Origin of the sequence: Rhodococcus phenolicus, assembly GCF_001646785.1 — a bacterium.
GTDB classification, from domain to species: domain Bacteria; phylum Actinomycetota; class Actinomycetes; order Mycobacteriales; family Mycobacteriaceae; genus Rhodococcus; species Rhodococcus phenolicus.
Window position 1 is genome coordinate 57,672 of record NZ_LRRH01000039.1, and the last position, 41,202, is coordinate 98,873.

The 41,202-nt window shown below is 70.0% G+C and carries 44 protein-coding genes and 1 pseudogene (1 of these 45 cut by a window edge); 12 read left to right on the top strand and 33 right to left on the bottom strand.

The genetic code is table 11. The annotated features are described in order from the left end of the window. Positions 1 to 111, bottom strand: the beginning of a protein-coding gene (mdo, locus tag A8G15_RS12375; protein WP_068159481.1) for an NDMA-dependent methanol dehydrogenase. 1,161 nt of this gene lie to the left of the window's left edge; only the first 111 of its 1,272 coding nucleotides appear in the window; its start codon is at positions 109 to 111; its stop codon lies off the left edge, out of view. A gap of 356 nt (positions 112 to 467) precedes the next feature. Between mdo and A8G15_RS12380 the strand changes: the two genes are divergently transcribed. Further along, a complete protein-coding gene (locus tag A8G15_RS12380; protein ID WP_068159483.1) occupies positions 468 to 1,523 on the top strand; it encodes a ferredoxin--NADP reductase in 1,056 nt (351 codons plus the stop codon). Positions 1,524 to 1,574: 51 nt separating this feature from the next. Here A8G15_RS12380 and A8G15_RS12385 read toward each other — a convergent pair whose 3' ends face one another. Continuing rightward, entirely contained in the window at positions 1,575 to 2,318 is a 744-nt protein-coding gene (locus A8G15_RS12385) for a DNA alkylation repair protein (RefSeq protein ID WP_068159486.1), read from the bottom strand. Positions 2,319 to 2,578: 260 nt separating this feature from the next. Here A8G15_RS12385 and A8G15_RS12390 point away from each other — a divergent pair, with 260 nt between their 5' ends. Next, positions 2,579 to 2,941, top strand: a complete 363-nt coding sequence (locus tag A8G15_RS12390) for an SPW repeat domain-containing protein (RefSeq protein ID WP_068159490.1) — start codon at positions 2,579 to 2,581, stop codon at positions 2,939 to 2,941. Between the two features lie 82 nt (positions 2,942 to 3,023). Further along, positions 3,024 to 3,659 (top strand): TetR/AcrR family transcriptional regulator, encoded by a 636-nt coding sequence (locus A8G15_RS12395; protein ID WP_068159592.1) that lies wholly within the window; start codon positions 3,024 to 3,026, stop codon positions 3,657 to 3,659. Positions 3,660 to 3,668: 9 nt separating this feature from the next. On the opposite strand, the gene A8G15_RS12400 is transcribed toward A8G15_RS12395, so the two are convergent. Next, complete coding sequence (locus tag A8G15_RS12400; protein WP_068159495.1) at positions 3,669 to 4,445, bottom strand: glutamate racemase; 777 nt, start codon at positions 4,443 to 4,445, stop codon at positions 3,669 to 3,671. A 61-nt stretch (positions 4,446 to 4,506) separates the two neighbouring features. After that, entirely contained in the window at positions 4,507 to 5,712 is a 1,206-nt protein-coding gene (locus A8G15_RS12405; protein WP_068159499.1) for an NAD(P)/FAD-dependent oxidoreductase, read from the bottom strand. A 222-nt stretch (positions 5,713 to 5,934) separates the two neighbouring features. Between A8G15_RS12405 and A8G15_RS12410 the strand changes: the two genes are divergently transcribed. Genes A8G15_RS12410 through A8G15_RS12430 form a run of 5 tightly spaced genes read left to right on the top strand, consistent with a single transcriptional unit; the run spans position 5,935 to position 8,509 of the window. Next, entirely contained in the window at positions 5,935 to 6,396 is a 462-nt protein-coding gene (locus A8G15_RS12410; RefSeq protein WP_068159594.1) for an Asp23/Gls24 family envelope stress response protein, read from the top strand. 2 nt (positions 6,397 to 6,398) lie between these two features. Then, complete coding sequence (locus tag A8G15_RS12415; protein ID WP_082899851.1) at positions 6,399 to 6,755, top strand: Asp23/Gls24 family envelope stress response protein; 357 nt, start codon at positions 6,399 to 6,401, stop codon at positions 6,753 to 6,755. Beyond that, entirely contained in the window at positions 6,752 to 6,946 is a 195-nt protein-coding gene (locus tag A8G15_RS12420) for a DUF2273 domain-containing protein (RefSeq protein WP_082899846.1), read from the top strand. Before A8G15_RS12415 ends, A8G15_RS12420 begins: the two co-directional genes overlap by 4 nt. Next, entirely contained in the window at positions 6,939 to 7,949 is a 1,011-nt protein-coding gene (locus tag A8G15_RS12425; RefSeq protein ID WP_068159501.1) for an Asp23/Gls24 family envelope stress response protein, read from the top strand. The genes A8G15_RS12420 and A8G15_RS12425 overlap by 8 nt, the downstream gene beginning before the upstream one ends. Beyond that, positions 7,946 to 8,509, top strand: a complete 564-nt coding sequence (locus tag A8G15_RS12430) for an Asp23/Gls24 family envelope stress response protein (protein ID WP_068159502.1) — start codon at positions 7,946 to 7,948, stop codon at positions 8,507 to 8,509. The genes A8G15_RS12425 and A8G15_RS12430 overlap by 4 nt, the downstream gene beginning before the upstream one ends. Before the next feature lie 15 nt (positions 8,510 to 8,524). Here A8G15_RS12430 and A8G15_RS12435 read toward each other — a convergent pair whose 3' ends face one another. The 7 genes from A8G15_RS12435 to A8G15_RS12465 all read right to left on the bottom strand — a co-directional run bounded on the left by A8G15_RS12435 (position 8,525) and on the right by A8G15_RS12465 (position 15,083). Next, positions 8,525 to 9,736, bottom strand: a complete 1,212-nt coding sequence (locus A8G15_RS12435) for a GNAT family N-acetyltransferase (RefSeq protein ID WP_068159505.1) — start codon at positions 9,734 to 9,736, stop codon at positions 8,525 to 8,527. A 150-nt stretch (positions 9,737 to 9,886) separates the two neighbouring features. Further along, positions 9,887 to 10,648 (bottom strand): energy-coupling factor transporter transmembrane component T family protein, encoded by a 762-nt coding sequence (locus A8G15_RS12440; protein ID WP_068159507.1) that lies wholly within the window; start codon positions 10,646 to 10,648, stop codon positions 9,887 to 9,889. Next, positions 10,645 to 12,648: an ABC transporter ATP-binding protein gene (locus A8G15_RS12445; protein WP_082899852.1), complete on the bottom strand. Its 2,004-nt coding sequence runs from the start codon at positions 12,646 to 12,648 to the stop codon at positions 10,645 to 10,647. Before A8G15_RS12445 ends, A8G15_RS12440 begins: the two co-directional genes overlap by 4 nt. Before the next feature lie 37 nt (positions 12,649 to 12,685). After that, complete coding sequence (locus A8G15_RS12450) at positions 12,686 to 13,252, bottom strand: maleylpyruvate isomerase N-terminal domain-containing protein (protein ID WP_068159510.1); 567 nt, start codon at positions 13,250 to 13,252, stop codon at positions 12,686 to 12,688. A gap of 52 nt (positions 13,253 to 13,304) precedes the next feature. Then, positions 13,305 to 14,069: a maleylpyruvate isomerase family mycothiol-dependent enzyme gene (locus A8G15_RS12455; RefSeq protein ID WP_068159511.1), complete on the bottom strand. Its 765-nt coding sequence runs from the start codon at positions 14,067 to 14,069 to the stop codon at positions 13,305 to 13,307. Between the two features lie 10 nt (positions 14,070 to 14,079). Then, positions 14,080 to 14,670, bottom strand: coding sequence for a TetR/AcrR family transcriptional regulator (locus A8G15_RS29865; protein ID WP_169833887.1), 591 nt, complete (start codon positions 14,668 to 14,670; stop codon positions 14,080 to 14,082). 32 nt (positions 14,671 to 14,702) lie between these two features. Continuing rightward, on the bottom strand, positions 14,703 to 15,083 hold the full coding sequence (locus A8G15_RS12465) for a YybH family protein (RefSeq protein ID WP_068159513.1): 381 nt from the start codon (positions 15,081 to 15,083) through the stop codon (positions 14,703 to 14,705). 105 nt (positions 15,084 to 15,188) lie between these two features. Here A8G15_RS12465 and A8G15_RS12470 point away from each other — a divergent pair, with 105 nt between their 5' ends. Then, positions 15,189 to 16,052, top strand: coding sequence for a LysR family transcriptional regulator (locus tag A8G15_RS12470; RefSeq protein WP_068159514.1), 864 nt, complete (start codon positions 15,189 to 15,191; stop codon positions 16,050 to 16,052). A gap of 96 nt (positions 16,053 to 16,148) precedes the next feature. Here A8G15_RS12470 and tuf read toward each other — a convergent pair whose 3' ends face one another. From tuf to A8G15_RS12505, 7 genes are all read right to left on the bottom strand, one after another. Continuing rightward, positions 16,149 to 17,339: an elongation factor Tu gene (gene tuf / locus A8G15_RS12475; RefSeq protein ID WP_068159515.1), complete on the bottom strand. Its 1,191-nt coding sequence runs from the start codon at positions 17,337 to 17,339 to the stop codon at positions 16,149 to 16,151. 94 nt (positions 17,340 to 17,433) lie between these two features. Beyond that, the gene (fusA, locus tag A8G15_RS12480) at positions 17,434 to 19,536 is read right to left on the bottom strand and encodes an elongation factor G (protein WP_068159520.1); all 2,103 of its coding nucleotides are present in this window, start codon (positions 19,534 to 19,536) and stop codon (positions 17,434 to 17,436) included. A 146-nt stretch (positions 19,537 to 19,682) separates the two neighbouring features. Beyond that, positions 19,683 to 20,153: a 30S ribosomal protein S7 gene (gene rpsG / locus A8G15_RS12485; protein WP_068159523.1), complete on the bottom strand. Its 471-nt coding sequence runs from the start codon at positions 20,151 to 20,153 to the stop codon at positions 19,683 to 19,685. Then, complete coding sequence (gene rpsL / locus A8G15_RS12490; RefSeq protein ID WP_068159526.1) at positions 20,153 to 20,527, bottom strand: 30S ribosomal protein S12; 375 nt, start codon at positions 20,525 to 20,527, stop codon at positions 20,153 to 20,155. The genes rpsG and rpsL overlap by 1 nt, the downstream gene beginning before the upstream one ends. 320 nt (positions 20,528 to 20,847) lie before the next feature. Next, positions 20,848 to 21,414 carry a DUF3558 domain-containing protein gene (locus tag A8G15_RS12495; protein WP_068159529.1) on the bottom strand — a complete coding sequence of 189 codons (567 nt, stop codon included), beginning with the start codon at positions 21,412 to 21,414 and terminating at the stop codon, positions 20,848 to 20,850. Further along, positions 21,411 to 21,953, bottom strand: coding sequence for a DUF3558 domain-containing protein (locus A8G15_RS12500; RefSeq protein ID WP_211270153.1), 543 nt, complete (start codon positions 21,951 to 21,953; stop codon positions 21,411 to 21,413). The genes A8G15_RS12495 and A8G15_RS12500 overlap by 4 nt, the downstream gene beginning before the upstream one ends. A gap of 11 nt (positions 21,954 to 21,964) precedes the next feature. Then, positions 21,965 to 22,594 carry a TetR/AcrR family transcriptional regulator gene (locus A8G15_RS12505; RefSeq protein WP_068159531.1) on the bottom strand — a complete coding sequence of 210 codons (630 nt, stop codon included), beginning with the start codon at positions 22,592 to 22,594 and terminating at the stop codon, positions 21,965 to 21,967. A 158-nt stretch (positions 22,595 to 22,752) separates the two neighbouring features. Between A8G15_RS12505 and A8G15_RS12510 the strand changes: the two genes are divergently transcribed. Then, positions 22,753 to 23,328, top strand: a complete 576-nt coding sequence (locus tag A8G15_RS12510) for a TetR/AcrR family transcriptional regulator (protein ID WP_068159601.1) — start codon at positions 22,753 to 22,755, stop codon at positions 23,326 to 23,328. Between the two features lie 40 nt (positions 23,329 to 23,368). Here the strand turns inward: A8G15_RS12510 and A8G15_RS12515 are convergent, their stop codons facing one another. The 10 genes from A8G15_RS12515 to A8G15_RS12560 all read right to left on the bottom strand — a co-directional run bounded on the left by A8G15_RS12515 (position 23,369) and on the right by A8G15_RS12560 (position 35,035). Next, positions 23,369 to 23,995 carry a TetR/AcrR family transcriptional regulator gene (locus A8G15_RS12515; protein ID WP_068159533.1) on the bottom strand — a complete coding sequence of 209 codons (627 nt, stop codon included), beginning with the start codon at positions 23,993 to 23,995 and terminating at the stop codon, positions 23,369 to 23,371. Positions 23,996 to 24,050: 55 nt separating this feature from the next. Further along, entirely contained in the window at positions 24,051 to 24,836 is a 786-nt protein-coding gene (locus A8G15_RS12520; RefSeq protein WP_068159536.1) for an enoyl-CoA hydratase family protein, read from the bottom strand. Positions 24,837 to 24,874: 38 nt separating this feature from the next. Next, on the bottom strand, positions 24,875 to 26,035 hold the full coding sequence (locus tag A8G15_RS12525) for an acyl-CoA dehydrogenase family protein (protein WP_068159538.1): 1,161 nt from the start codon (positions 26,033 to 26,035) through the stop codon (positions 24,875 to 24,877). After that, positions 26,032 to 28,059 carry an acetyl/propionyl/methylcrotonyl-CoA carboxylase subunit alpha gene (locus tag A8G15_RS12530; protein WP_068159541.1) on the bottom strand — a complete coding sequence of 676 codons (2,028 nt, stop codon included), beginning with the start codon at positions 28,057 to 28,059 and terminating at the stop codon, positions 26,032 to 26,034. Before A8G15_RS12530 ends, A8G15_RS12525 begins: the two co-directional genes overlap by 4 nt. 7 nt (positions 28,060 to 28,066) lie before the next feature. After that, positions 28,067 to 29,665, bottom strand: coding sequence for an acyl-CoA carboxylase subunit beta (locus tag A8G15_RS12535; RefSeq protein WP_068159543.1), 1,599 nt, complete (start codon positions 29,663 to 29,665; stop codon positions 28,067 to 28,069). Beyond that, a complete protein-coding gene (locus A8G15_RS12540) occupies positions 29,662 to 30,810 on the bottom strand; it encodes an acyl-CoA dehydrogenase family protein (protein WP_068159545.1) in 1,149 nt (382 codons plus the stop codon). The genes A8G15_RS12535 and A8G15_RS12540 overlap by 4 nt, the downstream gene beginning before the upstream one ends. After that, positions 30,807 to 32,522 carry an acyclic terpene utilization AtuA family protein gene (locus tag A8G15_RS12545; RefSeq protein ID WP_068159547.1) on the bottom strand — a complete coding sequence of 572 codons (1,716 nt, stop codon included), beginning with the start codon at positions 32,520 to 32,522 and terminating at the stop codon, positions 30,807 to 30,809. The genes A8G15_RS12540 and A8G15_RS12545 overlap by 4 nt, the downstream gene beginning before the upstream one ends. Further along, positions 32,519 to 33,310, bottom strand: a complete 792-nt coding sequence (locus A8G15_RS12550; RefSeq protein WP_068159550.1) for a TIGR03084 family metal-binding protein — start codon at positions 33,308 to 33,310, stop codon at positions 32,519 to 32,521. The genes A8G15_RS12545 and A8G15_RS12550 overlap by 4 nt, the downstream gene beginning before the upstream one ends. Positions 33,311 to 33,469: 159 nt before the next feature. Further along, on the bottom strand, positions 33,470 to 34,045 hold the full coding sequence (locus A8G15_RS12555; protein WP_068159552.1) for a TerD family protein: 576 nt from the start codon (positions 34,043 to 34,045) through the stop codon (positions 33,470 to 33,472). A 51-nt stretch (positions 34,046 to 34,096) separates the two neighbouring features. Further along, complete coding sequence (locus A8G15_RS12560; protein ID WP_068159553.1) at positions 34,097 to 35,035, bottom strand: LysR family transcriptional regulator; 939 nt, start codon at positions 35,033 to 35,035, stop codon at positions 34,097 to 34,099. A 102-nt stretch (positions 35,036 to 35,137) separates the two neighbouring features. Here A8G15_RS12560 and A8G15_RS12565 point away from each other — a divergent pair, with 102 nt between their 5' ends. Next, positions 35,138 to 36,187, top strand: coding sequence for a YeiH family protein (locus A8G15_RS12565; RefSeq protein WP_068159554.1), 1,050 nt, complete (start codon positions 35,138 to 35,140; stop codon positions 36,185 to 36,187). A 14-nt stretch (positions 36,188 to 36,201) separates the two neighbouring features. Next, positions 36,202 to 36,624 (top strand): PaaI family thioesterase, encoded by a 423-nt coding sequence (locus A8G15_RS12570; protein WP_068159555.1) that lies wholly within the window; start codon positions 36,202 to 36,204, stop codon positions 36,622 to 36,624. On the opposite strand, the gene A8G15_RS12575 is transcribed toward A8G15_RS12570, so the two are convergent. From A8G15_RS12575 to A8G15_RS12595, 5 genes and pseudogenes are all read right to left on the bottom strand, one after another. Next, complete coding sequence (locus A8G15_RS12575) at positions 36,621 to 36,947, bottom strand: DUF202 domain-containing protein (protein WP_068159557.1); 327 nt, start codon at positions 36,945 to 36,947, stop codon at positions 36,621 to 36,623. The genes A8G15_RS12570 and A8G15_RS12575 overlap by 4 nt on opposite strands. After that, positions 36,944 to 37,309 carry a YidH family protein gene (locus A8G15_RS12580; RefSeq protein WP_068159559.1) on the bottom strand — a complete coding sequence of 122 codons (366 nt, stop codon included), beginning with the start codon at positions 37,307 to 37,309 and terminating at the stop codon, positions 36,944 to 36,946. The genes A8G15_RS12575 and A8G15_RS12580 overlap by 4 nt, the downstream gene beginning before the upstream one ends. Positions 37,310 to 37,350: 41 nt before the next feature. Next, a complete protein-coding gene (locus A8G15_RS12585; protein WP_068159561.1) occupies positions 37,351 to 37,830 on the bottom strand; it encodes a QcrA and Rieske domain-containing protein in 480 nt (159 codons plus the stop codon). Positions 37,831 to 37,946: 116 nt separating this feature from the next. Continuing rightward, a complete protein-coding gene (locus A8G15_RS12590; protein ID WP_068159563.1) occupies positions 37,947 to 39,470 on the bottom strand; it encodes a DHA2 family efflux MFS transporter permease subunit in 1,524 nt (507 codons plus the stop codon). Between the two features lie 216 nt (positions 39,471 to 39,686). Beyond that, positions 39,687 to 41,096 (bottom strand): annotated as a pseudogene (locus tag A8G15_RS12595) (FAD-dependent oxidoreductase); the annotation flags it as partial. Positions 41,097 to 41,202: the final 106 nt, after the last annotated feature.

Below are 41,202 nucleotides of genomic sequence, written 5' to 3' on the forward strand. Positions count from 1 at the left end.
CTTGGCCTCGACGCCGATGATGTCGTGCGCACCCACGCCCATCAGTGCGCGCGGGAAGGGGTGGAACTCCTTGATCGGGAAGTCCCAGATCTGATTGAGCTCGATGGCCATCGTGTCACTCCTCGGTCTCCGGGTGGCTCACTGCGTGTGATCCACATCTCATCCGGGATCCACCGTGGCGGACGACGCCGCGGCAGTGAAGAGCTACGAGCCGGAACCGTCCGGTTTGCGGGCCGAAGCCGTCCGGTCGAGCGCTCCCGCCTGCCCGGTCGGACAGGTCCGCGTCCCGCCGACCGGGATACGACTGTGTCGACGCGGTGGGCCTCCCGGTACCGTTTCCCTGCCGCCCGCTCCGGCTGCTACCCTTGAACTAGAACACGTTCTAGATCTGGTCCGGTCCGGCGGGCCGCGCGACCGCACCACATGTTCCAAGGCGCTACCTGCACGACGAGAGGACGAAACACCCCATGACGACAGTCGAGGTGCCGCACGGCTCACGATCGGTGATCCTCACCGTTTCCGCCGTCATCGAGGAGACGTCCGACGCACGCTCGCTGGTCTTCGAGGTACCGACCGACCTGCGGGACAAGTTCGCGTACAAGCCCGGCCAGTTCCTCACCCTGCGCATCCCCAGCGACCGCACCGGCTCGGTGGCGCGCTGCTACTCGCTCGCGAGCTCGCCGTTCACCGACGACTCCCCGAAGGTCACCGTCAAGCGCACCGTCGACGGCTACGGGTCGAACTGGCTGTGCGACCGGATCTCGGCCGGCGACCGCATCGAGGTGCTCCCCCCGTCCGGTGTGTTCACCCCCAAGTCGCTCGACCAGGACTTCCTCCTGTTCGGCGCCGGCAGCGGCATCACCCCGGTGATCTCGATCCTCAAGTCGGCGCTGACCCAGGGCTCCGGCAGGGTCGTGCTCGTCTACGCCAACCGCGACGAATCGTCGGTCATCTTCGCCGAGGAACTGCGCGCCCTGGCCGACAAGTACCCGACGCGGCTGACCGTCGTGCACTGGCTCGAATCCGTGCAGGGCCTGCCCACCGCCGAGCAGCTCGCCGCGCTCGCCGCCCCGTACACCGGGCACCAGGCATTCATGTGCGGGCCCGGCCCGTTCATGGACACCGTCCACGCCGCCCTGCACGCCGCGGGCATGGAGCGCACCCAGGTGCACGCCGAGGTGTTCAACTCACTCGCCGGCGACCCGTTCGCCGATGCCGCGCCGGTCGAGATCAGCGACGAGGAAGCCGCCGAGGCCGCGACCGTCGAGGTCGAACTCGACGGCGAGACCCACACCCTGTCGTGGCCGCGGAAGCAGACGCTCGTCGACATCATGCTGTCCAAGGGCCTCGACGTGCCCTACTCCTGCCAGGAAGGCGAGTGCGGGTCCTGCGCGTGCACCGTCCTCGAGGGCGAGGTCGAGATGGAGCACTGCGACATCCTCGATCCCGAGGACATCGAGGCCGGTTACATCCTCGGTTGCCAGGCCAAGCCGGTCAGCGACAACCTCAAGATCCAGTTCTGACCCACGCACGACCGAACCGGTGATCCGGCGTCCGCGACCGCGGAGGCCGGATCACCGCAGTGCCCGCAGCCGGGCCCGTTCGGCCGCGTCGAGGTGCTCGGTCGCGTAGCTCAGCGCGGTTCGACCCATCGCCGCCGCCCGCGCATCGAGGAACCGCACCAGCGCGTCACGGTCGACGCGTTTGCCGACCTCCCGCAGCATCCACCCCGCCGCCTTCTGGATCAGGTCCCGCCGGTCGTCGAGCACCCGCGCGACCAGCGTCAGCGTGGGTTCGGCCGTGCCGTGCCTGATGAACGCGAAACTCGCGAGCAGGCCGGCCCGGCGCCGCCACAGATCCGGGTCGTCGACGAGTTCGGTCAGCAGCCCGGCCTCGGCGGGATTGTCGCGGACCCACTCGCCGACGATCCGGTCCGCCGACGCATCGACCAGGTCCCAGTTGTTCACGCGACCGCACCGCAACGCGTCGAGGTAGCACGCGACGATGCGGTCGCGGGCGTCGCGGTCGCGGCCGAACCGGTCGACGAGGATCAACAACCCAGCCAGGCGATGTTCGTGGACGGGACTGTCGAGCAGCACGCGAGCCTGCCCGATCGGCAGCGTCCGGAACCGGCGGACGACCGCACGGGTCTGCGGCACCCGCAGTCCCAGGAACTCGTCGCCCTCGCCGTACTCGCCCGGCCCGGTCTTGAAGAAGCGACGCGACCGCTCCGCCGCGGCCGGATCGGCCAGCCCGTCGAGCGCGAGCCGCACCTCCCCGGCCGTCGTGTCCGCGGGTGCGTTCCTCTCATCAGTCACGGCTGTCGAGGGTACGGTCCCGCCGCGCCGGACATCGGGAACTGCAGCCCCATCGCCGCGGTGGTTCGGAATCCGCCCGCGTCACAGGGCGAGCGGATTCCGATTCGTGCGGCGATTTCCCGAATATGACGATTCGACGAAAACGTACGCCGACCTGCAATGTCGAGTTACCGCACCGCAACCGCCGAACATCTTGACCGACCGGTCGATCAGACCTATACCGAAAGACGGAAGGACACACTCTCACAAGGAGGCTCACCATGTTCTCCGACAGCCGGCTGCAGGACTATGTGGCCGTCATTCTGGGCGTCTTCGCCGCCCTGTCGCCGTTGTGGCTCGCCACGAACGACGCGGCCATGTGGTCGCTGATCGTCCTCGGCGTGCTGGTCGCCCTGTGCGGTATCGCGCAGATCGCCCGGCCGTCGATGGCAGCGATCGACTATGCAATGGGTGTCTTCGGTGTGCTGATGTTCCTGTCCCCCTGGGTCATGGGCTACACCGAGTACAACGGCGCCTCGTGGACCGCGTGGATCGTCGGTGTTCTCACCGTCGTCGTCGCCGTCGCGGCCCTGCCCGTCATGAACGCCCGCATGCACGGAGGCGGACTGGCAACCCATCACTGATCCGCACACCGATTCCGCGACCCCGGGGCGAGTGGCCACCGTGCCCTCGCCCCCCGCACGGATCGTCGAAAGTGGTGCGCAGATGAGCACCCACCTCCCCCGCCCGGGCCGCCGTCGCGCGAGGCGCGACGGCCGCACCCGTACCCGCATCCTCGATGCCGCCGAAACCCTGTTCGCGACGAACGGTTTCGACGCCACCGCGACCGCGACGATCGCCGCGACCGCAGACGTGCCGAAAGGCCTGATCTTCTACTACTTCCCGACGAAGGAGGCCATCCTCGACACGCTCGTCGCCGAACGGATGCCGGCCGAACCGATCACCGACGTGACCGCGCTCGTCGAACCCGGCGATCCCGCGGCGAGCCTCGTCAACCTGGACACCGCGCTGAACCTGCGGGATCACCGGTCACCCGTGCTCCGGGTGATCATCTGGCGCGAAGCCGCCGGCCACCCCGACGTGCGGACCCACCTGCACCGGCTGCGCTCGAACCTGCACGACGTCACGATGCGGCTGCTGCAGGCCAGCGCACCAGGGCCGGTGCAGCCGGGCACCCTACGTGCCTGCGCGACCACGTGGGTGTCGGCGATGTTCTCGGCGGCGAGCATCGACCGGCTGCTCGACCTCGACGGGCCGGCCCGCAACCGCGAGGATCTGCGCACCGTGGCGCGGGTCGTCGCAGCCGGGATGACCGGCATGGGGACGGTGTCGTTCGGCTGACCGGCACGGTCAGCCGACGGCATCACCGGCGGGAGCGAGCAGGATCCGTCCGGCCTCGAAGGCCCGGGCACCGTCGGGCAGTGCACCGGGCTCACCACTGAGAAACACTTCGACGCGGCCCGACCCATGGTTCGAACGGTCCAGCGCATCTATGCGGCGCAGGGTCTGGCGTGCAACGGCCTCGGCACTGTCGAACAGTCGCACGCCCTGCGGCAGCTGCGCCGCGATCGAGTCCGCGACCAGCGGATAGTGGGTACAGCCGAGCACCACACCGGTGACATCCGCCGGGGTCCGCGCGACGGCGGATGCGATGGCCGCGGCGGCTCCGGCCCGGTCGCCGCGGTCGATCGAGTCGGCCAGTCCGTGACACGCGACACCGACGACCTCGCTGCCGTTCGCGAACTGCGCGATGAGACCGGCCTGATAGCTGCTGGCGGTGGTCGCGGCGGTCGCCCAGATCGCCACGGACTCGCACGCCGCCGCGGCCGGTTTGATCGCCGGGACCGTGCCGACCACGGGGATTCCGTCGCCGAGGTCGCGGCGGACCTCGGCGAGCGCGGTGACGGATGCGGTGTTGCACGGCAGTACGACGACCTCGGCTCCGCGCCGTACCGCCCGCCGGGCCGTGGTGACGACCTGTTCGATCACCCAGTCCCGCGGCTTCGGACCCCACGGCGCACCGTCCGGATCCATCGACAGCATCAGGTCCAGGTCGGGCCGCAATCGGCGCAGCCACGCCGAGGTCGGCAGCAGGCCGAAACCCGAGTCGATGAGCGCAACGATCACGGTACGAATCTAGCGCGCGGCGCCGACCGGACCTGCGGGGGCAGGCGCGGACCGTGTCCGGTCACGACGTGGGAGCGAGCATCTCCTCGATCGGTGCCCCGGCCGCGATCTTCGCGCGGGTCTTCATCACCTGCGCCGGCAGGCCGCCGCCGACGACACCGACCAGGCGCCCGTCCCGCTCGTAGTAGACGAGGAACTTGCGGCCGTCGTCGCGCACGACGTGCACGGTGTCCTGCGCCGAGACCGCCCCCAGGCCCTGGATCTTGAGGTCGTACTGGTCGCTCCAGAAGTACGGGACCTGCGCGGCCCGGTCGCTCTCGTCACCGAGCAGCGCCTTCGCCAGCACCGAGGCCTGCTCGCCGGCGCTCGTCCAGTGCTCGACGCGCTTGCGGCCACCGTCGGGTAGCTGCCAGGACGCCACATCGCCGACCGCCCACACGTGACCGGCGGACGTGCGGCCCGCGGTGTCGCACACCACGCCGTTGTCGACCGTCACGCCGGAACCGTCCAGCCATTCGGTGACCGGGACCGACCCGATGCCGAGAACGACGAGGTCCACCGCGATCTCGGTGCCGTCCCCCAGGACCGCGCCGGTGACCCGGCCGTCGCCGCGCAACTCGGTGAGGCCGACACCCGACCGCACGTCGACACCCTCACCGGTGTGCAGGCGCTCGACGAACGTGCCGACCTCGGTGCCCAGCACCGACGCGAGCGGAGTGGGCTGTGGCTCGACGAGCACGACGTCCATGCCGCAGGCCCGCAGACTCGCCGCGACCTCGCAGCCGATGAAACCGGCGCCGACGATCAGGGCCCGGCCGCCCGGGGTGATGTCGCCGCGCAGGCCCACGCTGTCCTCGACGGACCGAAGCACGTGGACGCCGGCCAGGTCGGGCAGCCCGGGGATGCGGCGCGGACGCAGGCCCGTCGCGATGATCAGCTCGTCGTAACCGAGCGTGGTGCCGTCGGCCAGAGCGACGGTGCGCGCGGCGTCGTCGAGCGACTCCACCGCGACACCGAGTCGCAGGTCGATGCGCTGCTCGTCGAAGAACTCGCGGGGCCGCAGGGTGGTGTCCTCGCGTTCGCCGCGGATCACGTCCTTGGACAGCGGAGGCCGGTCGTACGGCAGGTGCTCCTCGGCCCCGACCAGCACGATCTCACCGTCGAATCCGGCGCGCCGCAGTTCCTCGGCGGTCCGGACCCCGGCCAGCCCGGCGCCGACGACGACGACCTTCCCGGTCGCGTCCGCGGTCCCATGATCAGTCGACACGTGTTCATCCTTCGATTGTGGTGACGCCGGTCACCCCCGATACCGTTCAACTTTTCTACCAAACGGTGAGGTCGGGCGACAGTCCTACGGTGCGGCGACCGTCGAGGGAAACACCGTGCGCCTGCATGCCATCGGGGGGTGGGAGTCACTAGAGTCGAGGGCAACGTGCAGACAACGGAGTCGACCACGGACACCACCGGCAGCGCTTCCGAGGAGTCCCCCATGACCAGCGACAGCGGCGCAGGGTTCAGCCGCGTACAGTTCGGCGTCGGCACCTCGCCCGGCCCCGTCGACACTCAGGGCCGCACGATCATCGCCGACGCCGTCGTCGCGAAGATCGCCGGCATCGCCACCCGCGAGATCAGCGGTGTGTTCGACGTGGGTGCCGGCACGACCCGGGTCGTCGGCGCGCTGCGCGACCGGATCCCCGGGGCGCGCATCAACCACGGGCAGGGCGTGGCCGTCGAGGTCGGCGAGAAGCAGGCCGCGATCGACATCGGCATCGTCGCCGAGTACGGCGTGGCACTGCACGAACTCGCGGTCGCGATCCGGCACAACGTGATCGGCGCGGTCGAACGGATGACCGGCCTCGAGGTCACCGAGGTCAACATCACCGTGTTCGACGTCGTGCTGCACGACGAAGCGGCCGGTCTCGTCGACGACGCCAAGCCGCGAGTGCAGTGACGATCGCCGGGACGCCGTCCACGGCCGGGCTCGCCGAGCTCGTCGCCGACGCCGTGCTCGCCGTCCCCGATGTGGTGGGCCTGCACGGTGGCGTCTTCGGCGAGATCGCCACCTACCTGCCGGGTCGTCGCGTCGAGGGCATCCGGATCGGGTGCGACCTGTGCGCCGTGCACATCGTCGCCCGCTACCCGGCAGACCTGCGGGCGGTCGCCGAAGCGGTGCGGGCGCGGGTCTCGGCGATGGTCACGGTGCCCGTGCAGGTGACGATCGAAGATCTGCGCACCGGCGACGACACCCGTCCCGGCGTGAGCCCCCGTCCGGACGAGAACCCCGACGAGAACACAGAGGCGGCACCGTGAACCACACGCCCATCAACAACACCGTCATTGGTCTCCTCGCGGGACTGCTGCTGGCCATCGCGGGCATCCTCGGAGGATTCAGCGGACTGCTGTTCGGGGTACTGCTCGGCGCCCTCGGCATGGCCATCGGCGCGCACCGCGACGGCCTGCTCGACCTCGGCGCCCTGCTCAGGAGCCGGGGTCGTGGCTGACACGAATCCACCGGTCCCGGCCGGGCCGCGCACGCTCACCGTCCCGGCCCCGGAGGACACACGCGGTCACCGCGGCTCGCTGGTGATCAAGGACCGCGCGGTCGAGCGGATCGCGACGGCCGCGGCGTTGCAGGTGCCCGGTGTGGTCCGCCGCAGCAGTGGGCTGAGCCTGCTGACCGGTCGCGAACTGCCGCGGGCCGACGTGACCACGGGCGGCAACGCCGTCGCCGTCAACCTGTACGTCGCCGCCGAATGGCCGTACGACGCGGCGATGCTAACCCGCCGCGTGCACGACTCGGTCGAGCGGCAACTGCGCGAACTCACCGGTCTGTCCGTGCACGAGCTGAACGTGCTCGTCGCCGCGACCGCAGTCCCCGAAGAGGACGCGGGCACCGAGCCGGCGATGCCCGTCGAGTACCTCGAATCGGACATCGTCGCCGCCCGCACCGAACCGCGCACGCCGATTCCCGTCGTCGCACCGCTGCCACCTCTCGCCTATCCGGCGGCCGCTCCCGCCGCCGCGCTCATCGCCGTCGCGGCGCTGCTCCTGGCGTTCACGGCCGCGCGGGAACTGCTCATCGTGCGCGGCACGTACGGCGGCGCACCGTGGTTGCGGAACTCGTTCGAATGGTTCGGCCGGCTGCACTGGGAACCGTGGATAGCACCGGCCGCCGCGGCGTGTGTCGCCGTGGGGATCGTGCTGCTCGTGGTGGCCTGCAAACCGCGGCGACGCACCCACCTGCCGCTGCAGGTCGACGGTCCGGTGCCGACGGTGTGGATGCGGCGCACCGACCTCGCCCGGATGTGCAGCGCCCATGCGTCGGCGCTCACGGGGGTCGGCACCGCCCGCACCGTGGTCGACCGGCGGCGCGCCGTCGTCCGGATCACCGTCGAGGACGAGACCCCGGTCGCCGAACTCACCGCCGCGGTGCGGGCGGCGGTGGAACCGAATCTGGCACTGCTCGCGAAGCCGATCCCCCTCGTCGTGAAGGTCAACCGGTGAAACTGCGCACCGTACTGGTCAATCGGTTCGTCACCTTCGGTGTCGGGCTCTTCCTGCTCGGCGTGGGCGCCTTCGCGTTGGGCTGGGTGGGCAGGGTGCCGTTCACCCGGGACTCGCTCGCGCGTCTCGACCGGCCCCGCGTCATCGACGTGCCCGACCAGCCGTGGTGGACCGCGGCGCTGTGGGGCGCGGTCGCGGTGGGCCTGACCGTCGGGATCGTGCTGCTCGTGGTGAACCTGTCACGGCGCCGCACCTCCACCGTGCAGCTCTACGACCAGGTCACCGACGCCACGCTCGGCGTCGAGCTCGGCCCGGTCGCCGACGGCGTCGCCGCCGAGCTCGCGGCGCTGCCGGGGGTGAGGTCGGCGCGCGGGCGCGCCGTCGTCGAACGGCACCTGCCGACACTGTCGGTGATCGTGCACGCCGAACCGAACATCGATGTCGCCGAGTTCACTTCGAGCGCGGAGGACACGGCGCAGCGCGCGGCCCGGGCACTCGGCGGCGCCCGGGTCGCCACCCAGGTGCTGCTGCACCTGGACCCGGCGGTCGAGGTGCGCTGAGCGTCCCCGACGCATTCAGAACATGACGCCGGCGAACGGGGCGCAGTCGGTCGCGAACAACCGCTCGGTCTGCGGCAACGCGGTCTCGTCGAGCACCCGGACCAGACCCGCGCGTTCGAGCTGGTGCCATCGGGTGCCGCCGAGCAGTGTCGCCGCGAACGCGGACACACCCATCTCGAGCTGCGGCGGGCCGGCCACCGGACCGGCACCGGCCGCGGAGATCTCGAAGGTTCCCGTGTTCTCCGGAAACAGGTCGTCGACGATCCTCAGCCGCACCGCGCCGTCACCCGCGAAAGCCCGGTTCCGCAGCGCTGCCGGCACGTCGAGCACACGCAACCACGTCTCGTCGCCTGCGCGACGCAGGCGCACCGCCCGGGAATCGGTGAACAACCACGGCAGCGGATCGTCCTGCGGCATCGCGGTGAAGACGAACGTGTCGACCAGGTCCAGTGTCAGCAGGAACCGGATCAACCCGAGATATGCGGTGTGCGTCGGCGCGAAGAGGTCGTCGACGACGACGGTGCGGTCGTGGCCGCCGAACCAGCGGTCGACACCGACCGGACGATAACGCACGAACCCGTCCTCTGAACCCGAAACACCATGGACAGCAACATAGTTCGGACCGCGGTCGAACTGTGCCGACAACTCTCGGCCGCGCCACCACAGCGGGATTCGGTCGATGGTGCCGGGCCGTGACGGCGCGTGGTTCCGGGCGATCTGCGGGAGAAGTCGCCACGCCTCGTCCGGCTCGACCAGCCGCACCGGGCCTCCCTCTTGGACGGACGGACGCAGCACCGCACGCCGCACATCCAGTTCCAGGGTGTGCGACGTGCTCGCCGAACCGTAACCGAAGCGCTCGTAGATGGTCGCCTCGGACGCACGCAGGGTCGCGACCACCTCACCGCGGTCGCGGGCATCCCGCAACTGACAACGCATCAGCGCGCTCACGACCCCGCGCCGAGTGTGCGTCGGCAGCACCCCGACGTGGGTCACGGCGGCGTGCGACACCCGCCGGCCACCGGGCAGGATCAGCCCGCTGGTCGCCGAATCCGCAGTCCCGACCATGGCGTCGTCGACGAACGCCCCGAGCGTGCGTCCCGGCTCGAACAACTCGCGCACCCGGTCCGGATCGAGCGGTGCCGGAGGCAGCCCGACCATGGCGGTGCGGAACAACTTCGACGACTCGAGCAACTCGGCGTCGGTGCCGAGGACGCGGATATCGGGCATGGGCGCAGCCTACGGGGAGAACCGGCCCACTTCGCGCGCACGCTCAGCGGGGCGTTGTCGAAGCCTTCGAGGCGCACCTGCCGCCGGAAGCGGGTCGCCCGGTAACCGTCGCGCTGGTCGTACACGACGACCGCGGACGTATTCGAGGCATCATCCCCACACGGCCATCACCGTGCACGCGGCGGCCACGACGACCACCGTGACGAGATCCCCGATCCCCCAGCGCGGCCGGGCAGGCATCACCGTCCGCTGCCCCCGCACGGCCAGCGCGTCGCCGAGGTCGCGGATCCGGCGCAACGAGACCGACACGACCGCACCCACGGCGTCGACGACCTGATGCCACAGTCCTCGTGGTGACGGCACGCCGGGCCGGCCGCGCAGGGCGCGGGCCGCGAAGACCATCCGAAACTCCTCGCGGATCGTGGGCAGCACCCGCAGCGCCAGGGTGCACGTGGTCACCCATTCGTCGACGGGGCACCGCAGCAGCCGCAGCGGCGCGAACAGCACCGGCAGGGCGTCGACGATGTCGCTCAGCCGGGTCGTCCACCCCACCAGCGACGCGACGACCAGCAGCGCCACCCCCACCAGCACCGACCGCACATAGGGGTCCAGGCCGCCCCCGACCGCGTTGAGCACCCCGAAGAACGCGACGAACGCGAACACCCACCACGGCACGGTGGGCACCGCGCCGCGCGGGATCCGCGCCACGACGATCGCGGTCGCGAGGACGACGCACAGCACGAGCAGGCTCGTCCACGTCGGAACGAACGCGACCGTCACCGCGAGGGCGGTGGCGGCGAGGAGTTTCGTACCGGCCCACAGCCGGTGTACGGGCGTTTCGCGCGGCACCGGCCGCAGCAGGATCAGGGGGCGCCGGGAGCGGGCGCTTCGTCTCGGGCCGCCGCGTCTCATGCCACCACCGTCCGGTCGTCGACGACGGTGCCGGCGTCGAGTATCACAGCGCGCGAACAGACCGCTTCCATGCCGTGCACGTCGTGGGAGATGACGACGATCGTCATGTGCTCGGTCGCGCGCAGGTAGCCGAGCAGGGCGACGAGGTCGTGGCGGCCGGCGTCGTCGAGCCCGGCGAGCGGTTCGTCGAGTACCAGCACGCGCGGAGCCCGGGTGAGCTGCGCGGCGATCGCGACCCGCCGCATCTCGCCGCCGCTGAGCTCGTCGACCGCCCGGTCCACCAGATGCGCACCGAGACCGACGCGCTGCAGGACCGCCGCCACGTACGGGCGGTCGACGTGGTCGAGACCGGCGACCTCGCAGATCTCCTCGGCGACAGTGGGGCGCTGCAACTGCAGTCGCGCCTGCTGGAACACCAATCCGATGTCGCCACGCAGGTCGGCGGTGGGGGTGCCGTTCAGCGTGCACGTTCCGGCGGTCGGCCGGTGCAGCCCGGCGACGATCCAGGCGAGGGTCGATTTGCCGGAGCCGTTGGCGCCGACGACGAGCACTCCTTCGCCACGGCCGACCGACAGCGACACGCCCCGCAGTGCGGTGTGCGCCCACGGCGTGCGGGCGGCGTAGGTGTGGGTGAGCTCGCGGATCTCGAGGATCGGATCGGTGACCGCCGGTGGGGCCGCCGCGGACACGGTGCGGGTGGTCGGTGCCGGCGCCGGGACGAGTCGCCCGCGGTCGAGGTGGACGACGCGCCCGGCCGCGGCGGCCTCGCCCTCGACATGGGTGACGAGCACGACGGCGGTGCCGTCGCGGGCGATGCCGGCGAGCAGATCCAACAGGGCGGTGCGGCTCGCGTCGTCGACCATCGCGGTGATCTCGTCGGCGATCAGCAGGGCGGGGCGGCGGGCAAGCGCACCGGCCAGCGTCAGGCGTTGCAGCTGCCCGCCGGAGAGGTCCTCCGTGGGCCGGTCCGCGAGCCCACCCAACCCGACCCTCGCGAGCAGCGCCTCGACGCCCGGACCGTCGACGTCACCGTCGAGTCCCCAGCGCACGTCCTCGACGACCGTGCGGCCGAGAATCTGGGATTCCGGATGCTGGAAGACCAGCGCCGTGCCGCCCGGCGCGCCGAGTCCGACGTCGCCGGGCCGGTCGACGAGACCGGTCGTCGGGTCGAGACCGGCCAGGATCCGCGCGAGGGTGGACTTGCCCGAACCGTTGGCACCGGCCACCGCGACGAACTCGCCGGCGGTGATCGTCAGGTCGATGCCGGCGAGCGCGTCGGCGGTGGAGCCCGGGTAGCGATAGGTCACCGACCGCAGGCGCACGGGCAGCGGTGCCGGTGCCGTCGCGGATGCCGCCGGCCATTCGGTGGGCGGGCTGCTCCAGCGGGTGCGCGAGGCGACGGTCCGGAAGATCCCGAAACTCAACAGGGCACTGCCGACGATGCCGGCGACGGCCGCGCCGCCGATCCAGAGCCACCAGAAGTCGACGAGGAACTCCATGGTGCGGGTGTAGATGTCGACGAAATCCTGCCCGGCACCGACCGCCTGGAACGCCCGCAGGGTGCCCTGCATCGAGGCGACGAGGGAGTCGAGCAGCAGGATCCTGGATTGCTCGAACAGCAGCAGCATCCCCACCGCGAAGGCGGCCACTGCGAGTCCCAGCGGGACCGAGCCGACGAACACCACCAGCACCGCGTTCCGGCCCCATCGGCGCTCCGCGTAGCCGACGAGAACGCCGACGCCGACGAGCACCAGCAACGCCGCCACCCCGAACGGTCCGCCGGCGATGAGCGCGACGACGCTCGCCGCGACGGTCGCCGCGACCGCGGACCGCATCCGGTTGCCCGCGGCCAGGAACGCGATCGGCAGGGTGATGAGGACCTGTGCGACACCCACCGGGATGAACCCGGTCACGACGGTGACGACGGCAGTCAGTGCTCCGAACACCGCCGCGGCCGCGATCTCGAACGGCCGCAACGGGCCTCTTGCTGTCGTGGTCACCGCGCGCACCGACCCCAGTGTGCCAGCGGTGCGGAAGCTATGCGCGACCCCATGCTGCGAGAACCGCTGCGGTCGATCCGTCCCGTCCGGGCGCCGTCTCCTCCCCGAGCACGCCGTGGCCGCGGAGCATGGCACGCACCGGTTCACCGCGGTCGAGAACGAACCGGCACAGCCGCGGATCGAGCTCGACGTCCGGGTCGGCGACGGAGGCGATGTCCCAGCCGTGCAGCAGCAGCTCCTGGACGCGCAGTACCAGCAGGGTCGAGACGTCGACGTCCCGGATCGGGTGGTGCAGCACCAGTTCGTCGTCGTCGCGGTGCTCGACGAACTCGCGGCGCAGCGCATCGGTCAGCCGGCGGTGGGCCTCGACCGCGTCGTCACCGACGAGATCGGCGGTGCGCGTCCAGGCCACCTCGGACGGGTCGCCGCCGGTGAAGTAGTGCGCATAGCGGACGGCCCCGCCGAGGACGTGGTTGGCGACGTCGCGTGTGCTCCACCCGTCGCAGCGGCTCGCCCGGTCGCCGAGCGCGCCTTCCGCGCCGAGGATGTCCCCGAACGTCCTGGTCGCGAGGTCGAGCATCTGCAGATCGTCGTCGGTGATCACGTGCTTCCTTCCACTCGGTGGTCGGTCGATGCCGGGCCGCAGGAGCCGCCCGTCAGAACGGCACCTGCACCTCGAGCAGGCCCGTTCCCGGTGCCCGCCCGGACAGGATCCGGCAGAACTCGACGGCATCCAGCTCGATCGGGTCCGCACCGGATTCCGTTCGCCAGCGGCCGCCGGCCGGACCGGTCAGGGTGAGGTCGATCGGACGGTTGTGCCTGCCGGCCCATTCGTCGACGACGTCCGCGACGAGGACTCCGTCGTGTTCGGGAGTCAGCACCATCGATTGTCCTGTCGCCCTGCAGATGTCGACGCGATGCATCCACGGGTCCCGGGTGAGGACGATATCGAGCAGGTAACCGATCGTCCACCATTCGTCGGCTCCGCCGACGGTCTGCGCGGGCTTCATCGTCCGCGACCGCACGAACGACGGGGTGCGGGCGCGGGCCCGTGCCGCCTTCGCGCCGGACGCGCGATAGGCGGCGCCGAGCCGGCCGGAATCGAGCGTTGCGTACTTCTCCACCTGATGCTCGGTCAGGGCGTCGATGAACGACCCGTCCGAGCGTTTCGCGGCGGCGAGCTGACGGCGCATCTCGAGCAGAGACGCGGCCATCCGCGTCATGCCGTACGCGTGCCCGGCCATCGCGCGGACGTCCCATCCGGGACATTCCGTCGGCAGGCTCCACGCCCCGGGCGGGAGCCGGTCCAGCAGGTCGGCGAAGCGGCCGTATTCGGTGGCGGCCAGGCGCATCGCGACGTCGCGTCGCATCACCGGTCGTCGTGGCCGCCTCGTGGACTCGGTTGAGGTCGGTGCAGCCATGAGAGGCTCCTTACAGTCCTACATTCTCGGCGAACATGTCCACGGCCCGATCCAGGAGCCGGCGCCACCGGTCGCCACCCGGATCGTTGGCGAGCTGGGCGTCGATGAGCCCACCGATGATCGCGACACACAGATCCACATCCTGCTGTTCACGAACCTCCAACTCGGCCAGCGCTTTTCGAAACACAGCCATCGTCGCGACGGACGGTGCGTACGCGTCGTCGCTCGGCTCGAAGCCGATGACGATCCGCTGGTTCATCAGCTGGAATCGGGCGAGATCCTCGATACAGAAATCGAAGAAGGTGGCCGCGAGGGATCGCAGCACAGCGCGCGGGGTGCCGGGCAGATTCCGGGCGCGTTCCGACATGACCGCCAGGCACTCGCTCCACGCCTGCTCGAACATCGCGTCGTAGAGCGCATTCTTCGATGCGACGTGGCTGTACAACGACGGCGGTCGCATGCCCACCCGGTCCGCGACATCCCGGAGGGTCAGGTTCGCGAGCCCGCGGTCGCGGGCGGCCTCCCAGGCCGCGGCGAGAATCTCGGATCGAGTTGCCGAACGACGTTCGGCAACCCTATCGCGATTCGGTCTGCCTAACACACTTAGGACGATCCTCGCCCCGGGTCCGGCTGTCAAGCCTCCGAACGCGCGGGCGGCGAGAACTCCGGCTGGTCCAGCACCCGCAGCCAGCTGCCGTCGGCCTGTCGCCGGACGACCTGCGCGCGGGCACCGGCACCGTCGCGCGGCGGCGTCGAGGTGAGGGCGAGGTCGCCGCTGACGAGAGTCGGCAAGGGCGGTTCGGGTTCGAAATGCGGCGCGACCGCGAGCACCGATGCCCACAGCTCCCGGATGGCGGACCGGCCGACGGTAACCGATCCGGGCGGGTACGCCAGGACCGCGCCCTCCTCGTAGAGGGCGGCGACACCGTCCGCGTCGCCGGCGTTGGACCGTTCGACGAACAGCCGGGTGATGTCCTCCGGTGTCATGGCCTTCTCGGGCTGCGTCTGCGACATGGTCGCGTCCTTCCTGGTCGGATGTCGAATCGTGCGTCTCCACCCTCCCGCCGAGACAACAAGAAGTCCAACAGATAGTTGTTGTCGACTCTAGAATCAACAGTCATGGAATTGCGCCAGCTCGAATACTTCGTCGCGGTGGCCGAGGAAGCGAACTTCACTCGCGCCGCAGCTCGCGTCCACATCAGCCAGTCGGGTGTCAGCGCCCAGATCCGGCAGCTCGAGAACGAACTGGGCGCACCGCTGTTCGACCGCAGCACCCGGGTGGCCGCGCTCACCGCCGCCGGGGTAGCCGCACTTCCCCACGCCCGCGCGGCCCTGGCCGCGGCGCGGGCGGTGCGCGAGGCCGTCGACGACGTGAACGCGCTGGTCCGAGGCCGACTCGCCGTCGGCATGGTCACCGCGTGCACCGTCACACCTCTGTTCGACGCGCTGTCCGCGTGCCGTCGCGCACACCCGGGGGTCACGATCGATCTCGTCGAGGACAACTCGGATGTGCTCGTCGACCGGGTGCGCGCCGGCACCCTCGACGTGGCGCTCGTAGGGATCGCGGGCGCACCACCGGACGACCTCGAATCCCTGACGATCGTGTCCGAGCGGATCGTCGCGGCGGTGCCGCCGGGCCATCCGCTCGCGGAACATCCCGGCGTCCACCTGTCCGGCCTGAGTTCACACCCGTTGATCTGCCTGCCACCGGGCACGGGGATCCGCACGGTCCTGGAGAGAACCTGCGCGGCACGCTCGCTCGCCGTCGAGGTCGCGATGCAGGCCAGCGCACCCGATGCGGTCGCGGATCTGGCGGCACGCGGACTGGGCGTCGCGATCCTCAGCGCGTCCATGCTCCGGTCGTATCCGGGACTCGTCGCGCTGCCGATCGAAGACGCCGACGTCGACGCGATACTCGCGCTGGTGTGGCGACCCGACCCGTCACCCACCGTGCAGGCGTTCACACGCCTGTGTGTCTTTTGAGCCGCCCTGGGCGCCACAAAGACATTTCGGCGCGGAAGCGCACAATGGCGCCCACTCCCGGAGGAGTGAGCGCCATCGGCGTCAGCGAGAACTAGCTCACTTGATGATCTTCGTGACGCGACCGGCGCCGACGGTGCGGCCACCCTCGCGGATCGCGAAGCGCAGGCCCTCGTCCATGGCGACCGGCTGGATCAGGACGACCGACATCTCGGTGTTGTCGCCCGGCATGACCATCTCGGTGCCCTCGGGAAGGGTCACAACGCCCGTCACGTCCGTGGTACGGAAGTAGAACTGCGGACGGTAGTTGTTGAAGAACGGCGTGTGGCGGCCGCCCTCTTCCTTGTTGAGGATGTAGGCCTGGCCCTCGAACTCCGTGTGGGGAGTCGTGGTGCCCGGCTTGACGACGACCTGGCCGCGCTCGACGTCCTCGCGCTTGATGCCACGAACCAGGAGACCGACGTTGTCGCCGGCCTGGCCCTGGTCGAGCAGCTTGCGGAACATCTCGATGCCGGTGACCGTGGTCTTGGTCGAGGTCGGACGGATGCCGACGATCTCGACTTCCTCGTTCACGTTGATGACACCGCGCTCGATGCGGCCGGTGACGACCGTGCCACGACCGGTGATCGTGAAGACGTCCTCGACGGGCATGAGGAACGGCTTGTCGGTCTCGCGGACCGGGTCCGGGATGGAGTCGTCGACGGCCTGCATGAGGTCGACGATCGACTGAACCCACTTCTCGTCACCCTCGAGCGCCTTGAGCGCCGAGATCGGGACGACCGGAGCGTTCTCGTCGAACTCCTGGGCGGCCAGCAGCTCGCGGACCTCCATCTCGACGAGCTCGAGGATTTCCTCGTCGTCGACCATGTCGGCCTTGTTCAGGGCGACGAGGATGTAGGGCACGCCGACCTGGCGGGCGAGCAGCACGTGCTCGCGCGTCTGCGGCATCGGGCCGTCGGTGGCGGCCACGACCAGGATCGCGCCGTCCATCTGGGCGGCACCGGTGATCATGTTCTTGATGTAGTCCGCGTGACCCGGGGCGTCGACGTGCGCGTAGTGACGCTTCTCCGTCTGGTACTCGACGTGGGAGATGTTGATCGTGATACCACGAGCCTTCTCCTCAGGCGCCTTGTCGATCTGATCGAAAGCGAAGCTCTCGTTCAGGTCGGGGAACTTGTCGGCCAGCACCTTGGTGATCGCAGCCGTGGTGGTGGTCTTGCCGTGGTCGACGTGACCGATGGTGCCGATGTTCACGTGCGGCTTGGTCCGCTCGAACTTCGCCTTCGCCACTGGATGTCCTCCTGGACTGTTGTTGCTTGCAGTATGCAGCAGTGCGGTTTTGTATTACTTGGTCGTGCAGGTGACCGAGGGGATAACCCGAAGGCTACTCGCCGGTCGCCTTGGCGATGATTTCCTTCGAGACGTTCGACGGAACCTCTGCGTAGGAATCGAACACCATGGAGAAGTTCGCCCGGCCCTGGGTCTTGGACCGCAGGTCACCGATGTAACCGAACATCTCCGAGAGCGGAACCAGCGCCTTCACGACACGGGCACCACTGCGTTCCTCCATGGCCTGGATCTGGCCACGGCGGGAGTTGAGGTCGCCGATCACTTCACCCATGTAGTCCTCGGGGGTGGTGACCTCGACAGCCATGAGCGGCTCGAGGATGACCGGAGCAGCCTTGCGGGCAGCTTCCTTCAGAGCCTGCGAACCGGCGATCTTGAACGCCATTTCCGACGAGTCGACGTCGTGGTACGCGCCGTCGAGCAGCGTGACCTTGACGTTCACCAGCGGGTAACCGGCGAGCACGCCGTACTGCATCGCGTCCTGCGCACCGGCGTCGACGGACGGGATGTACTCGCGCGGCACGCGGCCACCGGTGACCTTGTTCTCGAACTCGTAGGTCGCGCCGTCCTCGCCCTTGAAGGGCTCCAGGGCGATGATGACCTTCGCGAACTGGCCGGAACCACCGGTCTGCTTCTTGTGCGTGAACTCGAGCTTCTCGACCGGCTTGGTGATGGTCTCGCGGTACGCGACCTGCGGCTTGCCGACGTTGGCCTCGACCTTGAACTCGCGACGCATACGGTCGACGAGGATGTCGAGGTGGAGCTCGCCCATGCCGCCGATGACGGTCTGGCCGGTCTCCTCGTCGAGCTCGACCGAGAAGGTCGGGTCCTCTTCGGCGAGCTTCTGGATCGCGGTGCCCAGCTTCTCCTGGTCGGACTTGGTCTTGGGCTCGATCGAGACCTGGATGACCGGGTCCGGGAAGGTCATGGACTCGAGCACGATCGGGGCGTCCTGCGCGCACAGGGTGTCGCCGGTCGTGGTGTCCTTCAGGCCGATCATCGCGTAGATGTGGCCCGCAACGGCCTCGTCGACCGGGTTCTCCTTGTTGGCGTGCATCTGGAACAGCTTGCCGATGCGCTCCTTCTTGCCCTTGGTGGCGTTGAGCACCTGGGAGCCCGGCTCGACCCGGCCCGAGTACACGCGCACGAAGGTGAGCTTGCCGAAGAACGGATGCGCAGCGATCTTGAAGGCCAGCGCCGAGAACGGCTCTTCCTTGCTCGGCTTACGGGTGAGGACCTCTTCCTCGTCGCCCAGCTTGGTGCCCTGGACCTCGCCGATGTCCAGCGGGTTCGGCAGGTAGTCGATGACCGCGTCGAGCATGGGCTGAACACCCTTGTTCTTGAACGCGGAACCGCACAGCACCGGGTAGAGCTCGGAGTTGACCGTCATCTTGCGGATGGCAGCCTTGATCTCCGCGACGGTGAGTTCCTCGCCCCCGAAGTACTTCTCCATGAGCTCTTCGTCGGACTCGGCAACGGTCTCGAGCAGCTTCTCGCGGTACTCGGCGGCCTTGTCGGCGAGGTCGGCGGGGATCTCCTCGATGGTCGGCTCGGCGCCGATCTCGACGGTGCCGCGCCAGGTGATGGCCTTCATCTCGACCAGGTCGACGACGCCGTCGAAGGCATCCTCGGCGCCGATCGGGAGCTGCAGGACCAGCGGCTTCGCACCGAGACGATCGATGATCGTCTGCACGGTGAAGTAGAAGTCCGCGCCCATCTTGTCCATCTTGTTGACGAAGCAGATGCGCGGAACATCGTACTTGGCAGCCTGGCGCCAGACCTGCTCGGACTGGGGCTCGACGCCCTCCTTGCCGTCGAACACGGCGACTGCGCCGTCGAGGACGCGCAGGGACCGCTCGACCTCGACCGTGAAGTCGACGTGGCCGGGGGTGTCGATGATGTTGATCTGGTTCTTGTTCCAGAAACAGGTGACGGCGGCGGAGGTGATGGTGATACCACGCTCCTTCTCCTGCTCCATCCAGTCGGTGGTGGAAGCACCGTCGTGGGTCTCACCGATCTTGTAGTTCACACCGGTGTAGAAGAGGATGCGCTCGGTCGTGGTGGTCTTGCCGGCATCGATGTGCGCCATGATGCCGATGTTGCGGACCTTGTTCAGGTCGGTCAGCACTTCCTGTGCCACAGGTAAACCCCGCTCGTAGCTCGTGTCGGTCCTTGGGTGCGGACCACGTGTTCTTGTGTTGTCAGCCGGCCGTCACAGGACCGACACAGTTGTGCGAGCAGCCGACCGGGAGGACGTGGTTACCGATCCTCCCGGCCGGCAACGACTCACCAGCGGTAGTGCGCGAACGCCTTGTTGGCTTCAGCCATCTTGTGGGTGTCCTCGCGACGCTTCACGGACGCGCCGAGACCGTTGCTCGCGTCGAGAAGCTCGTTGGCCAGACGCTCCACCATGGTCTTCTCACGACGCTGACGCGCGAAGGTGACCAGCCAGCGCAGGGCCAGCGTGGTGGAACGGCCCGGGCGAACCTCCACCGGGACCTGGTAGGTGGCACCACCGACGCGGCGGCTGCGGACCTCGAGGGCGGGCTTGACGTTGTCGAGCGCGCGCTTGAGGGTGACGACCGGATCGGTGCCGGTCTTCTCGCGAGCCTGCTCGAGCGCCTCGTAGACGATGCGCTCGGCGGTGGACTTCTTGCCGTCCAGGAGAATCTTGTTGACCAGCTGCGTGACCAGCGGCGAACCGTAGACCGGATCGGCGATCAGCGGGCGCTTGGGAGCGGGACCCTTACGTGGCATCAGCCCTTCTCCTTCTTCGCGCCGTAGCGGCTACGCGCCTGCTTGCGGTTCTTGACACCCTGGGTGTCGAGCGAGCCGCGGATGATCTTGTAGCGGACACCCGGGAGGTCCTTCACACGACCGCCGCGAACGAGCACCATCGAGTGCTCCTGGAGGTTGTGGCCCTCACCGGGAATGTATGCAGTGACCTCGACAGCGCTGGTCAGGCGGACACGCGCGACCTTACGGAGAGCCGAGTTCGGCTTCTTCGGGGTGGTGGTGTACACGCGGGTGCACACGCCACGGCGCTGCGGGCTGCCCTTGAGGGCCGCGGTCTTGACCTTGGCGGCCTTGTCGCGGCGGCCCTTGCGGACCAGCTGATTGATGGTTGGCATCTACAGGCTTTCTCGTTGTCTGGAGCTGCTCATACGAGCAACCTCGGCTGTTCTGAAATTAGGGATCCATCGGTTGGGGCAAGGAAGCAACTGCCCCGCACCCGCCCCCCGTGTGCACACGAGGTCGGGCGTGTCGCGTACCCCCACACAGGCAGCCGGGGGCTCGCAAACTGCAGTTGTCTACAGACCGCGCGCACGGCACTACCTCGCATAGGCACACAGATCGGCCCGGGCATGCCGGACACGACCCACAACAATACCCGGCGCCGAGCCACGAGGTCAAAGTGAGCTGCGGCTCGTCCGCCGCCCCGCACAGGGCCTCAACTGCTCAGGTTCAGCGTGAGCCGGGCCAGCGTGGCGGCCGCCTCGCAGGGGTCGGGATGCCCCGAACCCGGCGCGTACTGCACCCACCAGCCGAAGATGCCCGCGGTGGACGCGTTCGCCGAGACACCGCACGAATCCGGATCGGCCGGTCGCCGCATCTGGATCGCCCGGCGGCCCTCGACCGTCGTGTTCTCCACCGCGTAGCCGAGCCGTTCCCCGGTCTCGCGTTCGGTGTCGAGGGCGCCCGTCTCGAACCAGTTGAAGGTCACCTTGACCGGACCGCTCGGGCCGTCGCCGTCCCAGCGGCAGATCGCGCCGAAGAACCCGCGCAACACGTAGTCCGCCCCGACGCTCTGCGCGATCTGCTCGTCGGTGACGGCGTCGCACTCGGTGAGCAGCTTGGTGAATTCCGTCGATGCGCCACCCCCGCCGGCACCCTCCTGCACGGCGCGACCCTCGATGGTGCGGCCGCATCCGGCGAGCACACCCCCGGCGACCGTGCAGGCCAGCACCGCCGCGGCCGCCCGTCGCACCCGTGCCGTGGGGGACCCGGTCGTGATCATTCCACCGCCCTCTCCACGGACAGTTCCGCTAGCCGGCGCGCGACCACGCACGCGTCCGCAGCGGGCGCGAAGTTGGAATAGGTGACGGACCAGTGGACGAAGTCGCCCCCGAACTGCAGGCCGATCTCGCACAGCACGGTCTGTCCCAACTCGTTCTGCGCCGAACCCATGAAGCCCGGGTGACCGCCGATCTCGACGTCCGCAGCGGGCCGGCCGATCAGATCCGAGCCGGCGCGTTCCCGGCCGATCGGGCTACCGCGGTACCAGGAGAACGTGACACTCGGGCCGCCGACGACGCTCTCCCATTCGCACCCGACCGAATTGCGGGTGACGGTCGTGAACGCGCCCAGGCCGAACGCGGCGGCCACCTCGTCGTCGGTGACCGAACTGCACTCTCCGAAGAACGGCCCCGGCTCGGTGACCTGCGGGACGGATGGCACTTCGGCGGCCGGCGGCGCGTCGTCGCCGGAACCGCACCCGGTGGCGGCGAGCCCGACGACCGCGACCGCGGCCAGCATCGTGGCCGGCTTGGCAAGCATGAGCACTGACCTTACCCAGCCGAGTGCTCGGCCGCCGGACGGCGACGCGCCACGTCGATCACCGTGTCGAGTTGCGCCGCCCAGTTCCGCACGATCTCGGCGCGGCGCCGCGAATCGTCGGTGAGCACGTCCGCGAGACCGAGACCGCGGGCGAGGTCCAGCGTGGCCTGCACCATGCGGTGCACGACCGGATCGGAACCGTCCGCACCGAGCTGGTCCACGGCCACGCGGTGCGCGACGCGCCCGAAGTGTTCCTCGAGCGGCACGATGCGCGCCCGCAGCTCCGGATCGGCCGCAGCGGCCGTCCACACCTGCAGCGCGGCCCGGAACAGGCTGCCGGTGTACTGGTCGACGAGCCGCGCCACGACGGCCTCGGTGCGGGCCGGACCGTGGGGCAGTTCGATGCTCTCGCTGCGCACCTGCTCCATGCGGCTGTCGAACATGAACTCGAGAGCCGCGGTGATGAGTTCCTCGCGGGTCGGGAAATGATGCTGTGTCGCGCCCCGCGAGACACCGGCACGTTCGGCGACGACACCGACGGTGGTCGCGCCCCACCCGAGTTCGGCGAGACAGTCGATCGTCGCTTCGAGCAGCCGCTGACGCGTCGCGCGGCTGCGGTCCTGCTTGGGCTCGCGGGTCACCGCTCCCCTCCGTGTGCATCGTGGTGTGTGGGTTGCCACGGCACTCCTCCCCCGGGCCGGCAGCAGACCCATGATGGCACCGCGCGGCACGTCGCCGGATGTACGGCGCGCCCTTTCGTACACTCGGGACCGACACGAACGGGGAGGGGGATCTCATCGTGGCAACACTTGTCCGGCGGGAGGACTATTTCGACGCGGCCATCGAGATCCTGTCGACGGACGATCACGGCGGTCTCAAACAGGCACCGCTGTGCCGGCACCTGTCCGTCACGACAGGGTCGTTCTACAACTATTTCGAGAGCTGGGGGCAGTTCAAGACCGAGTTCCTGCAGCACTGGCTCGACCAGCGCACCCTGCAGCTCGTGGACGCCGCCCGCCTCGTCGCCGAATCCGAACAGCGCCTCGAGCTGCTCATCGACTTCGCGTGCGCGCTTCCGCACCGTGCCGAATCCGCGATCCGGGCCTGGGCGCACAGCGACCCCGAGGTCCGGGCGGTGCAGAACACGGTCGACGAGCAACGATTCGAGGTCGTGCTCGAAGCCACCACCGGACTGCTCGGACCGGGTGCCGACGCGGAGAACTTCGCCCGCATGGGCCTGCTGCTCCTGTACGGATACCAGCAGTCGATGCCGCAGCCCGAGCTCGGGCAGCTGCGGTGGGCACTGCAACGGACGTTCTCGGACGCACTGAGCGTGCGCGCCGCGGACCGGCCCTCGCGGCCGACGGCGGTATGACCCCCGCGGCCCGCCGCGGTACGACCGCCCGAGCCCCTCGTCAGGCACGGTCGAGCAACACCTGTTCGAACTGGCGGCGCCACTCGGGAAGGTACGGATCGGTGCCGGCATCGCGCGGATCGATCGCGTAGCCGAGCGCGACACCGCGCATGCTGGTGTACACGAGGTCGCGGATCTCCGCGTAGCGGGGACGCGCCGTGAGGTCCTGACCGAAGAACCGGTCCGTCTGTTCCTTGATCATGCCGCCGAGCGCCCGCTCCAGCGGGAGCAGCTCGGTACGCAGGTCCTCGTGCGAACGCGCGGCCAGCCACAGCTCCATCGACGCCCAGAAGTACGGCTGGCGGAAGTGCTGCCACATCAGGTCCACCGCCACCGCGATGCGCTCGGCCGGGTCCGACGGCCACTGCCGGTTCCGGTCGACGTCGCGCACCCCGCGCGCGGCGAGGTGGTGGACCGCCGCGACGAGCAACGAGTCGCGGTTCGGGTAGTGGTGCAGCAGCCGTCCGCGGGACACACCGGCTGCCTGCTGGATCCGAACAGTCGTCGCGCGCGAGTAGCCGTGTGCGACGAGGACCTCGACGGCCGCGTCGAGAATCGTCGTGCGGGTGGCGCGGCTGCGTTCCTGCTCCGCGCGGCGTCGGCTGTCGTCGGCCGGACCGGTGCTCATGACTGCACTGTTCCTCACCGGAGCCCGCTCGATCAAAAACACCGCACCGGCCGATTCACATCCGCGACCACGCCGCCGGGCGGCGCTGCAGGAACGCGGTGATCCCCTCGACCGCTTCGTCGGAACCGAACAGGCGCGCGGACTGCGCGGCCAGTTCGTCGCCGTAACGGTCGAAGTCGGCGAGCATCCGCATCGTGGTGAGCCGCTTGGATTCGGCGAGGCCCTGCGGCGAGCACTCGGACAGCTCGGCGAGCAGTTCGTGCACGGTCGCAGCGGGATCGGCCGTCTCCATCGTGACCAGACCGATCGCCACCGCCTCCTCGGAACCGAAGCGTTCCCCGGTGAGGAAGTACCGGCCTGCGGCGCGCTGGGAGAGGCGGGGCAGCACTGTCAGGGAGATGATCGACGCGGCGAGACCGAGCTTGACCTCGGTCAGCGCGAACGTCGATCGTGGTCCCGCGACGACGATGTCGCACGCGCCGACGAGCCCCATCCCCCCGGCCCGCACGTGACCGTCGAGCATCGCGACGACCGGTTTCGGCAGTTCCAGGATCGCGCGCAGGAGCGCCGTCATCTCCCGGGTCCGTTCCGCGGCCGCCTCGGCCGGGTTGTCCGACGCCTCGCCGAGGTCCGCTCCGGCACAGAACGTTCCGCCGGTGTGGGTGAGGACGACCGAGCGGACCCCGGGATCGGACGCGGCCGCGTCCAGGCCGCGGCGTAGTTCGTCGAGCATGCGCGCCGAGAGCGCGTTGCGGTTGTGCGGCGAGTCGAGGGTCAGCGTCACGAACCCACGCGACCTCTCGTACCGCACGTACGTCTCGGATCGTTCCGGACCGGTCACCTGTGCCTCCTCGCTGGAACCGTCTCCTCACCGCGGACTCAGTAGGACCGCGGCAGCCCCAGAGAGTGCTGGGACACGAAGTTGAGGATCATCTCCCGGCTCACCGGGGCGACTCGCGCGATGCGCGCGGCGCCGAGGAGCGACGCGAGACCGTATTCCTGGGTGAGGCCGCCACCGCCGTGGGTCTGGATCGCCTGATCGATCGTCTTGATGCTGGCCTCCGCGCCTGCGTACTTCGCCATGTTCGCCGCTTCGGCGGCACCGAAGTCGTCGCCGCTGTCGTACAGGGCGGCGGCCTTCTGCATCATGAGCTTCGCGAGCTCGAGTTCGATCTTGCACTGCGCCAAGGGATGTGCGATCCCCTGGTGGGCGCCGATCGGGTCCTTCCACACGGTGCGCTCCCTCGCGTAGCGCACCGCCGCGTCGAGTGCGTAGCGTCCGAGCCCGACCGCCATCGCCGCACCGAGGATGCGTTCCGGGTTGAGCCCGGCGAACAGCTGCATCAGCGCCGCTTCCGGTTCACCGACCAGCGCGTCGGCGGGCAGTCGCACGTCGTCGAGGAACAGGGTGAACTGGTGGTCGGGTTCGATGATGTCCATTTCCATGGGCGTCTTGACGAAACCGGGTGTGTCGGTGGGCACGATGAACAGGGCGGGCCGCAGTTTGCCGGTCTTCGCGTCCTCGGTCCGGGCGACGACGAGCACCGCGTCGGCCTGGTCCACCCCGGAGATGAAGATCTTGCTGCCGCTGAGGATCCAGTCGTCTCCGTCGCGCTTGGCGACCGTGGAGATACGGTGCGAGTTCGAGCCGGCGTCGGCCTCGGTGATCCCGAAGGCCATGATCTTCGAGCCGTCCGCGATGCCCGGCAGCCACTGCTGCTTCTGCGCCTCGGTCCCGTATTTGGCGATGATGGTGCCGCAGATCGCGGGTGAGACTACGACCAGCAGCAGCCCGCAGCCCTTGGCGGCGAGTTCTTCCTGGACGAGCGCGAGTTCGTAGATGCCGGCGCCTCCGCCGCCGTACTCCTCCGGCAGGTTCACGCCGAGGAAGCCGAGTTTGGATGCCTCACTCCACAATTCGGTGAGCGGTTCGTGGCGACGCGCCTTCGGCAGCACGTAGTCGACGTAGTTGTACCGTTCGGCGAGCGCCGCGACCGCGGCGCGCAGCTGCTTCTGTTCGTCGGTTTCGATGACACTCATGCCCGGTCTCCTTCTGGGGTGTGCGCGTCCGGCTCGGCGACGACGGCCAGGATCGCGCCGACGGCAACCTGCGTGCCTACGGTGACGTTCAGTTCGGTGAGCACCCCCGCCGCGGGGGCGGTGATCGTGTGTTCCATCTTCATCGCGTCGAGCCACAGGATCGGCTGGCCGGCGGCGACGGTGTCGCCGGCCTGGGCGCCGAGGCGGATCACCGCGCCCGGCATCGGTGCGAGCAGCGACCCGGCGGCGACCTGCGTGGACGGATCGGTGAACCGGGGAACCTCGTACAGCCGGACCGGTCCGAGCCCCGAATCGACGTACACCGCATCGTCGTAACGGGCGACCCGGAATTCGCGGCGCAGTCCGTCCAGTTCGAGCACGATCCGGTCGGGCCGCTGGTCGAGCAGGACGACGGTGGTGTACCCGGCCGTGTCGGGTCCGCCGGTGACGAGGCCGGTGCGGCCGAGCCGGTACCGCACTTCGTGCTCGCCGTGGTCGCCGGTGTACGTCTTGACCTGCGGTCCGGACGGCAGGTTCCGCCAGCCGCTCGGCAGGCCCGCGTTCACCGACGCGGTGGCCCGGCGGTGCGCGGCGTCGGCGAGGGCCGCGGCCAGCGCCGAGACGGCCTCCGCCTGCGGGGTCGCGAGCGGTGCGGACAAGGCGTCGAGGCCGTGCGTGCCGAAGAACGCGGTGTCGGTGTCACCGGCGACGAACGCGGGATGCCGCAGCACGTTGACGAGCAGGTCGCGGTTGGTCCACAGCCCGTGCACCTCGGCGGAGGCGAGGGTGGCGGCGAGCAGCCGTGCGGCGACGGTGCGGGTCGGCGCGTACGAGACGACCTTGGCGAGCATCGGGTCGTAGTGCACCCCGACCTCGGTGCCGTCGACGATTCCCGAGTCCAGCCGGACCCCGGTCTCCCGGAGCACCGCGAACTCGGTGGCCGGGGCGGGCAGTGCGAGCCGGTGCACCGTGCCGGACTGCGGTTGCCAGTCCCGGGCCGGATCCTCCGCATAGAGCCGCACCTCGATCGAATGTCCGTGTACCGCAGGTGGTTCTGAGTCGAGCCGGCCACCGGCCGCGACGTGGAGCTGTAGATCGACGAGGTCGAGACCGGTGGTGCATTCGGTGACCGGATGCTCGACCTGCAGGCGGGTGTTCATCTCCAGGAAGAAGAACTCGCCCGTGGCGTCGCCGGTCGCGAGGAACTCGACGGTCCCGGCACCCTCGTATCCGATCGCCGTGGCCGCGAGACGTGCCGCCTCGAACAGCCGGTCCCGCATGCCGGGGACGGCCTCGACGAGCGGCGAGGGCGCTTCCTCGACGACCTTCTGGTGCCGCCGCTGGATGGAGCATTCACGTTCGCCGACCGCCCACACGGTGCCGTGCCGGTCGGCGAGCACCTGCACCTCGATGTGCCGTCCGGTCTCGAGATAGCGCTCGCAGAACACGGTGGGGTCGCCGAACGCGGACTGCGCCTCCCGCCGGGCCGCGGTCAGCTGCCCGTCGAGGTCGGCGAGGTCGCGTACGACCCGCATGCCGCGGCCGCCGCCTCCGGCCGACGCCTTGACGAGCACCGGCAGGTCCGCGGCGGTGACCGCGGCCGGATCGAGTTCCGCGAGCACCGGGACGCCCGCTGCGGCCATGATCTTCTTGGCCTCGACCTTCGAACCCATCTGCGCGATCGACGCGGGCGGCGGGCCGACCCACGTCAGTCCGGCGTCTTGGACCATCCGGGCGAATTCGGCGTTCTCCGAGAGGAATCCGTAGCCGGGATGGACAGCGTCGGCACCGGCGGCGAGCGCGGCGGCGACGATGAGATCGCCGCGCAGGTAGGTGTCGGCCGGGGCGTGGCCCGGCAGCCGCACCGCGACGTCGGCGTCGTCGACGTGCGGGCTGTGGGCGTCGGCGTCGGAGAACACCGCGACCGTCGCGAGGCCGGTGCGGCGGCAGGTCGCGAAGACGCGCCGGGCGATCTCACCACGGTTGGCGACGAGCACCCGGGAGACTGCGGAATCCGTTGTCATCGCGGCCTCACATCCGGAAGACGCCGAAGCCCTCGGCGCCTTCGATCGGGGTGGTGGCGACGGCCGACAGGCACATCCCCACCACGGTTCGGGTGTCCCGGGGGTCGATGACGCCGTCGTCGTAGAGGCGCCCGGACAGGAACATCGGGAGGGATTCGGCTTCGATCTGGTTCTCGATCGCCGCACGCATCGCTTCGTCGGCGGCCTCGTCGAACGCCTGGCCGCGCGCCTCGGCCGCGGCGCGACCCACGATCGAGACGACGCCGGCGAGCTGCGCCCCGCCCATCACCGCGGATTTCGCGCTGGGCCACGCGAACAGGAACCGCGGATCGTACGCGCGGCCGCACATGCCGTAGTGACCGGCACCGTAGGAGGCACCGAGCAGGATCGAGATGTGCGGGACCGTCGAGTTGGAGACCGCGTTGATCATCATCGCGCCGTGCTTGATCATGCCGCGTTCCTCGTATTCGCGGCCGACCATGTAACCGGTGGTGTTGTGCAGGAACAGCAGTGGCGTGTCCGCGCGGTTCGCGAGCTGGATGAACTGGGTGGCCTTCTGCGATTCCTCGTTGAACAGCACCCCGCGGGCGTTGGCGAGGATCCCGACGGGGAAGCCGTGCACCTGTGCCCACCCGGTGACCAGCGACGAGCCGTACAGGGGTTTGAACTCGTCGAAGTCGGAATCGTCGACGACGCGGGCGATCACCTCCCGCGGGTCGAACGGTGTGCGCAGATCCTCCGGGACGATGCCGAGCAGCTCGTCGGGATCGTGGCGCGGTTCCCGGACCACCGGGCTCGGGACCGGCCCCTTCTTCCGCCAGTTCAGACGCCGGACGATGTCGCGGCCGATACGCAGCGCGTCGTGCTCGTCGACGGCGAGATGATCGGCGAGACCGGAAGTGCGCGCGTGCATTTCAGCGCCGCCGAGCGTCTCGTCGTCGGATTCCTCACCGGTGGCCATCTTCACCAGCGGCGGGCCGGCCAGGAAGACCTTCGAGCGCTGTTCGATCATGACGACGTGGTCGGACATGCCGGGGATGTAGGCGCCGCCGGCGGTGGAGTTCCCGAACACCAGCGCGATGGTGGGGATGCCGGCCGCCGACAGGCGCGTGAGGTCGCGGAACAACCGTCCGCCCGGAATGAAGACTTCCTTCTGGGTCGGCAGGTCGGCGCCGCCGGATTCGACGAGCGAGATCAACGGCAGGCGATTCTGCATCGCTATATCGTTGGCACGCAGTGATTTGCGCAACGTCCACGGATTGCTCGTGCCGCCCCGGACGGTGGGGTCGTTGGCGACGATCACGCATTCGACGCCCTCGACCACGCCGATCCCGGTGACGACACTGGCGCCGACCGGGAATTCGGTGCCCCACGCGGCGAGCGGGGACAGTTCCAGGAACGGCGAGTCGGGGTCGAGCAGCAGTTCGATGCGTTCGCGCGGCAGCAGTTTTCCGCGTGCGTGGTGTCGCGCGACGTACTTGTCGCCGCCGCCGGCCAGGGCCTTGGCGTGCTCCCCGTCGAGCTCGGTGAGTTTGGCGGTCATCGTCTCCGAGGCCGCCGCATACTCGGCCGACGCCCGGTCGATCCGGGTGGTCAGGATGCTCATCCGGTGTACCCCAATCGTTTCGCGGCGAGTTCGGTGAGGATCTCGGAGGTGCCACCGCCGATTCCGAGGATGCGCATGTCGCGGTACTGGCGTTCCACCTCGGATTCGGCCATGTAGCCGAGACCACCGAACAGCTGGACGGCCTGATTCGCGACCCATTCGCCCGCCTCGACGGCGGTGTTCTTGGCGAAGCACACCTCGGCGAGGAGGTCGCCGTCGCCGTCCAGGGCGCGTTCGACGACGCGCCGCGAATAGACGCGTGCCACGTCGGTGCGGCGGGCCATCTCGGCGAGGGTGCGTTGCACGGACTGGCGGGTGATGAGCGGACGCCCGAAGGTCTCGCGGTCGCGGCACCACGCGACCGTCAGGTCGAGGCAGCGCTGCGCGCCGGAGTAGGCCTGGGCGGCCAGCGCGATGCGTTCGGAGACGAACGCCATCGCGATCTGCGCGAATCCGGTGTTCTCGGCGCCGACCAGGTTCGCGGCGGGGACCCGCACGTCCACGAAGGACAGCTCGGCGGTGTCGGAGGCGCGCCAGCCCATCTTGTCGAGCTTACGGGACACCGTGAATCCCGGTGTGCCCTTTTCGATCACGAGCAGGGACACTCCACCGGCCCCGGAGCCGCCGGTGCGCACCGCGGTGACGACGAAGTCGGCGCGGCATCCGGAGGTGATGTACGTCTTGGCGCCGTTGACGATGTAGTGGTCGCCGTCGCGGACGGCCCGGGTCGTCAGGTGCCCGACGTCGGAGCCGCCGCCGGGTTCGGTGATCGCGAGCGAACCGATCAGGTCGCCCGCGAGGGTCGGAGCGACCCACCTGCGGATCTGTTCCGGATCACCCGCGGCGATCAGGTGCGGCAGGGCGATGCCGCACGTGAACAGCGACGCGAAGGCGCCGCCGGAGGCACCGGCCTCGTGGAACGCCTCGCAGATCGTCAGGGTGTCGGCGGCGTCGCCGCCGGATCCGCCGATCGCTTCGGGGAATCCGGTGCCGAGCAACCCCAGCGCGGCGGCCTTCTTGTGCAGGTCGCGCGGCAGTTCGCCGTCGCGTTCCCAGTCCGCGAGGTGCGGCAGGATCTCGCGGTGCACGAACCCGGTGACGGTGTCGCGCAGGGCGGTGCGTTCGGGTGTGGTCCAGATGGTCACGTGGTGGCCTCCAGCAGAGTGTCGGGGATGTCGAGATGCCGAGCGCGCAGCCATTCACCCAGGCCCTTGGCCTGGGGGTCGAATCGGGCTCCGGAGGCCACGCCGCGGCCGAGGATGCCCTCGACGACGAAGTTCACGGCCCGCAGGTGCGGCAGCACGTGCCGGGTGACGGTCAGCGGCCGCGTCTCGGGGAGCAGTTCCTTCACGGCGTCGACGGTGAGGGTGTGGACCAGCCAGCGCCACTGGTCGTCGGTGCGGACCCACACGCCGATGTTGGCGTCGCCCCCCTTGTCGCCACTGCGGGCACCGGCAATCGTGCCGAGCGGAACGCGTCGGACGGGACCCGGCGGCAGCGGCTGCGGCAGATCCGGCTCGGGCAGCGCGTCGAGCGGCCGGGTCGGCGTCACGGGGTCGATGGCGGCTGCGGTTCCGTCCGGCAGTACCGCGGTGTGCGGGACGAGCGCGGCGTCGACGTAGGCGGCGGTGTACACGCCGTACGGCCGGCCGTTGCCGGGCGGCGCGGTCAGCGAGAAACCCGGATAGCCGGCGAGAGCGAATTCCACTGCGACGGAGGAGAATGCACGTCCCGCGAGGTTCGGGTCGCGGTCGCGGACCGTGCAGCGCAGCAGGGCGCTCGCGGCTTCTTCGGTGTCGGCGTCGGGATGGTCGGTGCGAGCGAGCGTCCAGTCGAGCTCCGCGGGCCGCACCGGCAGGTTCGCCTCCACCTGCCGCCGAGTGAGTTCCGCCTTGGCCTCGATGTCGAGGCCGGTGAGCACGAACACCGCTTCGTTCCGGAATCCGGCAAGCGTGTTGAGGCAGACCTTGAGCGTCGGCGGCGGGGCTTCGCCGCGCACCCCGGTGATACGGACCCGGTCGGGTCCGTCCTGGGCGAGCCGCGCGGTGTCGAGACGCGCGGTGACGTCCGGGCCGGCGTAGCGTCCGCCGGTCACTTCGTAGAGCAGTTGGGCGGTGACGGTACCGACGGTGACCGCACCCCCGGTGCCCGGATGTTTCGTGATCGTCGACGAACCGTCGGCGGCGATCTCCGCGATCGGGAATCCGGGCCGGTCGAGGTCCGCGATCTCGGTGAAGAACGCATAGTTGCCGCCGGTCGCCTGGGTGCCGCATTCGATGACGTGCCCCGCGACGACGGCTCCGGCGAGCGCATCGAAATCGTCTCGTGCCCAGCCGAAGTGCGCGGCCGCCGGCCCGACGATGACGGATGCGTCGGTGACGCGTCCGGTGACGACGACGTCGGCGCCGGCCTCGAGACACCGGGCGATACCCCACGCGCCGAGATAGGCGTTGGCGGTCAGCGGCGCCGGGTCGGCGGTGAAGCCGAGTTCGTCGACACGGCCGAGGAGGTCGTCGCCTTCGACGTGCGCGATCGCCGCGTCGACGCCGATGCGGCGGGCGAGCTCACGCAGCGCGGACGCCAGTCCCGCCGGGTTCAGTCCACCGGCGTTGGTGACGATCCGCACGCCCTTGTCGAGGGCGAGGCCGAGGCAGTCCTCAGCCTGGCGCAGGAAAGTCTTGGCGTAACCGAGATTCGGGTCCTTCAGCCGATCGCGCCCGAGGATGAGCATGGTCAGCTCGGCGAGGTAGTCACCGGTGAGATAGTCGAGTTCACCGCCGTCGAGCATCTCGCGCATCGCCGAGAACCGATCGCCGTAGAACCCCGAGCAGTTGCCGATCCGCACCGGTGCGCTCATCGTGCGGCCTCACTGCCGCGGCCGGCGCCGGGCGGTCCCGCGAACGCCTGGGCCAGGTCGAGCCACGCGTCGGCGTCGGGTCCGACTGCCACGAGCGCGGTGTCGTCGCGGTGCACCCGCTGAGTGACGAGCCGGCAGAAGTCGATTGCCGGGCCGCTGACGGACTGGGCCGCGTCGGTGGGTCCCCACTCCCAGACGGTGCCGTCGGGGGCGTCGAGGCGCACCCGGAACGGGCCGGCGGGCGGGGTGCGGTCGTGCACGGTGAACGCGAAGTCGCGGGTGCGGACACCGAGGTGCGCGACGTGACGCAGCCGCGCGGTGGGAGTCCGGGTCGCGCCGAGCGCGGCGGCGACGTCGCCGCCGTGTGCCCAGGTCTCCATGAGCCGGGCGGTGGCCATCGACGCGGCGCCCATGGGCGGGCCGTACCAGAGGATCTTGGTACCTGCCGGGACGGCGGCGAGCGCGGCGGCGAGGTCGCGGCGGGCGGCGCGCCAGTCGGCGAGCAGTTCCGCCGGTGGTCGGGCGGCCAGATCGGCGGCGCCCTTGTCGACGAATCCGGTCGGGTCGGCGAGGGCGGCATGTGCGGCGGCGACGAACGCGTCCGGGTCGCCGATCGCGGTGAGCGCCGCCCGGTCGGTCCACAGCAGGTGGCCGATCTGGTGGGCGACGGTCCAGCCGGCGGCGGGGGTCGGTGTCGCCCATTCGGCGGCAGGAAGGTCCGCGACCAGGGTGTCGAGGTCGTCGCCCTCGGCGCGCAGGTCGTCGAGAAGCGTGCGCAGCTCCGTCATGAGACCAGAGTCACACGCCACCGGCCATAAATCAAGCATTCGTGATTGTTTTTGCCGCACCGACCCGATATCCGCCAACGGACAGGACGGCCGCACGCGTCCTGGACGCGTGCGGCCGTCCCGCTCGCCTGCGGTCGCGGTGTCGGATGCGGAAGAACCTCAGATGTTGACGCCGTAGTCGCGGGCGATACCGGCGAGCCCGGACGCGTAACCCTGGCCGATGGCGCGGAACTTCCATTCGCCGCCGTGCCGGTAGACCTCACCGAAGATCATCGCGGTCTCGGTGGAGGCGTCCTCGGACAGGTCGTACCGGGCGAGTTCGACTCCGGTGTTGCGGTCGACGACACGAATGAAGGCGTTGACGACCTGGCCGAACGACTGTCCGCGTTCGATCGCCTCGTGGATCGAGACGGGGAAGAAGATGTTGGTGACACGGGGATCGAGAGCGACGAGGTCGATGTCGATCGATTCGTCGTCGCCGTCGCCCTCGCCGGTGAGGTTGTCGCCGGTGTGCTCGACGGCACCGTCGGGTGAGCGGAGGTTGTTGTAGAACACGAAGTGCTGGTCCGTCAGAACGCGGCGGTCCTGTCCGGTCAGCAGCGCCGAAGCGTCCAGGTCGTAGGCGGCACCCGTCGTGGTCCGCTGGTCCCAGCCCAGGCCGACGGTGATCGCGGTGAGGTTGGCGGTCTGCTTGGACAGCGAAACGTTACCGCCCTTGGCCAGGGATACGCTCATCTGTGCACTCCTTCGTGTTCGGTTGGTTCGAAACTTCTGCGGCCGGCACCTTCACGGCCGGGGTTCGTGTGGAACCGGGGGCCCGCTTCGGCCCGGTACCCGCGTCCGCACGATCATGCGTACCAGTTCCCCGGCCGGACCGGCGAGGGCGCGCGGCGGACGCCACACCGCGCGCAGTGTGCGGGACAGATCGAGCCCCTCGATCTCGACGATCCGCAGTTCCCCCGAGGCCAGATGGTCGGCGACGGCGAGCGTGCTGAGCACCGCGGGGCCGACACCGCTCAGGACGCTGGTGCGGACCGCCGCGCCGCTGCCCAGTTCGAGCAGCGGGCCGGGCCGGTCGTATTCCTCGAGCGCAAGGTCGAGGGTGCGCCGGGTGCCCGAGCCCTGTTCCCTCACCACCAGTGGTGTCGCGGCGAGCTCGGCGACGGTCACGGGTCGGCGGCGCCGCACCCACGGATGCTCCGGGGCGACGACCACGACGAGCCGGTCACGGGCGACCTCGACGCTGTGCAGCCCGTCCGGCACGGTCGGCCCCTCGACGAAGCCGACGTGGACGCGACCGTCCGCGACCGCGTCGCACACCTGCATCGAGTTGTGCACCTGCAGTTGGATCTGCACGTCGTCGCGCACCGTCCGGAACCGGCCCAGCCAGCGTGGAATGAGGTGTTCGGCGACGGTCATGCTGGCCGCGACGGTCAGTTCGGCGTGCCGCTCGACACGCAGCGAGTCGGCGGCGTCGAGGAGCCTGCGGACGTCGGCGAGCGCCTCCCGAGCCCAGTGCGCGACGACGGTTCCCTCGGGTGTGAGGGACGATCCGGCCCGTCCGCGCCGCACCAGCGCGGCACCGAGTTGCCGCTCGAGGCGCCGCAGGGATCGACTGGCGTTGGGCTGGGCGACGTCGGCGGCCCGCGCAGCCGCGCCGAGACTGCCGTGGTCGTCGACACCGACGAGAAGCTCGAGAGCTGCGAGATCCGGCCACTCGGTCATGACCGAATGATATGTCTTCGGCCGGTGCCATATCGATTCGATATGCCGCCATGCGGTTTCGGAGGCTAGCGGCGGAATCCGGCGGCCGAGATCATCGAAACCATGATCACCGTGCCCGCAGCGCCCGCGCTGCGCCTGCCCTCGTCCGCGCCGGGATTGCTGCTGTGCGCGGCCGGCGCGGCGGTCGCGCTCATCCTCGGCCACGCGGTGGGCGTCGCTCCCCTGCTCCTCGCGATCCTGCTGGGCGTCGCGCTGGCCAACACCGGCCTGCGCCGCGAGGGCGCCGCGACCCGGGTACTCGCCCCCGGTACCGCCGTCGCCGCGAAGAACCTGCTGCGCGTCGGCGTCGCGCTGCTCGGCCTGCAACTGCTGGTCCCGGACGTCCTGGCACTCGGATGGGGAACCCTCGCCGTCGCGGTCGCGGTCGTCGCGCTCGGTATCGCGGGCACGCTGTGGCTCGGAGCCCGGCTCGGACTCGGCTGGACTCAACGCCTCCTCATCGCGTGCGGCTTCTCGATCTGCGGGGCGGCCGCGGCTGCGGCCGTGGACGGCATGATCTCCGCGCGCACCCGCGAACTGGTGACCACGGTCGCGCTGGTCGTCGTGTTCGGCACCGCGATGATCCCCCTGCTTCCGATGCTCGCGAGTGGACTCGGATTGGACGGCACCCAGGCCGGAATGTGGGCCGGGGCGGCGGTGCACGAGGTCGCGCAGGTTGTCGCGGTCGGAGGCGCGCTCGACAATACCGCGGTCGCAGGAGCCGGGGGTGCGCTGACGGTGGCGGTGACCGTCAAGCTCGCGCGGGTCGCGCTGCTCGCACCCGTCGCCGCCGGAGTCGGGATCGCTGCCCGGCGCCGCGGCGCGACACCGGCGGACACCCGCCGGCCGCCGCTGGTGCCGCTGTTCCTGGTCGGGTTCCTCGCGTGTGCGGCGCTGCGTGCCACCGGGATCCTGCCCGCCCCGGCTCTGGAGGTCGCACATTCGGTGCAGGTGGCGTTGCTCGCGGCGGCGATGTTCGCGCTCGGCACGGGCGTGCGCCTCGACATGCTGCGCGGCATCGGATGGCGGCCCGTCGCCCTCGCCGGGTTCGCGACGGTATGGGTCACGGTGATCGCGTTCGCCGGAGTTCTGCTGGTCCACCCGCTCGGATAGAGCACACTGCGTTCATGGAAATCCTGGGTTTCGACGACGCGGCCGCCGTCCTGGCCGCGCAGCCGTTCAGCGTGCTCGTCGGCGCGCGTCTGACCGTTTATGCGCCACCGCGCGCGGTGCTCGAAATCCCGCTGCGACCGGAGTTGATGCAACAGTTCGGTTTCGTCCACGGCGGAGTGCTCTCGTACGCGGCGGACAACGCGATCACCTTCGCCGCGGGCACGGTCCTCGGGCCGTCGATCGTCACCACCGGCTTCACGATCGACTACCTGCGGCCGGCCGGCGGGGTGCTGCTCCGGGCCGAGGCCTCGGTCGTCGAATCGACGAAGCGGCAAGCGCTGTGCCGGTGCGAGATCGTCGCGGTCGACGGGAACGGCACCGAGAAGGTGTGTGCGGCGGCTCAGGGCAGCGCGCGGCTGATCGATCTGTCCCGTTAGCCACCGGTCGCGATCAGTACGGCCGCCGCGATGGCCAGCAGCGCGACCGCGGCGGTCACCACGACGTTGCGCCACCAGTGGTGCGAGACCGTCCCCGCCGCGAATCGGCGCACCCGCGCCCGGTGGCCGCGGCCCGCGGTGACCAGCAGATACAGCGCCGGGACCAGACACAGCAGCCCGACCGAGACGACCGCGGCATCGGGCCCCGGCACGAATCGCATGAAACCGAGAGCGACCGCGCCCAGCACCGATGCGGTGCGCAGCCACGCGAGACTGGTGCGTTCGGGCTGCAGCCCGGGATCGTCGTGGGTCGGCCGGCTCATGCGAGGATCGCGACGGCCAGCACCACCGCGGCGACGGCGAGGAGCCCGGCCAGCAGGAACGCGGCCCACGGCGGTGACAGCGGCCGCTCGGTGCGCATGGCCTCCTCGACGCGCACCCAGCGGATCAGTGCGGCGATCACCAGAACCGCCGCGAACACCAGCAGCAGGCAGGACACGGTGGTGCGGACGGCCGCACTCATCACGTCTCCGCCGAACGTCTCGAGTCCGACCGCTGCCGCGATGATGCCGAGCGAGGTGCGGATCCACGCCAGGAACGTGCGTTCGTTGGCGAGGGTGAAACGCGTGTCGGGGTCGGTGCCCTCCCGCAGTCCCCGCGGCCGCCAGTCCCGTCGTAGCGTCACAGTTACGAACAGTAGCGGCGGCGCGGCGGCCCGGGAGCCGTTCAGCCCACCACGAGATCGGTGCCGCGCGCCTCGATGGGCCGTGTCTTCAGAGGCCGCTTCGCAGGGCCCTTCGCGACGGTGCCGTCGAGGCGGAATCGGCTGCCGTGACAGTTGCACACGATCTCGTCGCCCTCGACTCCGCTGATGTTGCAGCCGGAATGGGTGCAGATCGCGACGAAGGCACGGAAGTCACCGGCGACCGGCTGCGACAGGACGAGGCGCTTGCCGTCGATCATCACGGCTCCTCCGACCGGAACGTCCGCGACACCGGCGACGACCTCCGCGTCGGGCCCGGGCGGCGCGGTCGTCGCGGCGGCGAGTTCCCCGTCGGCCGCACCCCCGTCGGAATCCGCGCCGACCGAGCTCCCGCACGCGGTGAGCACCGCGGTCGCCGCGACGGCACCGACACCGCCGAGCAGGGCCCGCCGCGGTAGCGAGGTGGGGGTCGTGGCCTGTGTGTCCGATGCCGCGGTGTTCATTCGCGTGTCCGTTCCGGTCGCCGGGGTGTGCGTCGGGAAGCCTAGCGACGGCACCGGGCGCGGGCAGCGACGTAGGTCACGGCCCGCGCCCGGCGGTGTCGTTCGGCCGGTCGGCGTCAGTGCATGACGACCGGCGCGCCCTGGCTGGGGAGTTCGGCGCGTTTGCGCGGCAGGAACGCGGCCGGGATCAGTGCCAGCACCATCACGCACGTCGCGACGAGGAACGTGGTTCCGAATGCGTCGGCGAGCGAGGACAGCAACGACTGCTGCACCTCCGGCGGAAGCTGCGCGACCATGTCGGGGTCGGGCGTCGCGGAGCCCTCCGGGGCGCCGGCGGGAGTCGCCATCTGGTTGGTGAGGATCACCGACATCGTGGCCGTGCCGATCGAGCCGGCGACCTGCTGCACGATGTTCATCAGCGTCGTGCCGCGCGCGATGCTGTGGTCGGTGAGGGTCTGCAGCGCCGCGGTCATCGTCGGCATCATGGTGCAGCCCATGCCCATGCCCATCACGAACAGGGCGCCGAGAAGCAGCACGTACGACGTGTCCACACCGACCTGGGTGAAGACCGCCATGCCGGCGCTGATGAGGGTCAGGCCGACCATCACGATCTTGCCGGGGCCGATCCGGTCGACGAGCTGACCGGCGATCGGCATCGTGAGCATCGCGCCGATGCCCTGCGGCGCGAGCAGCAGACCGGCGGACAGTGTGGTCTCACCGCGCACCTGCAGGAAGTAGCTGGGGAACAGCAGGCCCGCGCCGAAGAAGCCGATCGCGAACACCGACATGGTGAGCACCGCGAAGGTGAGCTGGCGGTTGCGGAACAGGTACAGGTCGACCAGCGCGTTCTTCGCGCGCAGGGCGTGGAACACGAACGCCCCGATGAGGATCAGGCCGATGATGCCGTTGATCAGCACGCGCGGGGACGCGACGGTCCCGGTCTCGGGAATCGACGACACGCCGAACAGGAACAGTGCCAGGCCCGGCGACAGCAACAGCATGCCGATGAAGTCGAACGACTCGGACTTGCTGGGCTGGTCCTTGGGCAGCACGACCATCGCGGTGATGAGCGCGACGATGCCGATCGGCAGGTTGATGAGGAAGATCCAGTGCCAGCTGGCGGACTCGATCAGCCAGCCACCGAGGATGGGGCCGCCGATGGGGCCGAGCAGCATCGGGATGCCGAGCACGGCCATGACGCGGCCGACGCGGTGCGGACCGGCGGCGCGGGTCATGATCGTCATGCCGAGCGGCATGAGCATGCCGCCGCCGAGGCCCTGCACCACACGGAACGCGATCAGCGACGTGACGTCCCACGCCATGCTGCACAGCACCGAACCCGCGACGAACAGGACGAGCGCGCCGAGGTAGAGCCGCTTGGAACCGAATCGGTCGGCGGCCCAGCCGGTCAGCGGGATGACGCTGGCCAGCGCCAGCGTGTAGGCCGTCATTGTCCAGGCGACGGTCGCGTAACTCGCCTGGAACTCCTCCATGAACGTCGGCAGGGCGACGGACACGACGGTGACGTCGAGGATGGACATGATCGCACCGAGGACCACCACGGAGGCGATCTTCAGTACGGCGGCGTCGAGTTTTCCGTCGGACGCGGCGACGGTGGAACCCTCTGATGGGGCTGTCATGGATGTTCTCCTGGTCGCAGGTGGCGCGGCGCACGCCCACCCGTGCCGACAACGACGCCGGAGAAAGCGCGTGGTGATTCGTCAGCGAAGAACCGGGGCGGTGCCGATATTCGCGATCGTAGCGACTCCCTCCGACCCGGCCCAACCTCTTTTCCCGCGCGCCAGTGGCCTTTGTGCTGGTCAGAGGACCCAAAGGACTCGCCGGGGCGATCTACGTCACATGGGGATCAGGCGACGGAGGAGCCGGGCCGGGCCGCGACGCGCGCCGATCTCGACCAGACGCGCGCGGTCGGTGATCTTCACCCGCGGGCGGCCGTGTGCCCGCCCGGCGGCGCGCTCGGCGTCGTCGATCGCCAGCCAGCCGCGCAGATCGACCCGGCTCGGGCGTCGCGACGCGAGCAACCGAGCCAGGTCCCGGCGCCCCTGCGCCGGGGTGGTCAGCTTTCCTGCGTCGAAGTCGGCGAGGAGCGCCGCGACCGTCTCCTTCGCACACGCCTTGTTGGTGCCGATCACCCCGCTCGGGCCGCGCTTGATCCAGCCGGTGACGTAGACGCCGTCCTCGACGCGGCCCGCCGTGTTCGGGATGACACCGCGACGCTCGTCGAACGGCACATCGGGCATCGGTACACCCCGGTACCCGATCGATCGCAGCACCAGCTGGGCGGGCAGATCCTCGTGCTCACCGGTGGGTCGGGCCACGACGCTGCCGTCCTCCGCTTCGATCGGTTCGTTGCGCACGAGCCGCACGCCGCTCACCCGGTCGTCGCCGAGCAGTTCGGTGGGCGAGGTCAGATACCGGAAGACGATGCGTTTGCGACCGGGCTGCGGTGCCGCCTGCGCGTACTCGTGTGCCAGCCGCATGCGCAGTCCGACGGCGGGATCGGCGGCCGCGGCCCGCGCGCTCGCCGGATCGAGTTCCAGCTCGGCGTCGTCGACGACGATGTCGACGCCGTGCAGGTCCGCGAGTGCCAGGAACTCCGGGTTGCTGTAGGCGGCCTGCGCAGGACCGCGACGGCCGAGCAGCACGACCTCCCGGATTCTGCTGCGTCGCAGCGCATCCAGGGCGTGGTCGGCGATGTCGGTGCGGGCCAGCTCGTCCACGTCCATCGTCAGGATCCGGGCGACGTCGATCGCCACGTTTCCGTTGCCGACGATCACCGCGGTGGTGCCGCTGAGGTCGAAGGTCCGGTCCGCGTAGTCGGGGTGCCCGTTGTACCAGGCGACGAACTCGGTGGCGGCGTGGCTCCCGGGCAGGTCCTCACCGGGGATGCCGAGACGGCGATCGGTGGAGGCCCCGACCGCGTAGATCACGGCGTGGTGGTGGTCGAGCAGCTCGGCGTGGGTGAGGTCGCGGCCGATCGCGACGTCGAGGTGCAGTCCGAATGCGTCGCGCCGGAACGACCGCTCGAACGATTCGGTGACGGTCTTGGTGCCGGGATGGTCCGGTGCGACGCCGGCGCGGACCAGCCCGAAGGGTGTCGGCAGGCGGTCGAACATCTCGACCTCGACGTCGGACCGTTCGAGCAGTTCCTGGGCGGCGTAGCAGGCGGAGGGTCCGGCTCCGACGACGGCGACCCGCAGCGTGCCGCGGTCGCGGGGCGGCGCCGGGGGGGGCGTAAGCCGGATACGCAGCCCAGGAACTGCGGGAACGGAACGAAGGCGAGGACGCGAGGTGCAGTTCGGTGACGCGGGCGTGGCTCGGGGGCAGGGGTGCCGCTGGGAAGGTCACCCG

Coding starts and splice junctions, on each gene's coding strand:
- A8G15_RS12380 (WP_068159483.1), top strand. CDS start 468: ATGACGACAGTCGAGGTGCCGCACGGCTCACGATCGGTGATCCTCACC.
- A8G15_RS12390 (WP_068159490.1), top strand. CDS start 2,579: ATGTTCTCCGACAGCCGGCTGCAGGACTATGTGGCCGTCATTCTGGGC.
- A8G15_RS12395 (WP_068159592.1), top strand. CDS start 3,024: ATGAGCACCCACCTCCCCCGCCCGGGCCGCCGTCGCGCGAGGCGCGAC.
- A8G15_RS12410 (WP_068159594.1), top strand. CDS start 5,935: ATGACCAGCGACAGCGGCGCAGGGTTCAGCCGCGTACAGTTCGGCGTC.
- A8G15_RS12435 (WP_068159505.1), bottom strand. CDS start 9,736: ATGCCCGATATCCGCGTCCTCGGCACCGACGCCGAGTTGCTCGAGTCG.
- A8G15_RS12440 (WP_068159507.1), bottom strand. CDS start 10,648: ATGAGACGCGGCGGCCCGAGACGAAGCGCCCGCTCCCGGCGCCCCCTG.
- A8G15_RS12455 (WP_068159511.1), bottom strand. CDS start 14,069: ATGGCTGCACCGACCTCAACCGAGTCCACGAGGCGGCCACGACGACCG.
- A8G15_RS12465 (WP_068159513.1), bottom strand. CDS start 15,083: ATGTCGCAGACGCAGCCCGAGAAGGCCATGACACCGGAGGACATCACC.
- A8G15_RS12470 (WP_068159514.1), top strand. CDS start 15,189: ATGGAATTGCGCCAGCTCGAATACTTCGTCGCGGTGGCCGAGGAAGCG.
- rpsG (WP_068159523.1), bottom strand. CDS start 20,153: ATGCCACGTAAGGGTCCCGCTCCCAAGCGCCCGCTGATCGCCGATCCG.
- rpsL (WP_068159526.1), bottom strand. CDS start 20,527: ATGCCAACCATCAATCAGCTGGTCCGCAAGGGCCGCCGCGACAAGGCC.
- A8G15_RS12495 (WP_068159529.1), bottom strand. CDS start 21,414: ATGATCACGACCGGGTCCCCCACGGCACGGGTGCGACGGGCGGCCGCG.
- A8G15_RS12500 (WP_211270153.1), bottom strand. CDS start 21,953: ATGCTTGCCAAGCCGGCCACGATGCTGGCCGCGGTCGCGGTCGTCGGG.
- A8G15_RS12515 (WP_068159533.1), bottom strand. CDS start 23,995: ATGAGCACCGGTCCGGCCGACGACAGCCGACGCCGCGCGGAGCAGGAA.
- A8G15_RS12525 (WP_068159538.1), bottom strand. CDS start 26,035: ATGAGTGTCATCGAAACCGACGAACAGAAGCAGCTGCGCGCCGCGGTC.
- A8G15_RS12530 (WP_068159541.1), bottom strand. CDS start 28,059: ATGACAACGGATTCCGCAGTCTCCCGGGTGCTCGTCGCCAACCGTGGT.
- A8G15_RS12535 (WP_068159543.1), bottom strand. CDS start 29,665: ATGAGCATCCTGACCACCCGGATCGACCGGGCGTCGGCCGAGTATGCG.
- A8G15_RS12545 (WP_068159547.1), bottom strand. CDS start 32,522: ATGAGCGCACCGGTGCGGATCGGCAACTGCTCGGGGTTCTACGGCGAT.
- A8G15_RS12550 (WP_068159550.1), bottom strand. CDS start 33,310: ATGACGGAGCTGCGCACGCTTCTCGACGACCTGCGCGCCGAGGGCGAC.
- A8G15_RS12555 (WP_068159552.1), bottom strand. CDS start 34,045: ATGAGCGTATCCCTGGCCAAGGGCGGTAACGTTTCGCTGTCCAAGCAG.
- A8G15_RS12560 (WP_068159553.1), bottom strand. CDS start 35,035: ATGACCGAGTGGCCGGATCTCGCAGCTCTCGAGCTTCTCGTCGGTGTC.
- A8G15_RS12565 (WP_068159554.1), top strand. CDS start 35,138: ATGATCACCGTGCCCGCAGCGCCCGCGCTGCGCCTGCCCTCGTCCGCG.
- A8G15_RS12570 (WP_068159555.1), top strand. CDS start 36,202: ATGGAAATCCTGGGTTTCGACGACGCGGCCGCCGTCCTGGCCGCGCAG.
- A8G15_RS12575 (WP_068159557.1), bottom strand. CDS start 36,947: ATGAGCCGGCCGACCCACGACGATCCCGGGCTGCAGCCCGAACGCACC.
- A8G15_RS12585 (WP_068159561.1), bottom strand. CDS start 37,830: ATGAACACCGCGGCATCGGACACACAGGCCACGACCCCCACCTCGCTA.
- A8G15_RS12590 (WP_068159563.1), bottom strand. CDS start 39,470: ATGACAGCCCCATCAGAGGGTTCCACCGTCGCCGCGTCCGACGGAAAA.